The organism is Streptomyces sp. NPDC006687, from assembly GCF_040636215.1.
GTDB lineage: Bacteria > Actinomycetota > Actinomycetes > Streptomycetales > Streptomycetaceae > Streptomyces.
The window spans coordinates 54526-108948 of sequence record NZ_JBEYJJ010000014.1 but is presented as its reverse complement, the minus strand read 5'-3'; the positions used below and the strand labels follow the sequence as shown (position 1 = coordinate 108948).

61 protein-coding genes and 1 tRNA gene (2 of these 62 cut by a window edge) are annotated in these 54423 nt (G+C 72.8%); 41 read left to right on the top strand and 21 right to left on the bottom strand.

Annotated elements, in window-relative coordinates:
* From ABZ716_RS18985 to ABZ716_RS18925, 13 genes are all read left to right on the top strand, one after another.
* A protein-coding gene (locus tag ABZ716_RS18985) for a MoaD/ThiS family protein (protein ID WP_351889749.1) crosses the window boundary here: on the top strand, positions 1–55 show its 3' portion. 200 nt of this gene lie to the left of the window's left edge; the window shows 55 of its 255 coding nt (coding positions 201–255); the start codon falls outside the window, past its left edge; the stop codon is at positions 53–55.
* An 8-nt stretch (positions 56–63) separates the two neighbouring features.
* The gene (locus tag ABZ716_RS18980; protein WP_358960181.1) at positions 64–1725 is read left to right on the top strand and encodes a hypothetical protein; all 1662 of its coding nucleotides are present in this window, start codon (positions 64–66) and stop codon (positions 1723–1725) included.
* A gap of 109 nt (positions 1726–1834) precedes the next feature.
* The gene (locus ABZ716_RS18975) at positions 1835–2563 is read left to right on the top strand and encodes a DUF2993 domain-containing protein (protein ID WP_358813070.1); all 729 of its coding nucleotides are present in this window, start codon (positions 1835–1837) and stop codon (positions 2561–2563) included.
* Between the two features lie 161 nt (positions 2564–2724).
* Positions 2725–2808: a putative leader peptide gene (locus tag ABZ716_RS18970; protein ID WP_350206375.1), complete on the top strand. Its 84-nt coding sequence runs from the start codon at positions 2725–2727 to the stop codon at positions 2806–2808.
* 203 nt (positions 2809–3011) lie between these two features.
* Positions 3012–3857 (top strand): sulfurtransferase, encoded by an 846-nt coding sequence (locus ABZ716_RS18965; protein ID WP_358813071.1) that lies wholly within the window; start codon positions 3012–3014, stop codon positions 3855–3857.
* Between the two features lie 48 nt (positions 3858–3905).
* On the top strand, positions 3906–4196 hold the full coding sequence (locus tag ABZ716_RS18960; protein WP_045950396.1) for a DUF1416 domain-containing protein: 291 nt from the start codon (positions 3906–3908) through the stop codon (positions 4194–4196).
* Positions 4197–4303: 107 nt separating this feature from the next.
* Positions 4304–4570 carry a DUF3099 domain-containing protein gene (locus ABZ716_RS18955; protein ID WP_358960178.1) on the top strand — a complete coding sequence of 89 codons (267 nt, stop codon included), beginning with the start codon at positions 4304–4306 and terminating at the stop codon, positions 4568–4570.
* 113 nt (positions 4571–4683) lie between these two features.
* Complete coding sequence (locus ABZ716_RS18950; RefSeq protein WP_358960176.1) at positions 4684–5430, top strand: hypothetical protein; 747 nt, start codon at positions 4684–4686, stop codon at positions 5428–5430.
* Entirely contained in the window at positions 5427–6236 is an 810-nt protein-coding gene (locus ABZ716_RS18945; protein ID WP_358960174.1) for a hypothetical protein, read from the top strand. The genes ABZ716_RS18950 and ABZ716_RS18945 overlap by 4 nt, the downstream gene beginning before the upstream one ends.
* Complete coding sequence (locus tag ABZ716_RS18940; RefSeq protein ID WP_358960171.1) at positions 6233–7147, top strand: hypothetical protein; 915 nt, start codon at positions 6233–6235, stop codon at positions 7145–7147. Before ABZ716_RS18945 ends, ABZ716_RS18940 begins: the two co-directional genes overlap by 4 nt.
* Positions 7148–7421: 274 nt before the next feature.
* Entirely contained in the window at positions 7422–7994 is a 573-nt protein-coding gene (locus tag ABZ716_RS18935; RefSeq protein WP_358960168.1) for an FABP family protein, read from the top strand.
* A gap of 83 nt (positions 7995–8077) precedes the next feature.
* Positions 8078–8545 carry a transcriptional repressor gene (locus ABZ716_RS18930; protein ID WP_358813076.1) on the top strand — a complete coding sequence of 156 codons (468 nt, stop codon included), beginning with the start codon at positions 8078–8080 and terminating at the stop codon, positions 8543–8545.
* Between the two features lie 51 nt (positions 8546–8596).
* Positions 8597–9565, top strand: coding sequence for a folate-binding protein (locus ABZ716_RS18925; RefSeq protein ID WP_358813077.1), 969 nt, complete (start codon positions 8597–8599; stop codon positions 9563–9565).
* A 19-nt stretch (positions 9566–9584) separates the two neighbouring features.
* On the opposite strand, the gene dtd is transcribed toward ABZ716_RS18925, so the two are convergent.
* Positions 9585–10010, bottom strand: coding sequence for a D-aminoacyl-tRNA deacylase (gene dtd, locus ABZ716_RS18920; RefSeq protein ID WP_042813065.1), 426 nt, complete (start codon positions 10008–10010; stop codon positions 9585–9587).
* 131 nt (positions 10011–10141) lie between these two features.
* Here dtd and ABZ716_RS18915 point away from each other — a divergent pair, with 131 nt between their 5' ends.
* The 3 genes from ABZ716_RS18915 (at position 10142) to ABZ716_RS18905 (ending at position 12848) form a co-directional block, all read left to right on the top strand.
* Entirely contained in the window at positions 10142–10732 is a 591-nt protein-coding gene (locus ABZ716_RS18915) for an AmfC protein (protein ID WP_351889772.1), read from the top strand.
* A gap of 71 nt (positions 10733–10803) precedes the next feature.
* Positions 10804–12048 carry a GNAT family N-acetyltransferase gene (locus tag ABZ716_RS18910; RefSeq protein WP_358960166.1) on the top strand — a complete coding sequence of 415 codons (1245 nt, stop codon included), beginning with the start codon at positions 10804–10806 and terminating at the stop codon, positions 12046–12048.
* Between the two features lie 29 nt (positions 12049–12077).
* Positions 12078–12848 carry a putative protein N(5)-glutamine methyltransferase gene (locus ABZ716_RS18905; RefSeq protein ID WP_358960164.1) on the top strand — a complete coding sequence of 257 codons (771 nt, stop codon included), beginning with the start codon at positions 12078–12080 and terminating at the stop codon, positions 12846–12848.
* 15 nt (positions 12849–12863) lie between these two features.
* Here ABZ716_RS18905 and ABZ716_RS18900 read toward each other — a convergent pair whose 3' ends face one another.
* The gene (locus ABZ716_RS18900) at positions 12864–13670 is read right to left on the bottom strand and encodes an SDR family oxidoreductase (protein ID WP_358960162.1); all 807 of its coding nucleotides are present in this window, start codon (positions 13668–13670) and stop codon (positions 12864–12866) included.
* Between the two features lie 114 nt (positions 13671–13784).
* Here ABZ716_RS18900 and ABZ716_RS18895 point away from each other — a divergent pair, with 114 nt between their 5' ends.
* Complete coding sequence (locus ABZ716_RS18895; protein WP_358813081.1) at positions 13785–14666, top strand: sigma-70 family RNA polymerase sigma factor; 882 nt, start codon at positions 13785–13787, stop codon at positions 14664–14666.
* 58 nt (positions 14667–14724) lie between these two features.
* Here the strand turns inward: ABZ716_RS18895 and ABZ716_RS18890 are convergent, their stop codons facing one another.
* A complete protein-coding gene (locus ABZ716_RS18890; RefSeq protein WP_358960160.1) occupies positions 14725–15777 on the bottom strand; it encodes a serine/threonine-protein kinase in 1053 nt (350 codons plus the stop codon).
* A 131-nt stretch (positions 15778–15908) separates the two neighbouring features.
* On the opposite strand from ABZ716_RS18890, the gene ABZ716_RS18885 reads away from it, so the two are divergent.
* The 3 genes from ABZ716_RS18885 (at position 15909) to ABZ716_RS18875 (ending at position 17339) form a co-directional block, all read left to right on the top strand.
* Positions 15909–16295 carry a helix-turn-helix transcriptional regulator gene (locus ABZ716_RS18885; protein WP_358960158.1) on the top strand — a complete coding sequence of 129 codons (387 nt, stop codon included), beginning with the start codon at positions 15909–15911 and terminating at the stop codon, positions 16293–16295.
* 22 nt (positions 16296–16317) lie between these two features.
* Complete coding sequence (locus ABZ716_RS18880; protein ID WP_358813082.1) at positions 16318–16881, top strand: hypothetical protein; 564 nt, start codon at positions 16318–16320, stop codon at positions 16879–16881.
* Positions 16882–16997: 116 nt separating this feature from the next.
* Positions 16998–17339, top strand: coding sequence for a DUF2516 family protein (locus ABZ716_RS18875; RefSeq protein WP_358960156.1), 342 nt, complete (start codon positions 16998–17000; stop codon positions 17337–17339).
* Between the two features lie 5 nt (positions 17340–17344).
* On the opposite strand, the gene ABZ716_RS18870 is transcribed toward ABZ716_RS18875, so the two are convergent.
* The 3 genes from ABZ716_RS18870 to ABZ716_RS18860 all read right to left on the bottom strand — a co-directional run bounded on the left by ABZ716_RS18870 (position 17345) and on the right by ABZ716_RS18860 (position 21125).
* A complete protein-coding gene (locus ABZ716_RS18870) occupies positions 17345–18613 on the bottom strand; it encodes a fused response regulator/phosphatase (protein WP_351889792.1) in 1269 nt (422 codons plus the stop codon).
* A 395-nt stretch (positions 18614–19008) separates the two neighbouring features.
* Complete coding sequence (locus ABZ716_RS18865) at positions 19009–20094, bottom strand: C40 family peptidase (protein WP_358960153.1); 1086 nt, start codon at positions 20092–20094, stop codon at positions 19009–19011.
* Positions 20095–20312: 218 nt separating this feature from the next.
* Positions 20313–21125, bottom strand: a complete 813-nt coding sequence (locus tag ABZ716_RS18860; RefSeq protein WP_355968337.1) for a class I SAM-dependent methyltransferase — start codon at positions 21123–21125, stop codon at positions 20313–20315.
* 300 nt (positions 21126–21425) lie between these two features.
* Between ABZ716_RS18860 and mshA the strand changes: the two genes are divergently transcribed.
* Complete coding sequence (gene mshA / locus ABZ716_RS18855) at positions 21426–22775, top strand: D-inositol-3-phosphate glycosyltransferase (protein ID WP_351889883.1); 1350 nt, start codon at positions 21426–21428, stop codon at positions 22773–22775.
* Positions 22768–23253, top strand: coding sequence for a YbjN domain-containing protein (locus ABZ716_RS18850; protein ID WP_351889799.1), 486 nt, complete (start codon positions 22768–22770; stop codon positions 23251–23253). Before mshA ends, ABZ716_RS18850 begins: the two co-directional genes overlap by 8 nt.
* A 24-nt stretch (positions 23254–23277) precedes the next feature.
* Here ABZ716_RS18850 and ABZ716_RS18845 read toward each other — a convergent pair whose 3' ends face one another.
* On the bottom strand, positions 23278–24600 hold the full coding sequence (locus tag ABZ716_RS18845) for an MFS transporter (protein WP_358960150.1): 1323 nt from the start codon (positions 24598–24600) through the stop codon (positions 23278–23280).
* A 164-nt stretch (positions 24601–24764) separates the two neighbouring features.
* Here ABZ716_RS18845 and ABZ716_RS18840 point away from each other — a divergent pair, with 164 nt between their 5' ends.
* On the top strand, positions 24765–25523 hold the full coding sequence (locus ABZ716_RS18840; RefSeq protein ID WP_358813086.1) for a phosphoglyceromutase: 759 nt from the start codon (positions 24765–24767) through the stop codon (positions 25521–25523).
* A gap of 62 nt (positions 25524–25585) precedes the next feature.
* Here the strand turns inward: ABZ716_RS18840 and ABZ716_RS18835 are convergent, their stop codons facing one another.
* Complete coding sequence (locus tag ABZ716_RS18835) at positions 25586–25813, bottom strand: hypothetical protein (protein ID WP_358960147.1); 228 nt, start codon at positions 25811–25813, stop codon at positions 25586–25588.
* Positions 25814–26284: 471 nt separating this feature from the next.
* Between ABZ716_RS18835 and ABZ716_RS18830 the strand changes: the two genes are divergently transcribed.
* The 6 genes from ABZ716_RS18830 to ABZ716_RS18805 all read left to right on the top strand — a co-directional run bounded on the left by ABZ716_RS18830 (position 26285) and on the right by ABZ716_RS18805 (position 29950).
* Positions 26285–26509, top strand: a complete 225-nt coding sequence (locus ABZ716_RS18830) for a hypothetical protein (RefSeq protein ID WP_358960144.1) — start codon at positions 26285–26287, stop codon at positions 26507–26509.
* 61 nt (positions 26510–26570) lie between these two features.
* Positions 26571–27473 carry a DUF2637 domain-containing protein gene (locus ABZ716_RS18825; protein WP_358960142.1) on the top strand — a complete coding sequence of 301 codons (903 nt, stop codon included), beginning with the start codon at positions 26571–26573 and terminating at the stop codon, positions 27471–27473.
* A gap of 268 nt (positions 27474–27741) precedes the next feature.
* The gene (locus ABZ716_RS18820) at positions 27742–28002 is read left to right on the top strand and encodes a hypothetical protein (protein WP_358813090.1); all 261 of its coding nucleotides are present in this window, start codon (positions 27742–27744) and stop codon (positions 28000–28002) included.
* A gap of 40 nt (positions 28003–28042) precedes the next feature.
* Positions 28043–28363 (top strand): hypothetical protein, encoded by a 321-nt coding sequence (locus ABZ716_RS18815; protein WP_358960140.1) that lies wholly within the window; start codon positions 28043–28045, stop codon positions 28361–28363.
* Positions 28364–28550: 187 nt separating this feature from the next.
* Positions 28551–29480, top strand: a complete 930-nt coding sequence (locus ABZ716_RS18810) for a helix-turn-helix transcriptional regulator (RefSeq protein ID WP_358960137.1) — start codon at positions 28551–28553, stop codon at positions 29478–29480.
* Between the two features lie 83 nt (positions 29481–29563).
* The gene (locus tag ABZ716_RS18805) at positions 29564–29950 is read left to right on the top strand and encodes a hypothetical protein (protein WP_358960135.1); all 387 of its coding nucleotides are present in this window, start codon (positions 29564–29566) and stop codon (positions 29948–29950) included.
* Between the two features lie 79 nt (positions 29951–30029).
* Here the strand turns inward: ABZ716_RS18805 and ABZ716_RS18800 are convergent, their stop codons facing one another.
* Positions 30030–30179 (bottom strand): hypothetical protein, encoded by a 150-nt coding sequence (locus ABZ716_RS18800; protein ID WP_351889844.1) that lies wholly within the window; start codon positions 30177–30179, stop codon positions 30030–30032.
* A 171-nt stretch (positions 30180–30350) separates the two neighbouring features.
* Positions 30351–31028 (bottom strand): phosphate signaling complex protein PhoU, encoded by a 678-nt coding sequence (phoU, locus tag ABZ716_RS18795; protein ID WP_344162630.1) that lies wholly within the window; start codon positions 31026–31028, stop codon positions 30351–30353.
* A gap of 216 nt (positions 31029–31244) precedes the next feature.
* Between phoU and ABZ716_RS18790 the strand changes: the two genes are divergently transcribed.
* Positions 31245–32483: an ATP-binding protein gene (locus ABZ716_RS18790; protein WP_358813094.1), complete on the top strand. Its 1239-nt coding sequence runs from the start codon at positions 31245–31247 to the stop codon at positions 32481–32483.
* On the top strand, positions 32480–33160 hold the full coding sequence (locus tag ABZ716_RS18785; protein ID WP_042813788.1) for a response regulator transcription factor: 681 nt from the start codon (positions 32480–32482) through the stop codon (positions 33158–33160). Before ABZ716_RS18790 ends, ABZ716_RS18785 begins: the two co-directional genes overlap by 4 nt.
* Before the next feature lie 106 nt (positions 33161–33266).
* Here ABZ716_RS18785 and ABZ716_RS18780 read toward each other — a convergent pair whose 3' ends face one another.
* Positions 33267–33926 carry a DUF461 domain-containing protein gene (locus ABZ716_RS18780; RefSeq protein ID WP_358960132.1) on the bottom strand — a complete coding sequence of 220 codons (660 nt, stop codon included), beginning with the start codon at positions 33924–33926 and terminating at the stop codon, positions 33267–33269.
* A gap of 554 nt (positions 33927–34480) precedes the next feature.
* On the opposite strand from ABZ716_RS18780, the gene ABZ716_RS18775 reads away from it, so the two are divergent.
* The 6 genes from ABZ716_RS18775 (at position 34481) to ABZ716_RS18750 (ending at position 40800) form a co-directional block, all read left to right on the top strand.
* Positions 34481–34963 carry a CarD family transcriptional regulator gene (locus tag ABZ716_RS18775; protein ID WP_003953493.1) on the top strand — a complete coding sequence of 161 codons (483 nt, stop codon included), beginning with the start codon at positions 34481–34483 and terminating at the stop codon, positions 34961–34963.
* Positions 34964–35205: 242 nt separating this feature from the next.
* Positions 35206–35952 (top strand): 2-C-methyl-D-erythritol 4-phosphate cytidylyltransferase, encoded by a 747-nt coding sequence (gene ispD / locus ABZ716_RS18770; protein ID WP_358813096.1) that lies wholly within the window; start codon positions 35206–35208, stop codon positions 35950–35952.
* Positions 35942–36493 carry a 2-C-methyl-D-erythritol 2,4-cyclodiphosphate synthase gene (gene ispF, locus ABZ716_RS18765; RefSeq protein WP_358813097.1) on the top strand — a complete coding sequence of 184 codons (552 nt, stop codon included), beginning with the start codon at positions 35942–35944 and terminating at the stop codon, positions 36491–36493. Before ispD ends, ispF begins: the two co-directional genes overlap by 11 nt.
* Before the next feature lie 106 nt (positions 36494–36599).
* Positions 36600–38000 carry a cysteine--tRNA ligase gene (gene cysS, locus ABZ716_RS18760; RefSeq protein ID WP_351889856.1) on the top strand — a complete coding sequence of 467 codons (1401 nt, stop codon included), beginning with the start codon at positions 36600–36602 and terminating at the stop codon, positions 37998–38000.
* Between the two features lie 132 nt (positions 38001–38132).
* Positions 38133–39104 carry a 23S rRNA (guanosine(2251)-2'-O)-methyltransferase RlmB gene (gene rlmB, locus ABZ716_RS18755; protein ID WP_358813098.1) on the top strand — a complete coding sequence of 324 codons (972 nt, stop codon included), beginning with the start codon at positions 38133–38135 and terminating at the stop codon, positions 39102–39104.
* A 172-nt stretch (positions 39105–39276) separates the two neighbouring features.
* Complete coding sequence (locus ABZ716_RS18750) at positions 39277–40800, top strand: DoxX family protein (RefSeq protein WP_358960130.1); 1524 nt, start codon at positions 39277–39279, stop codon at positions 40798–40800.
* Positions 40801–40911: 111 nt separating this feature from the next.
* Here ABZ716_RS18750 and ABZ716_RS18745 read toward each other — a convergent pair whose 3' ends face one another.
* From ABZ716_RS18745 to ABZ716_RS18730, 4 genes are all read right to left on the bottom strand, one after another.
* Complete coding sequence (locus tag ABZ716_RS18745; RefSeq protein WP_358813100.1) at positions 40912–41682, bottom strand: nucleotidyltransferase family protein; 771 nt, start codon at positions 41680–41682, stop codon at positions 40912–40914.
* 52 nt (positions 41683–41734) lie between these two features.
* Positions 41735–42148: a hypothetical protein gene (locus ABZ716_RS18740; RefSeq protein ID WP_351889867.1), complete on the bottom strand. Its 414-nt coding sequence runs from the start codon at positions 42146–42148 to the stop codon at positions 41735–41737.
* A gap of 203 nt (positions 42149–42351) precedes the next feature.
* Positions 42352–43428 carry a sn-glycerol-3-phosphate ABC transporter ATP-binding protein UgpC gene (ugpC, locus tag ABZ716_RS18735; protein WP_358813101.1) on the bottom strand — a complete coding sequence of 359 codons (1077 nt, stop codon included), beginning with the start codon at positions 43426–43428 and terminating at the stop codon, positions 42352–42354.
* 290 nt (positions 43429–43718) lie between these two features.
* The gene (locus tag ABZ716_RS18730) at positions 43719–45101 is read right to left on the bottom strand and encodes an RNA-guided endonuclease TnpB family protein (protein WP_358960127.1); all 1383 of its coding nucleotides are present in this window, start codon (positions 45099–45101) and stop codon (positions 43719–43721) included.
* A 161-nt stretch (positions 45102–45262) separates the two neighbouring features.
* Between ABZ716_RS18730 and ABZ716_RS18725 the strand changes: the two genes are divergently transcribed.
* Positions 45263–45336: transfer RNA gene (locus ABZ716_RS18725), tRNA-Thr, on the top strand.
* A gap of 85 nt (positions 45337–45421) precedes the next feature.
* On the opposite strand, the gene ABZ716_RS18720 is transcribed toward ABZ716_RS18725, so the two are convergent.
* Complete coding sequence (locus ABZ716_RS18720; RefSeq protein ID WP_358960125.1) at positions 45422–46801, bottom strand: FAD-binding oxidoreductase; 1380 nt, start codon at positions 46799–46801, stop codon at positions 45422–45424.
* 55 nt (positions 46802–46856) lie between these two features.
* The gene (locus tag ABZ716_RS18715) at positions 46857–47852 is read right to left on the bottom strand and encodes a zinc-binding dehydrogenase (protein ID WP_358960245.1); all 996 of its coding nucleotides are present in this window, start codon (positions 47850–47852) and stop codon (positions 46857–46859) included.
* 176 nt (positions 47853–48028) lie between these two features.
* Here ABZ716_RS18715 and ABZ716_RS18710 point away from each other — a divergent pair, with 176 nt between their 5' ends.
* Positions 48029–48709 (top strand): pentapeptide repeat-containing protein, encoded by a 681-nt coding sequence (locus ABZ716_RS18710; RefSeq protein ID WP_358813104.1) that lies wholly within the window; start codon positions 48029–48031, stop codon positions 48707–48709.
* Positions 48710–48920: 211 nt separating this feature from the next.
* On the opposite strand, the gene ABZ716_RS18705 is transcribed toward ABZ716_RS18710, so the two are convergent.
* Genes ABZ716_RS18705 through ABZ716_RS18690 form a run of 4 tightly spaced genes read right to left on the bottom strand, consistent with a single transcriptional unit; the run spans position 48921 to position 51739 of the window.
* A complete protein-coding gene (locus tag ABZ716_RS18705) occupies positions 48921–49433 on the bottom strand; it encodes a GNAT family N-acetyltransferase (protein WP_358960122.1) in 513 nt (170 codons plus the stop codon).
* A 1-nt stretch (position 49434) separates the two neighbouring features.
* The gene (locus ABZ716_RS18700) at positions 49435–49941 is read right to left on the bottom strand and encodes a hypothetical protein (RefSeq protein WP_358960119.1); all 507 of its coding nucleotides are present in this window, start codon (positions 49939–49941) and stop codon (positions 49435–49437) included.
* 38 nt (positions 49942–49979) lie between these two features.
* On the bottom strand, positions 49980–50603 hold the full coding sequence (locus ABZ716_RS18695) for a response regulator transcription factor (protein ID WP_358813107.1): 624 nt from the start codon (positions 50601–50603) through the stop codon (positions 49980–49982).
* Positions 50600–51739, bottom strand: coding sequence for a sensor histidine kinase (locus ABZ716_RS18690; protein WP_358813143.1), 1140 nt, complete (start codon positions 51737–51739; stop codon positions 50600–50602). Before ABZ716_RS18690 ends, ABZ716_RS18695 begins: the two co-directional genes overlap by 4 nt.
* An 861-nt stretch (positions 51740–52600) precedes the next feature.
* Between ABZ716_RS18690 and ABZ716_RS18685 the strand changes: the two genes are divergently transcribed.
* Both ABZ716_RS18685 and ABZ716_RS18680 read left to right on the top strand, forming a co-directional pair.
* Complete coding sequence (locus ABZ716_RS18685) at positions 52601–53128, top strand: heme-binding protein (protein ID WP_358813108.1); 528 nt, start codon at positions 52601–52603, stop codon at positions 53126–53128.
* A 20-nt stretch (positions 53129–53148) separates the two neighbouring features.
* On the top strand, positions 53149–54423 hold the 5' portion of the coding sequence (locus ABZ716_RS18680) for a M1 family metallopeptidase (protein WP_358960117.1). Its footprint extends 144 nt past the window's final position; the window shows 1275 of its 1419 coding nt (coding positions 1–1275); its start codon is at positions 53149–53151; its stop codon lies beyond the right edge, outside the window.

Here is a 54423-nt window from a genome sequence, read left to right as displayed (position 1 = left end):
CCTGCTGACCGAAGGGGGCACCGTCGAGGTGCTCCCGCCGTTCGCGGGCGGGTGAGCGCGGAGATGAGCACGCCCGAGGAGCAGCACCAGCAGCAGCGGGGGCAGGAGCAGGCCGCCGCCGCCCAGCAGGACCCGTACAGCACGCAGACCTGGCAGGCCGACACCTGGGAGACCGGGTACCAGCCCGTACAGCCGCCGCTCGGCTCGGTACCGGGGCAGGGGGCGGCCGGTGACGGTACCGGTGCGGGTGCGGCGTGGCCGCAGCAGGGGCAGCCGCAGGCCGCCGCCCTGCCCGACTCCTGGTTCCGCGACGCCCAGCCGCAGCCGCAGCCGCCGCAGCAGACGGGCGGGGGCGTGCCGTGGCCGGACGCCTCCTCGGGCGGGGCCGGGTACGCGCCCGCGTACCCCGGCCCGGCGCAGCCGCAGCCGGCGGTACCGGACGCCTGGTTCCGCGACGCCCAGCCGCAGCCGGACGCCGCCGCGCAGACGGCGTACCTGCCGCCCGTACGGGACCCCGGGCCGGCGCAGCCGACCGGGGGCGGTGCCCCGTGGCCGGACCCCGCTTCGGCCGCCGCCGAGACGGCGTACCTGCCGCCGGTGCGGGAGCCCGCGGACGCGGTGGCGGAGACGGCGTACCTGCCGCCCGTACGGGAGTCCGCCGACGCCGCCGAGACCGCGTACCTGCCGCCGTACCCGGGGCCGGCGCAGCCGCAGCCCCAGCCGGCGGTACCGGACGCGTGGTTCCGCGACGCCCAGCCCGACCCCGCCGCTGAGACGGCGTACCTGCCGCCGGTGCGGGAGCCCGATGCGGCCGCCGCCGAGACGGCGTATCTCCCGCCGGTGCGGGAGGCCGAAGTGGCCGCCGCCGAGACGGCATACCTGCCGCCCGTGCGGGAGGCGGAGCCGCAGGCGGGGGCCGCCGCCGGGGCGGACTGGTCGCCGCCGACGCTGGGCGGGAACACGCTGCGCGCCGTCGACCCCGCGCAGGCGCGGGCCGAGGGCCGGTCGCCGATCATCGACCCCGGGCCTCAGTCGGCGATACTCACCGCCGCCCTCGGCCTCCTGCTGGCCGGGGCCGCCGCCCTGGGCCAGTACGCCCTGCTGCTGCCGCTGATCGCCCTCCAGGGCCTCACCGCGGCGGGCTGGTTCCGCCTCAACGGCATGTGGCCGGCCCGTCAGGGCATCGCCCTCGCCTTCGCCGGAGCCCTCGTCGCCGACGGCGCGGTGCTCGCGGTGGACGGTACGTACGGCCCCGGCGCGATCATCGGCACCCTCGGCGTGTGGGTGCTGCTCACGCTGGTGCTCCAGCTGCGCAGCCACGCCGACGCGGACGAGCGGATGTACGGGCTGATGGCCTCGGTTGCGTCCGCCGCGCTGGCCATCGCCTGCGCCGGGTTCCTCACGGCTGACATGGGCGCGGTGAGCGCGGGGGCCGCCGCCGTGGCCGTCGCGGTGTTCGCGCGGGCCCTGCCGCTGCCGACCGCGCCCTCCGTGGGCGTCGCGCTGGCCGCCGCGGCCGGTGCGGGCATCGCGGTCGGCGGGCTGGTCGGGCTGGGCGCCGGCGGTGCGCTGGTCGGTCTGGCGGCCGGGGTGTGCGCGCTGGTCGGGCTGCGCGTGGCGGCGTACGACTACCCGTCGAAGTTCGTGCACATGACGGCCGGTGTCGCGCTGCCGCTGGCGGTGGCCGCCCCGGCGGTGTACCTGATCGGCCGGGTGGTGGGCTGAGGCAGGGGGTGGGGGGGGAGACGGTGCTCACCCGGCCGGTTCACCCCGCTCCGACCACGATCATGGTCCACTGGAACGCACGTACTACCGAGGAAGAGGGGGAGGGCACGTGCGTTTCCTGCGTTTCGTGGTGATCGTCGCCGTGGTGCTGGGGGGCCTGTTCGTGGGGGCCGACCGGTGGGCGGTCAGCTACGCCGAGAACCGGCTCGCCGAGAAGGTCCAGGCCCACCAGGGCCTGGCCGGCAGCGCCGAGGTGGACATCCACGGCTTCCCCTTCCTCACCCAGGCCCTCAGCCACGAGCTGGAGCAGGTCGACCTCACGCTCAAGGGGGTCGACGCCGGCGCCGACGGCCGCAAGACGCGCCTGTCGCAGCTCGACGCCAGCTTCCACGACGTGAAGCTGAACGCGGACTACTCCGGCGGCACCGCCAAGCGCGCCGAGGGCACCGCGCTGATCTCCTACGAGGACCTCACCAAGGCGTCCCAGAACGGCGCGACGCTGACCTACGGCGGCCAGCCCGGCAAGCTGAAGGTCACCGCGACGGTGGACGTCCTGGGCCGCCCCCTCACCCGCAGCGTGATCTCCACCGTCACCCTGGTCGACGGCAAGGACGGCTCGGGCGCCGCCGCCGGCGGCAAGACCGTCCGCGTCCGCGCCGACTCCGTACCCGGCGAGGGCATACCGGGGATCGAGAGCGCCATCCGCAAGCGGACGGACTTCGAGCGCCGCATCGACGACGGCCTCCCGGCCGGTCTGAAGCTCACCGCGCTGACCTCGGACGAGGCGGGCGTCCACCTCACGCTGACCGGCACGGACGTGAGCCTGGCCGGATCGTGAGACGACGCGGTCCGATCCGCAGAAGAACGGGCCGCACGACCAGCCCCGGCAGGCCCTGAAACGGCCTGCCGGGGCTTTCTCGTACCAGTATTCGGACGATCCCGTCTCGCCATATGACACGCCGGTGACAGGGCGGCCGGTTCGTCCCTACGATCCTCGCTATGAAGCATCAGCAGGCGGACCTCACGAAGCGGCGGGCAGTAGACCTGTGTCGCGTCGCCGCCATGCTCTGTCGCTCCATGTGAGGCGTGAGCTTCCGCTCCGCCGGCCGGACCGACGGCCCTTCGTCCCGCGAGACCGCGACCGCACCGCCGTGCCTCCTCCTGCCCCCTGACGCCTCCCCGCGCAGGGCCGTGGAGCGACAGCAGGAAGCGGTCCCCGCACAGCAACGCCGCCCCACCGCAGCACCAGCACAGCCCCGCCGCACACTGCCCCGGAGGAGATCACCATGAGCCGCAGCGACGTCCTCGTCGACGCCGACTGGGTCGAGGCCCACCTGAACGACGCCAACGTCGTGATCGTCGAGGTGGACGAGGACACGTCCGCGTACGACAAGAACCACATCAAGAACGCCGTCCGGATCGACTGGAAGCAGGACCTCCAGGACCCGGTGCGCCGCGACTTCGTGGACCAGGAGGGCTTCGAGAAGCTCCTGTCCGCCAAGGGCATCTCCAACGACGACACCGTCGTCCTCTACGGCGGCAACAACAACTGGTTCGCCTCGTACGCCTACTGGTACTTCAAGCTCTACGGCCACCAGGACGTCAAGCTCCTCGACGGCGGCCGCAAGAAGTGGGAGCTCGACTCCCGCGACCTGGTCGACGGCAAGGAGGTCCCGAACCGCCCGGCCACCCAGTACAAGGCCAAGCCGCAGGACACCTCCATCCGCGCCTTCCGTGACGACGTCGTCGCCGCGATCGGCTCCCTGAACCTGGTCGACGTCCGCTCGCCCGACGAGTTCTCCGGCAAGCTCCTCGCCCCGGCCCACCTCCCGCAGGAGCAGTCGCAGCGCCCCGGCCACGTGCCGAGCGCCCGCAACATCCCGTGGTCGAAGAACGCCAACGACGACGGCACCTTCAAGTCCGACGAGGAGCTGACCGCCCTCTACGAGGCCGAGCAGGTCGATCTGGCGAAGGACACCATCGCCTACTGCCGCATCGGCGAGCGCTCCGCGCTCACGTGGTTCGTGCTGCACGAGCTCCTGGGCCAGGAGAACGTCAAGAACTACGACGGCTCCTGGACCGAGTACGGCTCGCTCGTCGGCGTGCCGATCGAGCTCGGCCCGAACAAGTAACCAGCCCCCCCGGCGCAGCAGCAACTCTCTCAGGACAGGACAGAGAACATGTGTGGAGCACAGATCGGCGGGCCCGACCTCGCGACGCTCAAGCCCGGTGAGACCGCGATCCAGGGCCAGGTGACCAAGGACGGCGAGCCCGTCAGCGGCTACGTGCGGCTGCTGGACTCGACCGGCGAGTTCACCGCCGAGGTCCCGACCTCCGCGACCGGCCAGTTCCGCTTCTACGCGGCCACCGGCTCGTGGACGCTGCGGGCCCTGGTGCCCGGCGGCCAGGCCGACCGCGCCGTGGTGGTCGCCGAGGCCGGCGGCGTGACGGACGTCGCCATCGCGGTCTGACCACCGCACCGCTGTACCGGCCGGAGGGCCGCACCCCAGGGGGTTGGACGCCACTGGATCGGGGTGCGGCCCTTCGCGCCGTCCGCCCGCGGCCCTACGCTGGAGACATGTACGCCCGGCGCCGGCGCGCCTATTTCCTGCTGATGGGCGGATGCCTGTTCCTCTTCGTCTCCGCCTGGTCCTTCGTGCGGCTGTTCTCGGTGCCGGCGGCCGTCGCACTGTGCGTGGTCGCGATGGTGATCCCGCCGGTCGCCGCGATGGTCGCGAACCGGCGCGGGCCGGAAGACCGGTGGTGGGACGACCCCTCGGGGGACCCCAAGTCCGACGAGTGGTGGGACGAACTGGACGGCAAGCGGCGTCCGCCCGAGGACTGAACGCGTTCGAGATAAAAGCGTAATAAGGATGCCTACAACGGCATCGTCTCCCCGGCGGTCTTGGTGGTGCGCGGGCGAACGCTCCCGCGCCCCAGTCCTGTGGGGGGACCCTCTTGGAACACGAACAGCCGCCGCCGGCCGCCCCGCGCCGCCGCGGCCGCCGCACGACGGCCCTGATCGCCGCCGCCCTCGTCCTCGGCGCCCTCGTCGGCACGGTCACGGGCTACGCGATCCAGTACGGCCGGACGCCGACGCCCCTGCCGCCCCTGGCCCAGCAGAAGCTGGACACCCCGAAGGCGCAGCCGCCGAACGACGCCACCACGGTCAAGTCGGTCAACGCCAACCGCTGGCACAAGACCGACGGCGACCTCGCCGCCTTCCTGATCGACGCCCCGTCGGGCGCGAAGGTCGAGGCCGACGGCTACGACACGCTCGACTCCTTCGCCATGGGCTTCGAAAAGCCGGACCACGCCATGCGCGACTTCCTGGGGGACGGGTTCCGGCGCCTCGCCACGCGGGCGTGGACGCAGGACGACGTCTCCGTCGAGGTCCGGCTCGTGCAGTTCCGCGACCTCTCCGGCGCGGACAGCTACCACCGGATGCAGGCCACCTACATGCCCGACAACGAGTTTACGGGCAGCGGCGGCGTGGCCGTCCCCGGTGTCTCCCCGGGGCTCGGACACGTCTGGGTCAGCTCGGAGGCCCACCAGAAGGCCGGGTACCTCCCGTCGCGGTGGGGCCGCGCCCTCGTCCGCAAGGGCGACATCGTCCTGGACATCAACTACTACGACATGCGCGGCCGCGCCATCGCCGAGAACGACGTCCTCGACCTGGCCAAGCGACAGCTGGAGCGACTGTGACCGAGCCGCAGACTGAGCCGCAGACCGAGCCGCAGGCCGTGACCGGACCGGCTCCCGAGACCCCCGCTCCGGCCGCGCCCGCGCCGGACCGGCGCAAGCGGATCGCCCTGCTCGCCGCGGCCGCGGCCGTGGCGCTCCTCGCGGGCGGCAGCGTCTGGGCGCTCTCCGCGACGGCCGACCGGACCGCGCCCACCGCCTACTGGGTCGAGGCGGGCGGCAAGCTGCCCGAGGCCGAGCACCCCGCGCCGGTGCCGGCCAACGACCTCACCGGCAAGCTCCTCCCGGCGCCCTCCGGGTTCAAGCCGGGCCCCGATCTGGAGGAACAGGGGAACGACTTCTACGTGTCCGGCGAGAAGGCGGTCGAGGGCTTCAAGGAGGCCCGCAAGGGGCTGTCCACCTCGGAGCGCAAGAAGCGCGACGACGCGCTGGCCGACCTCAAGCTCAAGGGGCTGGCCGGCCGCAGTTACGCCTCCACCAGCATGGTCGTCGAGGTCCGTCTGATGCAGGCCGACCCCAAGGCGCTGGGCGCCTTCTCCGAGGTCTCCCGGAAGATGTCCGAACTCATGGGCGCCGAGGGCGACGCGCCGAAGGTGGACGGCTACCCGGACGCCAGGTGCGGGCTGCTGTCCCTGGGCGGGGACAGGAAGGAGACGATCGACTCCCTCTCCTGCGTGGCCGTCCAGGGCGACGTGATGGTCAGCTTCCGGGCCTACGGTGCCCGGACGGCCGGGCTCTCGAAGATCGAGGCCACCACTTTCCTCAAGAACCAGCTGTCCCGCCTGAAGTCCCCCGGGGAGTCCGTGTGACCGAGCAGAGCACCGCCACCGGCCCGGCCCAGGCGCCCGCCGAGGCCCCGCAGGCGCCCGTCACCGGCGAGGCCCCCGGCGAGGCCCCCGCCTCCGTCGCCGCCGAGCCCGCAACCGAGTCCGCCACCCCCGAGGCCCCTGTCGCCCCCGCCGCCCCGAAGGACCGCCGCGCCCTGCGGGCCGTCCTGCGCTGGACCGCCGCCGTCCTCGTCTTCGGCGCGGCCGGTGCGGGGACCGCGTACGGGATCGGCCAGGCCGAGCGGACCGGCCTCCCCGGCCTGTCCACCCGGAGCGACGGCCGCTGGACCTACCCGGTCCTCGCCAAGCCCGCGCTGCCGCCCGGCGCTCCCGTGCCCTTCGCCGTGGACAACCCGGAGGGCATCCACTACGCCGGCCTCACCCAGCTCGCCCTCCCGGCCCCGCTCGGCTCCACCCCGGACACCGGGCTGAAGCTGGAGAAGGACTCGGAGGTCAGCGTGGACACCTTCCTCCAGGAGTACGAGGGCTCCGTGCGGGAGAAGGTGAAGGCGGGCTTCGCCGACAACGGGCTGCGCCAGATCGTGGCCCGCGGCTGGACCACCCCCGACGGCACCCGTACCCGGGTCTACCTGCTGCGCTTCCACGCCTCCGGGTTCGCCGACACCTTCCAGGGCTGCGGCTACGACCTGGCCGGCGTCAAGGGCACGGAGCCCGACCCGGCCTGGGACAAGGCCCGCGCGGGGCAGCCCGCCCCCAAGCCCGACGGCATCACCGTCCTGAGGGAATCCGTCCCCTTCGGCGACGAGCAGACCCGGGTCGGCTGCGTCCAGTCGGGCGACATCCAGGCGCTGGTCCTCCAGAGCCGCAAGGGCGGGGCCGAGGCCGTCCCGCTGCACCAGGCGGTGATCCTCCAGCGGCAGCTGCTGAGCTGACCGGGGAGGGCCGGTTCGGCCCACCTCGCAGCGTGCGCCGGTCCCCGGCCCAGTAGGCTTGGGGACCGGCCCTGTACACCCGTACCGAATCCTCCGAGGAGCACGCCGTGCTTGAGGCATTCTTCACCTCCCTGCTTGTCCTGGTCTGCGTCGGCGTCCTCGCCTTCACCGGCCTCGCCGTCAAGAAGCTGTACCAGGGTCAGCGCTAGCCGGCCGACCAGCAGACGGCCGACCGCCCCGGAACCCCTCCCACAGATCGCCTGAGCAGCCAACCATGATCCAGATCCCCTCCGACCTGAACCCGGGCCTCGTCCCCCTCGCCTTCCTCCTCGGTACCTGGGAAGGTGCCGGCGTGTTCGACTTCCCCGGCGAGGAGAAGTGCAACTTCGGCCAGGAAGTCGTCTTCAGCCACGACGGCCGGGACTTCCTGGAGTACACCTCCCGCTCCTGGGTGCTCGACGCCGAGGGCAACAAGGTGCGCCCGCTGGAGTCCGAGTCGGGCTACTGGCGCATCGACAAGGACCGCAAGGTCGAGATCGTCATGGTCCGCGACCAGGGTGTGGTCGAGGTCTGGTACGGCGAGCTCGCCGACCAGAAGCCGCAGATCGACCTCGTCACCGACGCCGTTGCCCGCACCGCCGCCTCCGGCCCGTACAGCGGCGGCAAGCGCCTCTACGGGTACGTGAAGAGCGACCTGATGTGGGTCGGCGAGAAGGCGACCCCCGAGGTCGAGCTGCGCCCGTACATGTCGGCCCAGCTGAAGAAGGTCGTCACCCCGGAGGAGATCGCCGACATGGCGCGCAACCTCCCCGAGCTCCCGGAAGACGGCATCGCCTTCTTCCACTGAGCCGGACGCGTACGCGAGAACGCATGCGTAAGAAGGGGACCGCGGCAGGGCCGCGGTCCCCTTCGCGCCCGTACACTGGCCGGGTGGTGACCACCGACTGGAAGAGCGACCTGCGGCAGCGCGGATACCGGCTGACACCGCAGCGCCAGCTCGTGCTGGAAGCGGTCGACGCCCTGGAGCACGCCACGCCCGACGAGATCCTCGTCGAGGTGCGCAGGACCGCCTCCGGCGTGAACATCTCCACCGTGTACCGCACGCTGGAGCTCCTGGAGGAGCTCGGCCTGGTCTCGCACGCCCACCTCGGGCACGGGGCCCCCACCTACCACCTCGCCGACCGGCACCACCACATCCACCTCGTCTGCCGCGACTGCACCGAGGTGATCGAGGCCGACCTCGACATCGCCGCCGACTTCACGGCGAAACTGCGCGCCACCTTCGGCTTCGAGACCGATATGAAGCACTTCGCCATCTTCGGCCTGTGCCGGCAGTGCGCCGCCCGGCGCCGCGACGAGCCCACCGCCGGCTCCGAGGCCGGCCAGGGCGACGCGTAGCGCCCCCGGTGCGCCCTGGGACCCCGCGCCCGGGGTCGTAGGCTTGGGGGCATGACCAGCAGCCCCTTGCTCCATCTTCCCGGCGCCGTAGCGGCCGAAGGCCGTGACGAGGGCGTCGCCGCCCACTACGGAGAGCTCTACGGCGAACAGCGCGCCCTCGCCGACGGCCGGGGCTTCGTCGACCTCTCGCACCGCGGGGTCGTCACCGTCACCGGCCAGGACCGGCTCAGCTGGCTGCACCTGCTGATCACCCAGCACGTCACGGAACTCCCGCCCGGGCAGGCCACCGAGGCGCTGATCCTCTCCGCCAACGGGCACATCGAGCACCAGATGTACCTCGTGGACGACGGCGAGACCACCTGGGCCCATGTCGAGCCCGGCACCCAGGAGGCGCTGATCGGCTACCTGGAGTCGATGAAGTTCTTCTACCGCGTCGAAGTCGCCGACAGCACCGCCGACTTCGCGGTCGTCCACCTGCCTGCCGGCTCCATCGCCGAGGTCCCCAAGGAGCACGTGGTCCGCGAGACCCCGTACGGCCGCGACGTGTTCCTGCCGCGCGCGGAACTGGAGGCGTTCGCCGCCGCCCACGGCCCCGCCGCCGGACTCCTGGCGTACGAGGCCCTGCGCGTCGAGGCGCACCGGCCGCGGCTGGGCCTGGAGACCGACCACCGCACCATCCCGCACGAGATCGGCCTCATCGGCACCGCCGTGCACCTCCAGAAGGGCTGCTACCGCGGCCAGGAGACCGTCGCCCGCGTCCACAACCTGGGGAAGCCCCCGCGCCGGCTGGTCTTCCTGCACCTCGACGGCTCCGAGGTGCTGCTCCCCGCGCACGGGACGCCCGTACGGCTCGCCGCCGACGGGGAGGAGGGCCGTCAGCTCGGTTTCATCACCACCGCCGTACGCCACCACGAGCTCGGGCCGATCGCGCTCGCGCTGGTCAAGCGGAACGTTCCGCTGGACGCCCCGCTGCTGGCCGGGACCACCCCGGCCGCGCAGGAGGTCGTCGTGGCCCCGTAGCCGTGCCGCTCCTTCACGGCTACACGTCGATGACGAGGGTGAACGGGCCGTGGTTCGTCAGCGAGACCCGCATGTCCGCGCCGAACCGGCCCGTCGCCACCGTCGCGCCCAGCGCCCGCAGCTGCGCCACGACCTCGTCCACCAGCGGCTCGGCCACCGGCCCGGGCGCGGCCGCGTTCCAGGTGGGGCGGCGGCCCTTGCGGGCGTCCCCGTAGAGCGTGAACTGGGAGATCACCAGCAGCGGGGCGTCCACGTCGCTGCAGGACTTCTCCGCCTCCAGGATCCGCACCGACCACAGCTTGCGCGCCAGCACGGCGGCCTTCTCCGGCGTGTCGTCATGGGTCACCCCCACCAGCACGCACAGTCCCTCGCCGACGATCTCGCCGACCGTCTCGCCGGCCACGACGACGCTCGCGCCGTCCACCCTCTGCACCACTGCTCGCATACCACCTGTGTACCAGGCGTGCACCCGTCCGGGGCCGATCGGGTGGCGTGGGACTGCGTCCGCACCACGGACAGTGGCACCATGCCTGGAGGCGGTGCCTCCCGCACCGGTCGAGGGACGGACACGAAACGATGAACACCTCTGGTACCTCCGCACCTGCACCCGCGCCCGCGTCACCCGCGTCGTCCGGCGGCGGGTCCGTGCCCCCTGTACGGCCGCCCGCGCAGCGCACCGGCGTCGAGGGGCTGACCACCCCCGCCGCGCTGGGCCTGCACGAGCTGCGTGCCCTGCGCCGCGACGCGCAGCGCGACGAGGCCGACCTCAGCTACGTCCGCAGACTCCTCCAGGGCCGGATCGACATCCTGCGCGCCGAGCTCGCCCGCCGGACGGACCCCGAGGCGCCGGTGGTGGACCGGCTGTCGGAGATCCTTGCCGACGCCCCCTCCAGCCGCAGCGCCTCCGCCCGGCACGTCACCCTGCGCACCCCGCACAACGAGGAGTTCCGGCTGCTCGCCGCGGAGATGCTGTCGGACGTGGAGCTGTCGGACCTCCAGGCGCGCACGGACGCCGAGCTGCACGAGGCGATGGCCCGGCTGACCCGCTACGAGCAGCAGGTCTCGCGGCGCCGCCAGCAGCTCCAGCGGACGGCGGACGACTCCAGCGCGGAGATCACCCGGCGCTACCGGGAGGGCGAGGCCCAGGTGGACGACCTGCTGGCGTGAGGGTGTGACGGCGTGACGGGCGCCGGAAATTCGGGCGACTCGGCCGGGCGGTGCCGTTAGCGTGACCGGATATGAGTGCTGACATCCGGCCGATCGCCGCATCCGAACGTGCCGACTGGATACAGGCCCAGAACACGGGCTTCCTCCAGGCGGCCCGCGTATGCGAGTCCGACGTGGCCATGCGGAGCAAGTTCTGGGACCTCGCCCGCACCCAGGGGGCCTTCGACCCCGTCACCGGCCGCTGCGTGGCCACCTTCCGCTCCTTCTCCCAGCGGCTGACCGTGCCGGGCGGGGCGTCCGTCCCCTCCAGCGCGGTCACCAACGTCAGCGTGACGTCCACGCACCGCCGCCAGGGGCTGCTGACCCGGATGATGACGGCCGAGCTGACGGCCGCCAAGGAGCGCGGCGACGTCGTCTCCACGCTGATCGCCGCCGAGTACCCGATCTACGGCCGGTACGGGTTCGGGCCCGCCACCACCACCGCCGAGTGGGAGATCGACGTCGCCCGCTGCGGCCTCGACCCCCGCCTCTCCGGCCCCGGCGACGGCGGCCGCATCGACCTCGTCGACGCCGCCGAGGCCCGAGAGACCGGCCCGGACCTGCACGAGCGGCTGCGGCCGGCGGTGGCGGGCGCGGTCAGCCGCGACGACCGCTGGTGGAACGTCGCCTGCGGGGTGGAGCAGACCCGGGCGCGCCCCTACAAGGACAGGTTCTTCGCCCTCTACCGGGACGCCGCGGGCGAGCCGGCCGGTCTCGCCGCGTACGTGGTCGACGACCACTGGACGGAGGAGAAGCGTCCGCTGAACACCCTCCAGGTCAAGGATCTGATCGCGGTGACCCCGGAGGCGGAGCGCGCCCTGTGGCGGTTCCTGTGCTCCATGGACTGGGTGCTGAAGGTCCGCACCGGCTACCGCGCCCCTGACGACATCGTCCCCCTGCTGCTGCCCGACCCGCGCGCGGCCCGGCTGGTGACCTCGGCCGACTTCGTGTGGCTGCGGCTGCTCGACGTGGAACGGGCCCTGTCGGCGCGGACGTACGCCGTGCCCGGGGTCCTCGTGCTGGACGTGGCGGATGCGGCAGGTCTCGCGGACGGCCGCTACCGGCTGGACGCGGCGGCCGGCACGTGTACCCGTACCGGGGAACCGGCCGACCTGCGGCTCGACGTGTCCGCGCTCGGCTCCCTCTACCTGGGCGACGAGTCGGCGGTCCGGCTGGCGGCGCTGGGGCGGCTGACCCAGGAGCGGGAGGGGGCGGCGGCACTGGCCGACGCGGTGTTCCGCACGGCCCGGCGGCCGTGGTGCCCGGACGTCTTCTGAACCGTCCGGCCGAGCAGAGGAGAGGGCACATGACATCGATCGTCGAGCAGCTGCGTGCGGCGGGCTGTGTCTTCGCGGAGGAGGAGGCCGAGCTGCTGACCGAGGCCGCCTCCGACGAGGGGCAGCTGGCGGGTCTGGTGGCCCGCCGCGCGGGAGGCGAGCCGCTGGAGCACGTCGTCGGCTGGGCCGGGTTCTGCGGGCTGCGCGTGGAGGTGGGCGCGGGTGCCTTCGTACCGCGCCGGCGCAGCGAGTTCCTCGCGGAGCAGGCGGTGGGGCTGGCCCGGCCGGGGGCGGTGGTGCTGGACCTGTGCTGCGGGGTCGGCGCCCTCGGTGCGGCGGTCGCCTCGCAGGTGCCGGGCGGGGTCGAGCTGCACGCGGCCGACATCGACCCGGCCGCGCTGGCGTACGCCCGGCGCAACGTGGCCCCGTACGGCGGCACGGTCTGGGAGGGCGACCTGTACGCGGCGCTCCCGGCGGGGCTGCGCGGGCGGGTGGACGTCCTGGTGGTCAACGCCCCGTACGTGCCGACCGGGGAGATCGGGCTGATGCCGCCCGAGGCCCGGGTGCACGAGCCGCTGGTCTCCCTCGACGGGGGCGAGGACGGCCTGGACGTGCACCGGCGGGTCGCGGCGCAGGCCGCGCTCTGGCTGGCCCCGGGCGGCCACCTGCTGATCGAGACCAGCGCCCGGCAGGCGCCGCTGACGGCGTCCGCCCTGACGGCGGGCGGTCTCGCGGTGCGGGCGGCCACCTCGGAGGAGCTGCACGCGACCGTGGTGATCGGCCGCGCCCCGGCGGCGTAGGGGGCGCGTCCACGGTCACGAGGCGAGGCGCTCGGCCATTCGTTCGGCGAGGAACGCCTCCCAGGTCCGTTCGCCGGTCATCGCCCCGTCGAGGGAGAGGTTCTCCCCGGCGCGGTAGGCGCGGCCGGCCTTTCCGGGCATCCGGACGGGCATCATCAGGCGGCGCTTGCCGCGCGCCCGCAGGTAGTCGCGGCTGAGGTCGCCGAGGGTGTGGACGGCGGGCCCCGCGAGGTCGGCGACCAGGCCGGCGGGCCGGCCGAGGGCCAGCTCGACGAGGCGGGCGGCGACCTCGCGGGAGTCCACGGGCTGCCAGCGCACCCCGCCGGGGACGGGGACCACGGGCAGCTTGGCCAGCTTCTCGGCGACGGTCAGGGCCAGTTCGTGGAACTGGGCGGCGCGCAGCGTGGTCCACGGCAGCCCGGACCCGGAGACGGCCCGCTCGGCTTCGAGCTTGGCCCTGAACCAGGCCAGGGGCACGGTGTCCGCGCCGATGACGGAGACCAGGACGAGGTGGCGCACCCGGGCGGCCCGCGCGGCGCGCACCAGGTTGCGGGCGGCGACGTCGTCCCCCTTGGGGCCGCCGGCGAGGTGCAGGACCGTTTCGACACCGTCGAGGGCGGCGTCGAGGCCCTCGTCCTTCAGCAGGTCGCCCCGTACGGGGGTGACGCCGTCGGCGGCCGGGCGGGCGGTGCGGCTGAGGACCCGTACGGGGACCCCGGCCTCGCGCAGCAGCGGTACGACGAGGCTGCCGAGGGTTCCGGTGCCGCCGGTGACGAGGAGGGGGCTGGGGGCTCCGGTGGGCGATCCGGTGGTGTCCGTCATCTGGCTCATCTCCGATCGGGGGGACGGAAGGTGACGTCCCTGGCTTGAACCCGCCCGCCCGTGCGGCGGCGTGCGGTCTACTGCCCTGACCCGCGGTGAGGAAGGAATGTGACAGTGGAGGATCTGACGCGGTGCTTCGAGGAGCACCGGGGCCATCTGAGGGCGGTCTCCTACCGGATGCTGGGCTCGCTGAGCGAGGCGGACGACGCCGTCCAGGAGGCGTGGCTGCGGCTGGAGCGCACCGATGTGAGCGGGGTGGAGAACCTCGGCGGATGGCTGACGACCGTCGTCTCCCGGATCTGCCTCAACATGCTGCGCTCGCGCGAGCAGCGGCGCGAGGACCCGGTGGAGCGGCTGGAGACGCGGATCCCGGACCCCCTGATCAGCTCCGAGCGACGGATCGACCCGGAGCAGGAGATCCTGCTGGCCGACTCGGTGGGGCTGGCGCTGATGGTGGTGCTGGAGTCGCTGGCGCCGGCGGAGCGGCTGGCGTTCGTGCTGCACGACATGTTCGCGGTGCCGTTCGAGGAGATCGCCCCGCTGGTGGAGAAGAGCCCGGCGGCGACCCGGCAGCTGGCCAGCCGGGCCCGGCGCAAGGTCCAGGGCCAGGCCCCGGCCCCCGACAAGGACCTCGCGCGCCAGCGGGAGGCGGTGGACGCGTTCTTCGCGGCCGCGCGGGACGGGCAGTTCGAGGCACTGCTGTCGGTGCTCCACCCGGACGTGGTGCTGCGCTCGGACGGCGGAGCCGGCAGCCCGCTCAGCGTGATCCTCACGGGCGCCCGCACGGTGGCGGGCCAGGCGGCCATGTACAGCTCGCTGAACCCGTACGTCCGCCCGGCCCTCGTCCACGGCGCCGCGGGCGTGGTGGTCGTCCGCAAGGACCGCGCGGTGTCGGTCATGGCCTTCACGGTCGTCGAAGACCGCATCGTCGCGATCGACGTCCTCTCGGACCCCTCCCGCCTGCGCACCCTGGACCTCACCCCCCTGACGGCCTGACCTCCGCGGTCGGCAAGGAGCGCTCGCTCAGACCGGCGAGGAGCCCGAGCGAGCACCGTCATCCGGATCCGCCGCCGGCGAGAACCCGCTGGAGCGCCTCCAGCGGGTACGGGGTCTGCCTGTCCTCGTCCTGGATCCTGCCGTAGAAGTCCGTCATCACCGCGGCGAGCGGTGCGTGGCGGGTGAGGACCGCCCTGGCCCCCTGCGGCCCCTCCGGCGGGGCCGCGCCGTCCGCGCACGCGCGGATCAGGGCCTCGCGTTCCTTCCGCTCGTATCCGTACAGCTTCCTGATCAGGCTGTGCACCAGCCAGCTGCGCGTGTAGCAGCGGTCGTAGGTCCTGTGCAGTTCGAAGAAGCTGGTCTCGGACGGTGAGAGATCGAAGCGGGAGGAGAGGGCGAGGCCGAAGTCGGCGAAGTAAAGGCGTCGGCCGTCGGTCAGGATGTTCTGGAAATGGGCGTCGAAGTGCAGGAGCCCGCGCGCGTTCATGAAGGACGTGCCGGCCTCCAACTCGCCCTCCGCGAGGGCGCAGGCCCGGTTGGCGGACTCCTCGCCGGCCTGTAGCCGCTCGGTGAGCCACTCGTCGAGCGTCTGGGGGATGTACTCCAGGAACAGCGCGAGGCTCGCGGAGGACCGCCGAAGGGCCTCGATGCGCCGGCGCACCTCCGGGCCGCCGCCCCAGTAGGCCACGGCCCGTTCCACGTCCGCGAGCTCGCCGGGAAGTGCGGCCGTGCCGGGCAGTACGCGCCAGTGGTACATCATCGGGAACCCCGGATACTGCCCTCCGAGCACCCAGTTCGTCGTCATGGTGTGAACGGCGAGCTCCCGCCAGGCCCCGAAACCAGGCCCGCCCACGCCGTACTGGCAGAAGGCGGGAAGCCCGAACAGGTTGGCCGTGGAGCGGGCGTGCTCCGGCAGTCGCTCCATATCCGTGAGCGGCACCCGCTTCACGAAGACCGGCCTCCCGTCGACCTCCAGCAGCGCGGACCTTCCGCCGATACCGGAGCCGAGGGGAAGGGCGGCGTCGACGAGCTCGCCCAGCCGGCGGTCGCTGTGCAGGGCGAGGGACGTGGAGACGGTGCTGTAGGTGGCTGAGCGTCTGTTTTCCGGCATGTCGTGACCTACCTTTTTTCCGTCCCCGTGCTCGCGTGGCAACCGGCGTCGGCTGCGCGACCATACGGCCGAGTGGGTACTTCTGCAAGCAAGCGCTTGCAATAGTTAGCAGGGTGGGGCAGGATCGGGGCATGGCATCGCTCAACGTCGGGAATCTCGGCGAGTACCTCCGTGAGCAGCGGCGGCAGGCGCAGTTGTCGCTGCGGCAGCTGGCCGATGCGGCGGGGGTGTCGAACCCGTACCTGAGCCAGATCGAGCGCGGGCTGCGCAAGCCGAGCGCGGAGATCCTCCAGCAGCTGGCCAAGGCGCTGCGGATCTCCGCCGAGACCCTGTACGTGCAGGCCGGGATCCTTGACGAGCGGGACCGGGACGAGGTGGAGACGCGCGCCGTCATCCTCTCCGACCCGTCGATCGACGAGCGGCAGAAGCAGGTGCTGCTCCAGATCTACGAAGCGTTCCGCAAGGAGAACGCGGCCGGAGAACCGGCCGCCGACAGCGCGGTGCCCCCGACGAACTGACCGGATCCGGGAGGACCCGCACATGGCCATCGCCGATGACCTGAAGAAGACCCTCACCGACCCCACCCCCCTCTACTTCGCCGCCGGCACCGCCGACCTGGCTCTCCAGCAGGCCAAGAAGGTTCCCGGCCTGATCGAGCAGCTGCGCATCGAGGCCCCGGCGCGTATCGAGGCCGTGCTCGACACCGACCCCAAGGCCGTCCAGGAGAAGGCCAAGGTGGCCCAGGAGGCCGTCACGGCCCGGGTCGTCGAGGTCTTCGGGGCGATCGACCCGAAGAAGCTGGGCGAGACGGCCCAGGACCTGGCGCTGCGCGGGGTCGGGGTGGCCGCCGAGTACGCCGTCCGGGCCAAGGAGACCTACGACAAGGTCGCCGAGCACGGTGAGCAGGCCGTACGGTCCTGGCGCGGCGAGGTCGCCGACGAGATCGTCGACATCGCCGGTGCCGTGGAGCCGGAGCCGGCCGCGGCCCCGGAGCCCGCGCAGGACGTGCCGGCCCAGGCCGGCGCCGGGGCGGAGGAGAGGCCCGCGGCGAAGAAGCCCGCCGTGCGCCGCAACGGGACCAAGAAGACCGCCGACGAGAGCTGAGTGGTCCACGGGCGAACCGGGCACCCGAGGGGTGTCCGGTTCGTTCTCGTTCCGGAAGGCGGCTCGGGCGGTAGCGTGGAGTCGGAAGTGCTGGATGCGAGAAGGCGGTCGAGACGATGCTGATGCAGGGGTTCGATAACGGGGTCCTCCCGTTGCTCGGCTACGCCATGCTGGCGCTCGCCGTCGTGGCCTTCGTCATGGCGCTGGTCGCGCGTGAGGACGCGTACCGGGCCGCCGACAAGCAGACCAAGACCTTCTGGCTGGCCATCCTGGGCGTCACCGTCCTGGTGGACTTCTTCCTCGGGCTGCTGTTCCTGCAGATCGCGGGCCTGGTGGCGACCATCGTGTTCCTCGTCGACGTCCGGCCCGCCCTCCGGCAGGTCTCGGGCGGCGGCAGCCCCCGTCGCGGCGGCAGCAGCAGCGACGGCCCGTACGGCCCGTACAACGGCGGCCGATAGCGCCGTCAGCCCGCGTTGCGGGAGAGCAGGACCAGGGCGACGTCGTCGGTGAGCTCGCCGCCGTTGAGGCGGCGGGCCTCGGTGACGGCGGCCTCCAGGAGGGGTTCCCCGGTCAGGCCATCGTCCAGGTGCCGGTTGATCATGTCGATCATGCCGTCCTGGCCGAGCCGCTCGCGGCCCTCGCCGATCCGGCCCTCGATGAGGCCGTCCGTGTAGAGCATCAGGCTCCAGGTGCCGCCGAGGTCCACCTGGCGGCGGGGCCAGCGGGCGCGGGGGAGCAGTCCGAGCGCCGGGCCGCTGTTCTCGTACGGCAGGAGCCGGGCGGGGCGGCCGGGGCGCGTGACCAGCGGGGCCGGATGGCCGGCCAGGCACAGGCCGGCGCGGCGGCCGTCGGGGGAGATGTCCACCGTGCACAGGGTGGCGAAGACCTCCTCGCAGGGCCGCTCCACCTCCAGGACCTCCTGGAGGGTGGCGAGCAGCTCGTCCCCGCACAGCCCGGCCAGGGTCAGGGCGCGCCAGGCGATCCGCAGCTCGACGCCGAGGGCGGCCTCGTCGGGGCCGTGGCCGCAGACGTCGCCGATCATCGCGTGGACGGTGCCGTCGGGGGTGCGGACGGTGTCGTAGAAGTCGCCGCCGAGGAGGGCCCGGCTGCGGCCCGGGCGGTAGCGGGCGGCGAAGCGGAGGTCGGAGCCGTCGAGGAGGGGGGTGGGGAGCAGTCCGCGTTCCAGGCGGGCGTTCTCCTGGGCGCGCAGTTTCGATTCTGCGAGCTTGTACTGGGCGATGTCCGCCCGCTTTCTCTCCACGGCGTAGCGGATCGCGCGGCTGAGGAGCCGGCCGTCGAGCTCGTCGCGGAAGAGGAAGTCCTGGGCGCCGACGCGGACGGCCTCGGCGGCGCGTTCGGCGTCGGCCTCGGCGGTGAGTACGAGTACGGCGTGGCGCGGCGCGATGCGCAGGACCTCGCGCAGGGCGCCGAAGCCGTCCTCGTCGGGGCCGGGCAGGGCCAGGTCCAGCAGGACGCAGTGCACGTCGGGGGTGAGCAGCCGGGTGGCCTCGGTGAGGTTGCGGGCGGTGCGGAGCCGGATGCGCTGGCCGTCGCCGTCGAGGATCTCGGGGACGGTGAGACCGCCGGCGGGGTCGTCTTCGACGACCAGCAGGGTCAGCGGGGCCGCCTGGGGGGCGGGGCCGCCGTTCTCCGTGGCGGAGGTCTCCCTCTGCCGCGGTACAGATACGGGCATCGTCTCCGGTTCCTTGCCTCCCCCCGGAAGTGCGCTCATGCCGGGACCCTAGCGGGCGGGTGCGGGGTGCGGAATGCCGGAGCGGAGGGGGCCCGGCGTCAAATCCCCCTATCCCGGCGGAAACCCGCCCACCCCGAATGACCAACGTCACGGCCTGATGGAGACCCAGGTCACAGGCCGACGGCCTGACCGACCCCTGCCGCGGCGGCTGCGGGCGCGGGTTGGAGCCGCACCGGGCCGCGGGGGGCCGCGGTCCGGCTGGTCCCGCGCACGAGCCGTTCCCGATACAGACGCGGCGGCTGCGGCCGCGCGGGGACCCGTGCCCGGAGCGGCGTGGCGGGTGCGGCCGTGTGGGGGACCCGTGCCCGGGCGCGGGGGCTGCGGTCCCGCCCCGGGAGCCGGGCCCCGCCCCGAGAGCCGGGCCCCGCCCGGGGCTACGCGTCCGGGCGGACGACCGCCTTGATCGGCATCGAGCCCGCGCCCGTCAGCGTGACGGTGCGGCCCGGGCGCGGGGCGTGGACGATGGCGCCGTCGCCGACGTACATCCCGACGTGGCTCGCGTCGTCGAAGTAGATGATCAGGTCGCCCGGCCGCATGTCCTTGAGCGGGACCTTGGGCAGCAGCCGCAGCTGCTCCTGCGAGGTGCGCGGGATCGGGCGGCCCGCCGCCAGCCACGCCTGCGAGGTCAGGCCGGAGCAGTCGTAGGCGCCGGGGCCCTCCGCCCCCCACACGTACGGCTTGCCCATCTGGGCGGTGGCGAACTGCACCGCCTTCTTCCCGGCCTCCGAGGCCAGCCCCTTGACGTCCCGCATCGCGCCCGACGACAGCCACGCCGTCTGCGCCTGGTACTGGGCGTCCTGCTCCAGCTGGATCAGCCGGGCCTTCTCCTCGGCCGCCAGCCGGTTCTCCAGGGCCTCCGCCGCCTTGATCTTGTCCTCGATCTCCTTCTTGGCGGCTTCCTTCTTGACCCGGTTGTCCTCTATCTTCTGCCAGACGGCGCCCGCGTCCCTCGCGTACTTCTCCAAGTCCGCCTGGGTGCGGTTCAGTTCGCCCAGCAGGTCCGTGGTGGCCTTCTCGCCCTGCCGCAACCGGCCCGCCCCGTCGAGGAAGTCGGAGGGGCTGTTGCTCAACGCGAGGCGGGCGCCCGGCGGCAGGCCGCCCGAGCGGTACTGGGCGCGGGCCGCCGCGCCCGCGCGGTCCTTGAGGGTGGAGATCCGGTCCTGGCCGGCCACCACCAGCTTGGCGATCTCGACGATCCGCTCGGACTGCGCCTTGGTCTCGCTCTGCGCGAGGTTGTAGGCGTCCGTCGCGCTGCCGGCCTGGCGGTAGAGGTCGTCTATCTCCTTGCGGACCTGCTCCAGCGACTTGCCACCGCCCGGCTCCGGCGCGGCCGGTGCGGCCGGTGCCGCGTACGCCGTGCCCGTCACCAGGCCGGGGGCCGCCACCATCGCCATCGCGCACAGCAGTGTCAGGGCGGACGCCGCCCCCCGGCGCGACGACGCTCGCTTCACGCTCCCCATGGCTCCCCCAGGCGCCCCGCGTCAGACCCGGTATCGGGCGTCACCCGACATCACATCTGACTATTCATCAGTAACTTGGCACTGTCTCCGGGATGGTGCCACGAACGGGCGGATTCCAACACCCTCCGGATTCCGCTCCGATCATGACCCGCCACGCACCGTCCACCCCAGACGGCTCAACGGGCCGTCCCCACCCCCGGTTCCCCGTCGCGCGAGGTTCACCCCGCCGGGCGCAACGCCTCCCAGCGCACCGTCAGTTCCCCCTGCCTCCACCGCACCGGCCCGTCCGCCAGCGGCCACTCCCCGGCCAGCGCCCGCGCCGTCCGGATCCAGCGCTGCCGCGCCCCGTACGAGGCGTACGGCGCGGCCGCCGCCCACGCCCGGTCGAAGTCCCGCAGGAACGCGTGCACCGGCTCCCCCGGCACGTTCCGGTGGATCAGCGCCTTCGGCAGCCGCTCCGCCAGGTCCGAGGGCCGCTCCAGCGAACCCAGCCGCGTCGCGAAGGTCACCGTCCGCGGCCCCTCCGGCCCCAGCGCCACCCACACGTGCCGCCGGCCGATCTCGTCGCAGGTCCCCTCCACCAGCAGCCCCTCCGGGGCCAGCCGCCCGCACAGCCGCCCCCAGACCTCCTCGACCTGCTCCTCGTCGTACTGCCGCAGCACGTTCGCCGCCCGGATCAGCGCCGGCCGCTCCCCGCCGTCCAGCGGCACCTCGAACCCTCCGTGCCGGAAGCTCAGCCCCTCCCGCTCGTACGGCTTCGCCCCCGCCACCCGGGCCGGCTCGATCTCGATCCCGACCACCCGTACCCCGGGCGCCGCCTCCCGCAGCCGGGCCAGCAGCTCCACCGCCGTCCACGGCGCCGCCCCGTACCCCAGGTCCACCGCCACCGGCGCCTGCGCCCGGCGCAGCGCCGCCCCGTGCACGGCGGCGATCCAGCGGTCCATGCGCCGCAGCCGGTTCGGGTTCGTCGTCCCGCGCGTCACGGTGCCCACGGGGCGCTTCGGGGCGGGCGGAGTGCTGCGGGAGACCATGCGCCGAGCGTAAGCGGAGCGCCCGCCCGGCAGGAAAAGGCGGCCCGCGGACCAGGAAGTGGCGGCCGCCGCACCAGGAAGTGGCGGCCGGCGCACCAGGAAGTTCCGAGGAAGTTGCCGCCCCCCGGAATGCGCGGGACGCCCATCCGGGTTGCACTCCTTGCAGGGCGCCGCGTGCGCTCCCGCAGCCATGCCGTCCGGCGTGCCGCCCCACCGGCACCCCCGAGCCCGCCGCCCCGCGCGATCCGAGCGAGAGGAACTGCTCCCTTGAGCCAGTACGTGTCCCGCCTCGGCGGCAGCATCAGCGGCCGCATCGCCGCCGCCCGCGGCGCCCGCCAGGACGCGCCCCGCCTGCGCCTCCCGGCCGTCGGCCACCACCGCAAGCCCCGCCGCGTGGCCATGCTCAGCGTGCACACCTCACCGCTGCACCAGCCCGGCACCGGCGACGCCGGCGGGATGAACGTCTACATCGTGGAGCTGGCCCGGCGCCTCGCCGCCATCAACATCGAGGTGGAGATCTTCACCCGCGCCACCACCGGCGGCCTGCCCCCGGTCGTCGAGCTCGCCCCCGGCGTCCTCGTCCGCCATGTGGACGCCGGCCCCTACGAGGGCCTCGCCAAGGAGGAGCTGCCCGCCCAGCTGTGCGCCTTCACCCACGGCGTCATGCAGGCATGGGCCGGCCACCGCCCCGGCTACTACGACCTCGTGCACTCCCACTACTGGCTCTCCGGCCACGTCGGCTGGCTCGCCGCCGAACGCTGGGGCGTCCCCCTCGTCCACGCCATGCACACCATGGCCAAGGTCAAGAACGCCGCGCTCGCCGAGGGCGACACCCCCGAGCCGGCCGCCCGCGTCATCGGCGAGACCCAGATCGTCGCCGCCGCCGACCGGCTGATCGCCAACACCGCCGAAGAGGCCGACGAACTCGTACGCCACTACGAGGCCGACCCCGGCAAGGTGGCCGTCGTCCACCCCGGCGTGAACCTCGACCGCTTCACCGTCGGCGACGGCCGCGCCGCCGCCCGCGCCCGGCTCGGCCTGCCGCAGGACGCCGTCATCCCGCTCTTCGCCGGCCGGATCCAGCCCCTCAAGGCCCCCGACATCCTGCTGCGCGCCGTCGCCGAGCTCGTCGACCGCGACCCCGCCCTGCGCGGCCGCCTCTTCGTCCCCGTCGTCGGCGGGCCCAGCGGCAGCGGCCTCGCCAAGCCCGAGGGGCTGCAGAAACTCGCCGCGAAGCTCGGCATCACCGACCTCGTCCACTTCCACCCGCCGGTGGCCCAGGACCAGCTCGCCGACTGGTTCCGGGCGGCGTCGGTGCTGGTCATGCCCTCGTACAACGAGTCCTTCGGGCTGGTCGCCATCGAGGCCCAGGCCGCGGGCAGCCCCGTCCTGGCGGCCGCCGTCGGGGGGCTGCCCGTCGCCGTGAACGACGGGGTCACCGGGATCCTCGTCCCCGGCCACGACCCCGTCGACTACGCCCGCGCCCTGCGCCGCTTCGTCGACGAACCGGACCTGACGAGCCGCATGGGCGCCGCCGCCGCACGGCACGCGCAGCACTTCGGCTGGGACACCGCCGCCAGCGGCACCGCCGACGTGTACACCGCGGCCATGCATGATCACCGCCGTCGCGTACGCTCCCACCATGGCTGACACCGCGGCGATCATCGAGTCCACGCTGGCCGGCGCCGGGCTGGGCTGGGAGAGCCCCCAGCCCGGTACGTACGTCGTCCAGCTCCCCGGTACCCGCAAGCTGAGCACCACCTGCTCCCTGCGGATCGGCCGGCACTCGCTGTCGGTCAACGCCTTCGTGATCCGCCACCCGGACGAGAACGAGGCGGGCGTCCACCGCTGGCTGCTGGAACGCAACCTCAAGCTGTACGGCATGGCGTACGCGGTCGACCCGCTCGGCGACGTCTACCTCACGGCGCGGCTCCCCCTGTCCGTCGTCACCCCGGACGACCTGGACCGCCTCCTCGGCACGGTCCTGGAGGCGGCGGACGGCGCGTTCAACACCCTGCTGGAACTCGGCTTCGCGAGCGCGATCCGCCGCGAGTACGAATGGCGCACGTCCCGCGGCGAATCCACCCACAACCTCGACGCCTTCAGACACCTGACGCAGCCCAGCTGACGGGCCGACGCGGCCGGCCGCCCCCTACGCCTCGGCGGGCAGAGCCGTCACCGGCGCCGGCGCGGCCTCGGGTACGGCTACGGAAGCCGTGGCCGAAGCCGCCGCCGGAGCAGCGGCAGGAGCCGGACCGGCGGCCGTGTCCCCCTCCCGCAGCCCCCGCATCAGCAGCCAGTACCCGGCCGCCGCCACCGTGCCCAGCACCCCGGTGGACCCCCACAGCCAGCCCGCGCCGAAGTGGTCGATCACGAACCCCGCCATCAGCGGAGCCACCAGCGAGGCCACCGCCCAGGACAGCGTGTACATGCCCTGGTACCGCCCCCGGCCGTGCACCGGCGACAGCCGCACCACCAGCCCCATCTGGGTCGGCGAGTTCACGATCTCCGCCAGCGTCCACACGCACACCGTCAGCGCGTACGCCCACAGCGGCCCCGCGAACGCCGTCATCGCGAACCCGTACCCCGCCAGCAGCGCCGAGACGACCAGCAGCCGGCGCGGGTCGCGGTGCTCGATGAACCGCGTCACCGGCAGCTGGAGCACCACGACCAGCACCCCGTTCGCCGCGATGACCAGCCCGTAGTCCCCGGGCGAGAACCCGGCCGCGCCCATCGTCACCGGCAGCCCGACCGAACCCTGCGTGAAGATCAGCGAGATCAGGAACGACAGCCCGACCACCCCCATGAACCGGCCGTCGCGCAGCACGGTCCCCAGCCCGACCTCCGGCCCGCCCCGCGCCACCGCGGCCGCGTCCTTCTCCGGCCGCGACTCCGGCAGCTTCAGGAACACCAGCACCGCGCACAGCAGCGTCAGCGCCGCCTCACCCAGGAACCCGGCGAGGTAGCTGTACTCCGCGACCAGCCCCGCCGCCATCGAGCTGATGGCGAAGCCCAGGTTGATGGCCCAGTAGTTCAGCGCGAAGGCCCGCACCCGGTCCTCGGGCCGGACGATGTCCGCCATCATCGCCTGGACCGCCGGACGAGAGGCGTTCGAGGTCATCCCGACCAGCATCGCCACCGCAGCGATCGCCGCCGGGTGCTCCATGAACCCCAGCAGCGCCACCGCCCCGGCCGTCGACACCTGCGCCACCAGCATCGTCGGGCGCCGCCCCAGCCGGTCGGTCATCACCCCCGCGACGAGCGAGGAGACCACCCCGCCGAGCCCGTGCAGCGCGGCCACCAGCCCCGCGAACGAGGCGGAGTACCCGCGGTCGAGCGTCAGGTACAAGGCCATGAAGGTGGCGACGAACGCCCCCAGCCGGTTGACCAGCGTGCTCGCCCACAACCACCAGAACGCGCGCGGCAACCCCGCCACGCTCTCCCGGGCGGACCTCCTCAGACGGCCAACGGACATACGGATTCCCCCGGGTGATGTAAGTGTCGCTGATCCGTCCGGGATGTTACGAGAGAGCTGCCGCCGACCGCCACCCAATTGACGCCGGCCGTCAATCGGACGGCCCACGGGACCGCCCGCGGACCGCGCGCGAGCGCCCTGGCGCGTCCACTACGCTCGTACGCATGGCCGACGCACCGTACAAGCTGATCCTCCTCCGCCACGGCGAGAGCGAATGGAACGCGAAGAACCTGTTCACCGGCTGGGTGGACGTCAACCTCAACGAGAAGGGCGAGAAGGAGGCGGTCCGCGGCGGTGAGCTGCTCAAGGACGCCGGCCTGCTGCCCGACGTCGTGCACACCTCCCTCCAGAAGCGCGCCATCCGCACCGCGCAGCTGGCCCTGGAGGCCGCCGACCGCCACTGGATCCCCGTCCACCGCTCCTGGCGCCTGAACGAGCGCCACTACGGCGCCCTCCAGGGCAAGGACAAGGCCCAGACCCTCGCCGAGTTCGGCGAGGAGCAGTTCATGCTGTGGCGCCGCTCGTACGACACCCCGCCGCCGGCCCTCGAGGACGGCACCGAGTTCTCCCAGTCCGCGGACCCGCGCTACGCCTCCATCCCGCCGGAGCTGCGCCCGCGCACGGAGTGCCTCAAGGACGTCGTCGTCCGCATGCTCCCGTACTGGTACGACTCGATCGTCCCGGACCTCCTCGACGGCCATACCGTCCTGGTCGCCGCGCACGGCAACTCCCTGCGCGCCCTGGTCAAGCACCTGGACGGCATCTCCGACGCCGACATCGCGGGCCTGAACATCCCCACCGGCATCCCGCTCTCCTACGAGCTCGACGCCGATTTCAAGCCCCTCACCCCGGGCGGCACCTACCTCGACCCCCAGGCAGCCGCGGCCGCCATCGAGGCGGTCAAGAACCAGGGCAAGAAGTAACCCGTAAACGGCAGAACAAGCCCCCCACCCGCTGGTTTTCCGGCGTGTGGGGGGCTCTTCGGTTATCGGGGGGTGGCGTCCGAGAGCTGTGGCGGGGGTGGGGCGGCGGGTGGGGCGGGGGGTCTCGTCTCCTCCACGTGGCGGGACAGTACGTCGCCGAAGTGCTGGCGGCGGCGTAGTTCGCGGACGTCCAGGGGGTGCATGCGGCCGACGCCCGACGTGGTCAGGGCGGTGACGCCCGTGCCCAGTACGGAGCAGATCAGCGCGAACCACACGAGGGTGCCTGTCACTGCGGGTCCTCTCCGGTGCAGATGATCGGGGGACGGGGGCTCCCGTGCCCCCGGCGACATCGGCATAACGGGTCGGCATATGCCGGGTTGCGTGTTGTCAGCCGTTTGCCGCCGCGCGCCCTTCTTCCGGCCCGCGCGCCCCCCTCCCGGCTCTTCCGCATCAGGGGCGTGCGGCCCCGGTGTGCGCGCCGCCGTCCGGCTCCCTGTGCGCCCCGGTCACGGCGGGCGTTGGCGCTCGTCCCCGGCCCGTGCGCCGGCCGGGCCCTCACCGCCGCGGGCCGCCCGTGGGCGCAGAAATGATAAAAGGCAGTAGTCAACCTCGCCCGACCGCCGGCCACCATCACCTGGACGGCGCACACCCTCACCGGTATCCGGAGCGTTGGGTGGACTATGACAACAGCAAAACACGCGGCAATGTTTCCTCTGAGCGCGGACAGCGACGTGCGCGACGGTCAGATCCGGGCCGCGAGGGTGGGGAAATGGACATACACGGTCTCGGAGGATCCGGCCCTGGAGAAGGGCGCGACCCTTCGGCATGAGGGGCTGGAGGTCGGACTCCACTACTCGTCCTCGATCTTCGAGGACTTCCTGGACGCGGTGTTCCGGATCCAGACCGAGTTCAACCGAAGGTCCCAGGAGGCCGCACCGCTCAAGGCGCCGGCCGGCGAGCGCTCCGGGCAGACGTCCCGTGTATGAGCGGTACGGCCACTACGCCCCTCAGCCGGAGCCCACGATGTACCTACCGGGGCCGGGGCCGATGCCGGATCAGGAGCAGTACACCCCCTACGGGCAGCCGCTCTTCGGGCAGGCCGGGATGAGTGCGTCCTGGGACCCCTCGGAGGAGCTGGCCCGCCTCTGCCGGGACACCATGGCGCCCGGCCCGGCGGAGCCGCTGGGCCAGGCCGTCTTCGGCCACACCGTCGGTGAGACGGTCAGCGGCGTCGGCCTCGCAGCCGACCTCGCACCGGGCTACGTCCCCGACCTCGCTCCGGGCTACGTCCCCGACCTCGCACCGGGCTTCGTCCCCGGCCTGGCCGACGGCGGGATCCGAGCGGAAGGCGGACACCGCGGACACCGGCGGGGCGGCGCCGCGAAGACGTCGGTGCTGACCCTCCTGCACACCGGCAGTCTGTGCACCGCGGTCCTCGTCGCCGTCATCGCCGCCGTGGTGAGCATCTTCAGCGGTCTGGCCATCTGCGAAGCCCTGCGCCACAGCGCCGGGCCGAGCACCGCGCACGGTGTGTCCAGCTGGTGGCCGCTGCTGATCTACGGGCCCTGGATGGTCGCCTCCCTGTCCATCCTCCGGGCCGCCCTGCACCAACGCCGGGCCCTGCACTCCTGGTCGATCGTCCTGCTGTTCTCCACCCTGGCCACACTGCTCTGCGTGGCGCAGGCGCCGCGCACGTTCGCCGCGGAGGCCGCGGCCACGCTGCCCCCCATCGCCGCGCTGGCCTGCTTCCAGCAACTCGTCCGGCAGATCACGCTGACGCGCCCGCCCCGGCAACCCGCCCCACGGCACCGCAGCCGCCGCCGGCCCGCCCCGCTCCGGCCGCCGGCGCCGGCGGGCAGCCCGGGCGCCGTGCTCCCCGACTACCCCGGGAGGGACCGGAGGGGCTCCGTCGGCGCCCCCGCCGGGTACCGGCTCCGCTACGGCTCATGAAGGGCGCGGGCCCCGGCCGGGCGGGGGCCGGGCGCCCACGGTGTGCCGGGAAGGCCACGGCGGCATCGCGGAGCAGACCGTCGTCGGCGCTCGACGCGATGCGGTCGGGCGTCGCTAACTTCTCGGGCACCTGGGGCCTTTCGGACTTCAACGAACGCGTGCACCACAGGAACGAAGATCCAAACAGATAAGTCACGGGCTGCGCACGGTCTCAGCCCTACGAGTACCACGCCCCTTCATCACTCCCCCTGACAGAGAGGACGACAGCATGACCTACGAGCTCACCCACGCCGAGCGCCTCCGGTACAAGCGGAGCCAGGACGCCGCGTACCAGGCCGGTGAGGAAGCCGTCACCAACCTCCAGGCCGCCCTCGCGCTCGCCGGGCTGACCCTGCCCTCGCTGTACAACGACGGACCGGTCGGCTGCCGGGGCTTCGTCCGGCTCGGGGGATGCAGTGTCGCCCTCGCCAACCGGCTCGCCGAGGTCATCGCCGCGGGGGCCCACGCCCTGGCGGGCGAGCAGCTGTGAGCCCCGTGGCCGGGCCGGTGACCGGTCTGGAGGTCCCCGCGTGAACGAGTGGCCGACCGACCCCTACCGGTTCCCCGGCTTACGGGGCGACGCACCGTACGAGGAGGAAGCCCAAGCCGGGGCTCCCGCGGACGCCTGGCCCGGACTCCTCCCGGAACCCGGCCCCCTCCCCGCCTCCGCCCGCCGGCCGGGAGCCGGCGGGCCGGACCCGGCCGACCGCCGCCGGCTCGACCTGCACGTGTGGCTGACCAGTGCCGGCGTCCGCCCGCACGCCGACGACCCGCACGCCATCGCCGTGCTCTCGACGGTCGACGACACCACCCACGCGGCCCTGCGGCGCTGGATCACCGGCGGTCTGTGACCGGGCACCGGAGCGCTTCCGCTCCCGTGGTCCGCCGCCCGTCCGCGGAAAGCGGGGTACGAATGCCCGCATCAAGGGTCTGACCGGCCATTACGTGGCGGAAGCGGGCGTCCTGGCACCGGCGCGTTGGGCCGAACAGGTGGTGCTCGTCCTCCGGGTGCACGGCCTGTTCGGCCGCGTATGCACAATGCGGTTTGTGAACGCACATCCCACGGTCAGAAGGCGCCGTCTGGGCGCGGAGCTCCGGCAGTTGCGCAAGGCCGCGGGTATGACGTCCACGCAGGCGGCGGGCCACCTGCTGGTGTCGCAGTCCAAGATCAGCCTCATCGAGACCGGCCGCCGTCCCATCAACCCGCGGGACGTGCGCGACCTGTGCCGGCTCTACGGGGTCACCGACCAGGACGTCGTCGACTCGATGATGCGGATGGCGAAGGAATCGGGCCGGCAGGGCTGGTGGGTCTCCTGCGGTGACGTCCCCTACGGGGTCTACATCGGGCTGGAGACGGGGGCCGCCTCCATCCACACGTACGAGCCGCTGGTGATCCCCGGCCTGCTGCAGACCCCCGCGTACGCCGCCGCGCTCATCACCCAGACCGCCCCCCACATCACGCCGGAACAGGCCGCCGTCAGCCTGGAGGTGCGGCTGCGGCGCCAGCACCGGGCACACCACCCGGCCCGCCCCTTCCGGTTATGGGCGGTCCTGGACGAATCCGCGCTGCGCCGCGAGGTCGGCGGCCGTGAGGTCATGCGCGAGCAACTGGAGCACCTGAACACCCTCGGCGCCCAGCCGCACATCACCGTGCAGGTCCTGCCCCACGCCGCCGGAGCCCACGCGGGGCTCCTGGGGCAGTTCTCGATCCTGGGGTTTCCCGACGCCGACGCGGGAGTGGTCTACCTCGAACGCTTCACCAGCGATCTCTATCTGGAGAAGTACACCGACCGCTACCCGTACTACATCCTGTACGACCACCTCCAGGCGCAGGCCCTCAACCCGGAGGAGACACGGCACTTCATCAACGACCTGGTCAAGGCGTTCCCGGGGGAGACGGGACTGCCCGCCCGGGGACGTACCGCGCGGGCGGCCGCGGGTGTCAAGCCCCGAGATGCGGGGGCGTGACGGGCTCACCGCCCCCGGGGCCTACTGGAGACACGGGATCAGCCAGAACCGTGATCCGCTTCCCGACTCCCCGGAGGTCTCCCATGTCCCGCACCCCCCGCTCCCTGCGCCTCGTGCTGCTCACCGCCTCGGCTTCGCTCGCGGCCGGAGGCGTACTGCTCCCGACCGGCGCCTTCGCCGCCGCCCCGGCCACGCCGCACCTGGCTGCCTCCCCGGCGCACGGGCACGGGCACCGTCATCACGGGTCCGAGGAGGGCGACAACAGTGGCAGCGGCGGGCAGGACGCTCCGCCGCCCGCCGACCCCGGCGGGGTGGTTCCCCCCGACCGCTGCGACGACCCGACGACGGCCCCCGGGCTGTGTGTCGACGGCAAGCCGCTGCCCAAGGGCGACGGCCACGTCGTCGTCCCGCAGGGGCCGCCCGTCATCCAGAGCCCCACGGGCAGCGGCACCACCGAACTCGCCGTCTGACCGCGCCACGCAGGCGAAAGGGCCCCGTCCGGTCTTCCCGGACGGGGCCCTCCCCGGCTGCGCGGGCGGCGGGCCGGCCTCAGCCCCCGCACTGGCAGGGAGCGCCGGACTGGCAGCCGCAGCCGCAGCCGGACCCGCAGCCGCAGGCCGCGAGCAGGGGCAGGCGCAGGGGCTCCGGACGGGGCGGCTGCTCCTGCTCCGGGGTGATGGGGACGGGGGATTCGGGCATGGATCCTCCTCGCAGGCGGCGTACGGGACGTCGTAGTGCCTTCGCCTCATTCATGCCCAGCCACACCGGCGCGTCAACGGCGCATTGGGGCGCGGGAAGGACCGGAGCAATCCAGCAGGACGCCCCCGCCCGGACGCCCTCGCTCAGACGCGGCCGCCCAGGCGCGCCCGCTCAGACGCCCTCGACCTGCGTCGGCTGCTGGAGCTCGTCCGCGTGCTCGCCCGTCACCAGGTACACCACGCGCTTGGCCACCGACACCGCGTGGTCGGCGAACCGCTCGTAGTAGCGGCCCAGCAGGGTCACGTCCACGGCGGTCTCGATGCCGTGCTTCCAGCGGTCGTCCATCAGGTGCTGGAAGAGGGTGCGGTGCAGCTGGTCCATCTCGTCGTCGTCCTGCTCCAGCTGGAGCGCCAGGTCCACGTCCTTCGTGATGATGACCTCGGCCGCCTTCGCCATCAGGCGCTGCGCCAGCTGGCCCATCTCCAGGATGGTCGCGTGCAGGTCCCGCGGCACCGCGCGGTCGGGGAAGCGCAGCCGGGCCAGCTTCGCCACGTGCTGCGCGAGGTCGCCGGAGCGCTCCAGGTCGGCGCTCATGCGCAGCGAGGTGACGACGATGCGCAGGTCGGTGGCGACCGGCTGCTGGCGGGCCAGCAGGGCGATGGCGCGGGCCTCCAGGTCGTGCTGGAGGTCGTCGACCTTCTGGTCGGCGGCGATGACGCTCTCGGCGAGCTTCAGGTCGGCGTCCAGCATGGAGGTCGTGGCCCGCCCGATCGCGGAACCGACGAGCCGGGCCATCTCGACCAGGCTCTCTCCGATCGAGTCCAGTTCCTCGTGGTACGCGTCGCGCATGTGTCCTTCTCCTGCCTGCTTGCCTACTACTCGCTCTTACTACTGCTACCGCGTGGTCGGTCCTGCCCCACGGTGACACGTTCGGGTGCCAACGCGTCCGTCTCCGGCATCCCAAATGAATCAGCACCGTCGCCAGGGTGAACTCTGGGCGACGAGTGTTCGAGCTGCCACCCGAACGGCTGGGGAAGTGTCGTAGCACCTGCTTAACCTGGACACATGGACGTGAACGCGGCGGTCGCCGCAGCTGCGGCGATCGCCGGTCTCTGCACCGGTGTCATCGCCATGCTGGCGTTCCGCTGGAGCGAGCGCGACCAAGCCCGCCCCACGAGGAGCTCCATGCGCCCCGACATCAACGCGGTGCTCCCGCCCGGCGTGGACACGGTGCTCTCCGTACTCCGCTCCTCCGCAGTCGTCCTCGACGAGGGGGACGCGGTGGTCAAGGCCAGCTCGGCGGCTTACGCCCTGGGCCTGGTCCGCGGCGGGAAGCTCGCCGTGGAGCCCATGCTCCACATGGCCCGTGACACCCGCCGCGACGGAGAGATACGCCAGATCGAGCTCGACCTGCCCCGGCGCGGCACCGGCCGCGGCGAGGCCCTCGCCGTCTCCGCCCGCGTGGCGCCGCTGGGCTCCCGCCTGGTGCTGCTGCTGGTCGAGGACCTCACCGAGGCGCGCCGTATCGAAGCGGTGCGCCGTGACTTCGTCGCGAACGTCTCGCACGAGCTGAAGACCCCGGTCGGCGCGATCTCCCTGCTGTCCGAGGCGGTGATGGACGCCGCGGACGACCCCGAGGCGGTCAGCCGCTTCGCGGGCCGCATGCAGATCGAGGCCACCCGCCTGATCAACCTCGTCCAGGAGCTCATCGACCTCTCCCGGGTGCAGAACGACGACCCGCTGGAGGACGCCGAGCCCGTACGGGTGGACACGCTGGTGGCGGAGGCCATCGACCGCTGCCGCCACACGGCCACCTCCAAGCAGATCACCATGGCCGCCGGAGGCACCGCCGACCTGCGCGTCTGGGGCAACCGCGGCCAGCTGGCCGCCGCCCTCGGCAACCTGGTGGAGAACGCCGTCAACTACAGCCCGGCCCGCACCCGGGTCGGGATCGCCGCCCGCCGGGTGACCGCGCCGGGCGGGGACCTGATCGAGATAGCCGTGACCGACCAGGGCATCGGCATCCCCGAGAAGGACCGCGAACGCATCTTCGAGCGCTTCTACCGGGTGGACCCGGCCCGCTCCCGCGCGACCGGCGGAACCGGCCTGGGCCTCGCCATCGTCAAGCACGTGGCGGCCTCGCACGGCGGGGAGGTGTCGGTGTGGAGCTCCGAGGGCCAGGGCTCCACGTTCACCCTGCGGCTCCCCGAGGCGGCCGCCCCGGCTCCGTCGCCCGCGCCCGGCACCACGACACCCCTGCCCGATCCAGAACCAGCCGTCCCCTCCCCGGAGGTCCTTCCGTGACCCGAGTGCTCGTCGTCGAGGATGAGGAATCCTTCAGCGACGCCCTGTCCTACATGCTCCGCAAGGAAGGCTTCGAGGTCGCGATCGCCGCGACGGGGCCCGACGGGCTCGACGAGTTCGAGCGCAACGGCGCCGACCTCGTCCTCCTGGACCTGATGCTGCCCGGCCTGCCGGGCACGGAGGTCTGCCGGCAGCTGCGCGGCCGCTCCAACGTCCCCGTGATCATGGTGACCGCCAAGGACAGCGAGATCGACAAGGTCGTCGGGCTGGAGATAGGAGCCGACGACTACGTCACCAAGCCCTTCTCCTCCCGCGAGCTCGTCGCCCGCATCCGCGCGGTCCTGCGCCGCCGCGGCGAGCCGGAGGAGGTCACCCCGGCGGCGCTGGAGGCCGGTCCGGTACGGATGGACGTGGACCGGCACGTGGTCACCGTCGGCGGGGCCAAGGTGGACCTGCCGCTCAAGGAGTTCGACCTGCTGGAGATGCTGCTGCGCAACGCGGGCCGCGTGCTGACCCGTATGCAGCTGATCGACCGGGTGTGGGGCGCGGACTACGTCGGCGACACCAAGACCCTCGACGTCCACGTCAAGCGCCTGCGCGCCAAGATCGAGCCGGACCCGGGCGCTCCGCGCTACCTGGTCACGGTCCGCGGCCTGGGCTACAAGTTCGAGCCGTAGCCCTGCCGGGCGTGAAAAGGGGAAGGGGACCCGGCCGCGATGCGGCTGGGGCCCCTTCTTCTCGTCCGGCGGCGCGGTGCTCCCGCGTCGCCGGGCGTGCGCCGTGTCAGTGGCCGGCCGCGTGCGACGCCGAGGCCGAGGGGGAGCCCGACGGGGCGCCCGAGGGCGCGGTGGACGGGGAGCCGGAGGGGCTGCCCGACGGGGCGGGGGAGGAGGAGCCCGACGGGGCCGGGGTGGCGCCGGCGGCGGGGGCCTCGGTGGGGCCGAAGCCGGCGTACATACCGGCGGCGGGGACCACGTAGGCGTCCAGCTTCACGTCACCGGCGGTGCTGAGCTGGAAGGTCATCTCCTGCACGTTGCCGTCCTGGATGGCCTCGCGGCCACCCTCGACGACGGCGGAGGCGTTGCCCTTGCCGCCGATGACCACGGAGCCGCCGGCGGGCACGGTGATCTTGCCGGCTCCCTCGGCGCCCTTCAGGGTCACCTTGGACTTGCCACCCGCCAGGGTGATCGCGTCCAGGGTCTGGTCCTTGTCGCCGGAGTTGAAGACGGTCGCCGAGACGGCGGCCGGGCCCTTCTTCTCCTTGCCGCCCTTGGTGATCACCAGGGCGTTCTGGACCTTGATGGCGCCCTTGGTGACGGCGGCGTTGTCCGGCTTGATCTGGAGAGTCTGCGCGTCGTTGCCCGCGCCGCACGCGGCAAGCGAGGCGAGCGAGAACACTACGGCGGAAGCGGCGAGGGCGCCGCGTCGAAGGCTGCGGCTCACGGCGGCGGCAACTCCTTGGACGTACGGACGGGAGGATGGGGCCTCGGAGCGGCCGAGGTAAAGCCGCCCTAAGGGTGTGTCAGCGGGCTTAGGTTACCGAGCCGCCACCCCGCCCCCGCACCCGACCCTCCGCAGTGCGGGCACCGCGCCGCACGGGTGCGCGATCTTGCATTCCGCTATGCCGCCGGACGGCCCCGCGATGATCGAATTCAGGCATTCCCCCGAACGCCGGTCCGTGATCAATTCGGGATTGGGCCGGAACCGCTCCGTACGCGTGGCCGCCAGTCGAACGGAGTACGTCGTTTTCCTGTCCTGGAACCCGGCAAAACGGGACGTACGTCACACTGATGGGCCTGCGCTCCCGGTGTAACGTGGCCGTTTCGCCCGGTCCGCACAGCGCCTCCGACCTGCGAATACCCCCCTCCGGAACCCTTCCGCAGCACGTTCGTGTCGCTGTTGTCAAGCCCCGAGAGGTGCCCTGACCTGCGAAAACGCCATTCATAACAGTCAGTTCTCGTGTTACCCTGGATAGCCACGGAAGGGGTACCTGTCACATGACGTTCAAGGTTGGCGACACCGTGGTCTATCCCCATCACGGGGCCGCGCTGATCGAGGCCATCGAAACTCGCCAGATCAAAGGCGTGGACAAGACCTACTTGGTGCTCAAGGTCGCCCAGGGCGACCTGACGGTTCGTGTGCCTGCGGACAATGCGGAGTTCGTCGGTGTTCGCGACGTAGTCGGCCAGGACGGGCTGGACCGGGTCTTCGAGGTGCTCCGCGCACCTTACGCAGAAGAGCCCACGAACTGGTCCCGTCGCTACAAGGCGAATCTGGAGAAGCTCGCTTCGGGCGATGTCATCAAGGTCGCCGAAGTGGTGCGTGACCTGTGGCGTCGCGAGCGTGAGCGTGGGCTTTCCGCCGGTGAGAAGCGGATGCTCGCGAAGGCGCGGCAGATTCTGGTGAGCGAGCTGGCGCTCGCCGAAAACACGAACGAGGACAAGGCCGAGGCCCTCCTCGACGAGGTTCTCGCGTCCTGACGCTCGAACCGAAACCGATCACAGTGTGCCGCGGTGCCCGATGACACGCCCTCTCCTCCACGGGAGGGCTGTTGCCGGGCGCTGCGGCATGTCTGCGTCCGCACACTCCGCACGTTCCTTGCGCGCCGGGTCCGGGCAGCCGGCTCGACCGGTCGTCACGGAAGGGGCGAGGGCGTCGCACCCGGCACCCCTCAGGCCATACCCATGTCGGCCGAAGTCACAAACCTGGCTCGGAGCTACTGATGTCTGACGAATCCCGCCCCCACCGCACCGCCGCGGTGATCCCGGCCGCCGGCCGGGGGGTACGCCTCGGCCCCGGCGCCCCCAAGGCCCTGCGGGCCCTCGGCGGGACACCGATGCTGGTCCACGCCGTCCGCGCCATGGCCCGCTCCCGCGCGGTGTCCGTCGTCGTGGTCGTCGCCCCGCCCGCCGAGGCCACCGAGGTGCGCCACCTGCTGGACGAGCACCCGCTGTCCGACCGCACCGAGATCCTCGTCGTCCCCGGCGGTGACACCCGCCAGGAATCCGTGCGGGCCGGCCTGGACGCCCTCCCGGCCGACGTCACCTCCGTCCTCATCCACGACGCGGCCCGCCCGCTGGTCCCCGTCGACACCGTGGACGCCGTCGTCGAGGCCGTCCGCGACGGCGCGCCCGCCGTCGTCCCCGCCCTGCCGCTGGCCGACACCGTCAAGGAGGTCGAGCCCGGCAGGCCCGGCGAGCCCGAGCCCGTCCTCGGCACCCCCGAGCGGTCCCGGCTGCGCGCCGTGCAGACCCCGCAGGGCTTCGACCTCAAGACGCTGCGGCACGCGCACGAGACCATCGCCGTCGCCGGCGAGGGTGCCACCGACGACGCCGGCCTGGTGGAACGCACGGGGGTCACCGTCGTGGTCGTCCCCGGCCACGAGGAGGCGTTCAAGGTCACCCGCCCGCTCGACCTGGTCCTCGCCGAGGCCGTACTCGCCCGCAGGAGGGCCACCGATGCCTACTAGTCCCGGCCCCGCCGCCCCCCTGATCCCGCTCGTCGGGATCGGCACCGACGTCCACGCCTTCGAGACCGGGCGCGAGCTGTGGTGCGCCGGCCTGCTGTGGGAGGGCGAGGACGGTCTCGCCGGGCACTCCGACGGCGACGTCGCCGCGCACGCCGCCTGCGACGCCCTCTTCTCGGCCGCCGGCGTCGGCGACCTCGGAGCGCACTTCGGCACCTCCCGCCCCGAGTGGTCCGGCGCCGCCGGCGTCACCCTGCTGGCGGAGGCGGCCCGTATCGTCCGCGCCGAGGGCTTCGAGATCGGCAACATCGCGATCCAGGTGATCGGCGTACGCCCGAAGATCGGCAAACGGCGCGAAGAAGCACAGAAGGCGCTCGCGGCCGCCGCGGGCGCCCCCGTCTCCGTCTCCGGCACCACCACCGACGGACTCGGCCTCACCGGCCGCGCCGAGGGCCTCGCCGCCATCGCCACCGCCCTCGTCTACCGGGCGGAGCGGACGGAACGGACGGAGCCGGCGCGGCCCACGGAGCCGGCGCGGCCGTGACGGATGTCAGGCCGCCGATGACGGATGTCACCTCTTCGGCAACAAAGCGTCCCCGCGACCTCAAACGGTCGCGGGGCACTGCCGCACGCGCACTACCCTGGATGCCGTGACTATTCGCCTGTACGACACCAGCGCCCGGCAGATCCGCGACTTCACCCCGCTCACGCCGGGCTGCGTCTCGATCTACCTCTGCGGTGCCACCGTCCAGGCGGCGCCGCACATCGGGCACATCCGCTCCGGCCTCAACTTCGACATCCTGCGCCGCTGGTTCAGCTACCGCGGCTACGACGTCACCTTCATCCGCAACGTCACCGACATCGACGACAAGATCATCGCCAAGTCGGCGGAGCAGGGCCGTCCCTGGTGGTCCATCGGCTACGAGAACGAGCGCGCCTTCAACGACGGCTACACCGCACTCGGCTGCCTGCCGCCCACCTACGAGCCCCGCGCCACCGGCCACATCACCGAGATGGTCGAGATGATGCGCGGCCTCATCGAGCGCGGCCACGCGTACGAGGCCGACGGCAACGTCTACTTCGACGTGCGCTCCTTCCCCGGCTACCTGGAGCTGTCCAACCAGGAGCTCGACAACCTCCTCCAGCCCTCCGGCGAGGGCGAGACGGGCAAGCGCGACCCCCGCGACTTCGCCATGTGGAAGGCCGTCAAGCCCGGCGAGCCCTCCTGGGAGACCCCCTGGGGCCGCGGCCGTCCCGGCTGGCACCTCGAATGCTCCGCCATGGCGCACAAGTACCTCGGCCGGGCCTTCGACATCCACGGCGGCGGCCTGGACCTGATCTTCCCGCACCACGAGAACGAGATCGCCCAGGCCAAGGGGTTCGGCGACGAGTTCGCCGCCTTCTGGATGCACAACGCCTGGGTCACCATGTCCGGCGAGAAGATGTCCAAGTCGCTGGGCAACTCGGTGCTCGTCTCCGAGATGGTCAGGCAGTGGCGCCCGATCGTCCTGCGCTACTACCTCGGCACCCCGCACTACCGCTCGATGATCGAGTACAGCGAGGAGGCGCTGCGCGAGGCCGAGTCCGCGTTCGCGCGGATCGAGGGCTTCTGCCAGCGCGTGGTGGAGAAGGCGGGCGGGCCCGTCGAGCCGGCCGCCGAGGTGCCCCCGGCCTTCGCCGAGGCGATGGACGACGACCTGGGCGTCCCCCAGGCCCTCGCGATCGTCCACACCACCGTCCGCCAGGGCAACAGCGCGCTCGCCGCCGACGACAAGGACGGGGCCATCGCCCGCCTCGCCGAGGTGCGGGCCATGCTGGGCGTCCTCGGCCTGGACCCGCTCGACCCCCAGTGGGCCGGCGAGACCGACCGGGGCGAGGAACTGCACGGAGCCGTCGACACCCTCGTACGCCTCGTCCTGGACCAGCGCGAGTCCGCCCGGGCCCGCAAGGACTGGGCGACCGCCGACGCCATCCGCGACCAGCTCCAGCAGTCCGGCCTGGTCATCGAGGACAGCCCCACCGGCCCGCGCTGGACGCTCGGCCCGCGCTGATCCGGACCCGCCCGGGCCCGTTCCGCAACCGGACCGGACCCGCTCGGACCAGCGCCGTTGTGCCGCCCGGCCATCCGGGCGGCACACTCTTCATACGTACATATCGCAGCACGAACGAAACAGGTAGAGGTCATGGCCGGTAACAGCCAGCGCAGGAACCGCCGCACGTCCAACAAGAAGGGCGCTACGGTCGGCAGCGGTGGCCAGCGGCGCCGGGGCCTGGAAGGCAAGGGCCCCACCCCCAAGGCGGAGGACCGCAAGGGCCACAAGGCGTTCCGCGTCTCCAACGCCATGGCCCGCCAGGCCGCCAAGCGCCGCCCCGCCCCCCGCCGCGGCGGCCCCAAGGGCGCCAGCGAGATGGTCGTCGGCCGCAACCCGGTCTTCGAGGCCCTGCGCGACGGCGTCCCCGCCACCACCCTCTACGTGCAGCAGTTCATCGACAACGACGAGCGCGTCCGCGACGCCCTCAAGCTCGCCGGCGAGCGCGGCAACATCAACCTGATGGAAGCCCCGCGCCCCGAGCTCGACCGGATGACCAACGGCCTCAACCACCAGGGCCTCGTCCTCCAGGTCCCGCCGTACGAGTACGCGCACCCCGAGGACCTCACCGACGCCGCCTACGACAACGGCGAGGACCCCCTCATCGTCGCCCTCGACGGCGTCACCGACCCGCGCAACCTCGGCGCGATCGTCCGCTCCGTCTCCGCCTTCGGCGGCCACGGCGTGGTCATCCCCGAGCGCCGCGCGGCCGGCATGACCGCCGGCGCGTGGAAGACCTCCGCCGGCACCGCCGCCCGGACCCCGGTCTCGCGCGTCACCAACCTGACCCGCGCCCTCCAGGAGTACAAGAAGGCCGGCATCGCCATCGTCGGCCTCGCCGCCGAAGGCACCCACGAGGTCCAGGACCTGGAGGCCCTCGCCGGCCCCGTCGTCATCGTCGTCGGCTCCGAGGGCAAGGGCCTCGGCCGCCTCGTCGGCGAGAACTGCGACTTCCTCGTCCGCATCCCCATGCCGGGCGGCGCCGAGTCCCTCAACGCCGGTGTCGCCGCGGGCGTCGTCCTCTACGAGGCCGCCCGCCGCCGCGCCGCCCGAGGCCGCGTCTGACCTGCCGCCGTACGGGCCGCACCGGGGCGGCCCGCTTGATCCAACCGGCCCACGGAACGTGACCCGTGAGCGTGTCGCCCCGCCCCTCCCGGGCGGGGCGACTTGATCTTGACGGGTCTCGGACAGATCCCTGCTGTCAAGGCAGTGTCCTAAACACTGATCACTCGGTTAGATGAGTGTGGACACCAGAACGTCAGGGTTCGACGACCAGCCCGCGCTGAGCATGGTCAAGGTGCCGTGCGACCCCGCACAGGTCATCGTCAACCACGCCAGCTTCCGCGTGCGGCTCGCACCGAGCCCGAGCGCGCGTTCCAAGCCCTCGAACGCCCCCGGCCGCGCCCCGGTCCTGGCCGCCGGAGCCGTCGCGGCCGCCGGAGTCACCCGCCGCCGCGCGCCCGTCGTCTGGAGCGGCAAGACCGCCCCCGGCGACGACGCGGCGGCCACGGGCGGACTCCTCCAGGCCGTACGGGAAGCCGGCCGCGGCCACGACGACTACGACGGCGGCGCCACCCAGACCATCCCCCGGGTGGACCTCGCGCGCGACCTCGGCGAGGACACCCTCGCCACCCCCACCGTCATCGGCCAGCGCAGCTACGCCGACGACACCCGCCCCCTCGCCGCCGTCCCCGACCAGCCACGCCAGGCCCACGGCCTGCCCTACGAGGACCAGTACGCCGGCTCCGGCACCGACACCCGGCGCCCCTCCGCCGACAGCCGCGCCCTGGCCTCGTACTACCCCGGCCGCCGCATGAACCTGGGCGTGGTCCTCCTCCCGCTGCGCGTCTTCCTCGGCTTCATCTCCGTCTACGCCGGCATGGGCAAGCTGTGCGACCCCGTCTACTTCGACGGCGGCGAACGCGGCTCCATGGTCACCTGGCTGCGCACCCTGCACCCCTGGGCCCTGGCCGAACCCCTGCGGGACTTCGCCCTCGCCCACCCGGTCGGCGCCGGCCTCACCGTCGCCTTCCTCCAGGTGCTCGTCGGCGTCCTGACCATCCTCGGCCTCTGGCAGCGCTTCGCCGCCTGCATCGGCGCGCTGCTCTCCGCCGCCCTGCTGATGACCGTCAGCTGGAAGACCGTCCCCGCCTACGACGCCCCCGACATCATCTACCTGGCCGCCTGGAGCCCGCTCATCATCGCCGGCGCTCCGGTCTACTCCCTCGACGGACGCCTCGCCGGCGAAGCCTGGCGCACGCTCGGACCCCGTTCCGAGATGTGGATGCTGCGCCGCCGGGTCCTGCGCCGCGGCGCCATCATGGCCACCGTCGTCTGCGGGCTGACCCTCCTCATCGGCTCCCTCCTCGGCGGCGCCGTCCGCTCCAGCACCGTCGTCACCGTCCCCGGCCCCGGCCAGGCCCCCAGCAACTACCTCCCCGGCAGCCCCCTGCCGCAGCCCCCCAGCCCCCAGCAGTCCGGCGGACCCAAGCAGCAGCCCTCCAAGTCGGCCTCACCCTCCCCCTCGGCCTCCGCCTCCACGCCCGCCGCCAAGTCCGGCCGCACCGGCAGCGGAGCCCCGACCCGCGACAGCTCCGGCACCCCGGGCACCACCAAGGGCAGCACCGGCGGCCAGAGCCCGCGCAGCAGCACCCCCCGGCAGTCCAGCCCCCAGCAGCCCCCCACCACCTCCGGCAGCCGCACCAGCGGCACGGACACCACCGCCAAGAAGCCCGGCCTCGTCGGCGGCCTCCTCGGCTGACCATCACCCCGCACACACCACGGAAGGGCCCGGCGTACGCGCCGGGCCCTTCCGCCGTCCTTGACACGCCCCGATGCCCCGATGCCCCGGCGCCCCGACGCTCCACACGCCTCAGACGCCGCTGTGGGCCGCCAACTCCCGTGCGGCCTCCGCCAGGTCCTTCGCCGTGTCGATCGCCCGCCAGTAGGCCCCCTGCGGCAGCGGAAACCCCGCCAGCCGCCGCTCCCTCGCCAGACGCGGGAACGTCGTCCGCTCGTGGTCCCCCAAGTCCGGGAGCAGCGCGGCGAATCCGGGCGCGAACACGTACACCCCGGCGTTGATCAGATAAGGCGACAGCGGTGCCTCCACGAAGTCCAGCACCTGCCCGAACTCGTTGGTCTCCACCGCCCCCCACGGAATCCGCGGCCGCGCCAGCGCCAGCGTCGCCGTCGCCCCCCGCTCCGCGTGGAACGCCGCCATCTCCCGCAGCGGGAACCGCGTCCACACGTCCCCGTTGGTCGCGTACCAGGGCCGGTCCGGCCACGGCAGGTGCCGGGCCGCGTACTTCAGCCCGCCCCCGCGCCCCAACGGCTCCTCCTCCACCACCGTCGTCACCCGCAACGGCAGCACCGCCCGCGCCAGCCACTCCTGGAGCACCTCCGCCAGGTGCCCGCACGAGACGACGGCATCGGTGACCCCCTCCGCCGCCAGCCACGCCAACTGGTGCCCGATGATCGGCAGTCCCGTCCCCGGGATCTCGACCATCGGCTTCGGCCGGTCGTCCGTATACGGCCGCAGCCGCGAACCCTGGCCCCCCGCCAGGACGACGGCCTGGACGGGCGGGGCCGGGAACGCGGCCGCGCGGTCGGAGGTGGGTGCAGCGGGCGGAGGGGTGTCGGTCATGGCCGTCAGCGTAGGGACGGCCACCGCCCCGGCCGGGGCGGCACGGCGGGCGTCAGCCCATCGAGGCGACGCCGGACGCGTACGAGGTGTCGCACACCGGACGGGCGAAGGACTGCGCCTTCGTCGGCCCGTACGCCTCGACGGCGGCCCGGCCCAGCGCCCGGGCGATGCCCATGCAGTGCTCGGCGAGCGACGGCCGCCCGTTCACCTGCTCCTGGAGGTGCCCGAGGACGACACCCGGGTTCTCACCCTGCTGGAGTTCACTGAGCAGCTTGTCGCGCAGCACGTCCTGCGGGGCGCGCGGCTTCGCGGGGACGGAGACGTCCTCGGCGGAGGCGGTCAGGATCTGGGACGGGGAGTTGTCCGCCCAAGGGACCATGGTGACCGCGAGGGTCCCGGACAGGACCAGGACGACGGGCAGGACCAGGGCGAGGGAACGGCCGATTCGGCGGGCAGTGTGGGTCACGAGGCGAGAGTAGCGCTCGGTAAGGGTTTGGCGACATTTGGTCACCCGGTCGAGGGATGGTTCGACGTGGCTTTTCGATTTACGGGTTGACGCGCGCGGCCGAATGCCCGTATCTGCCGGGGTTCCTGGCCCCCGCCTCCCGCAACTGCCGCGGGAGGGGCGCTCCTTGACGGAACACCCCTCCCGCGCGCTACCCCGGCCGGTCAGCCGGAGAGGCGTTCCCCGGTCGAGGTCGAGAACACGTGCATCTCGTCGGCCCGCGGCACCACATGCAGCGAGGAGCCCTTCTCGGGCACCTGACGGCCGCCCACGCGGACCACGATGTCCTGCCCGTCTCGGCTGCCGTAGACGTAGCCGTCGGCGCCCAGCTCCTCGACGACATTCACGGTGATCGTCAGACCGCCGCCCTCGCCGACGTCGAAGTGCTCGGGGCGCACGCCCACGGTGACGGTCTTGTCGCCCGAGTCGGCGGCGGCGGACAGCGCCTCACGCGACACCGGCACCACACTGTCCCCGAACTTCACACCGCCGTCGGTGATCGGCACCTCGACCAGGTTCATGGCCGGCGAGCCGATGAACCCGGCGACGAACAGGTTCGCCGGCCGGTCGTACATGTTCCGCGGGGTGTCCACCTGCTGGAGCAGCCCGTCCTTCAGCACCGCGACCCGGTCACCCATGGTCATGGCCTCGACCTGGTCGTGGGTGACGTAGACGGTGGTGATGCCGAGGTCGCGCTGGAGCGCGGCGATCTGCGTACGGGTGGACACGCGGAGCTTGGCGTCGAGGTTCGACAGCGGCTCGTCCATGAGGAACACCTGCGGCTTGCGCACGATGGCCCGCCCCATGGCGACGCGCTGACGCTGGCCGCCGGAGAGCGCCTTGGGCTTGCGGTCGAGGTACTGGGTCAGGTCCAGCATCTTCGCCGCCTCCTCCACCTTGCGGCGGATGGTGGCCTTGTCCTCGCCGGCGATCTTGAGCGCGAAGCCCATGTTGTCGGCGACGGTCATGTGGGGGTACAGCGCGTAGTTCTGGAACACCATCGCGATGTCCCGGTCCTTGGGCGGCAGGTGCGTGACGTCGCGGTCCCCGATGCGGATGGCGCCGCCGTTGACGTCCTCCAGCCCCGCGAGCATGCGCAGCGAGGTGGACTTGCCGCAGCCGGAGGGCCCGACGAGCACGAGGAACTCCCCGTCCTCGATCTCCAGCTCCAGCTGGTCGACGGCGGGCTTGTCGCCGCCGGGGTAGAGGCGGGTCGCCTTGTCGAAGGTGACAGAAGCCATGGTGATGCATCCCTTCTACCGGCAGGAACGTGCCGGACGATCCGAGTGGAAGGTCTAGTCCAATATCAAGGACTCCGCCCGACGCTACCTGCCCGGAGCCCGTCTGTCAGCAACCTGACGCCCCGGATGGTCTCCAGCAGGGTGGGGTAGAGCACCGGATTTTTGACCATGGTTCCTGCTTCGACGCCCGCTGCCGGCCTGGCGAGACCCTAGGGGGTCACACCGGATCGGTCCTACGCAGGCTCCACAGGCGTTGCGGCCGACGGCCCGTCGGTCCGTACTGTGCTCGGCTACACCGCCGGGACGATGTCCGGCAGCTCTGAAGCCTTGATCACACTCGGCGGCACCCGTCCCGGAGGCAAGGCCATGGCCACCGCCCAGTACAGCCGCATCCCTTCTTCCCGGAGGTTCACCGCCGCGTTCTCGTCCCGGTCGTGAGCGGCCCCGCACTCCGCGCAGGTCCACTCGCGGATGGACACGTGGAGCTTCGGGCCCTTCGCGTGGCACGCGGAGCAGCGGCGGGTCGACGGGAAGAACCGGTCCACAATCACCAGGGTCCGTCCGTACCAATCGCACTTGTAGCGGAGCTGGCGCAGCAGCTCACCCCAGGCGGCGTCGGTGATCGACCGGTTAATAGCTGCCTTGCGGCGCCTGCTTCCTCCCGTGCCCGCACTTAGGAGATTGGCGATCGGCAGGTCTTCCACCACGAGCACTTGGTTCTCGCGCACGAGGCGGGTGGTGTACTGGTCCAGCTGATCACGGCGGACGTCACCGATCGAGGCGTACAGACGGGCGATCCGTTCCCTGGCCTTCCCCCGGTTCTTCGAACCCTTCTGCTTCCGGTGCAGTTCGCGCTGGAGGGATACGAGCCGCTTCTCGTACTTCGCCAGGAGACGGGGATGCGGCAGATTCTCCCCGTCGTCCAGCGTCACCAGCGTCGCGAGCCCGAGGTCGAGGCCCATGGCCTTGGGCTCCCGGCCACCCGGGAGGAACACCTCGGGGAGCGGGACTATCACTTCTTCCACCAGGACGGAGAGGAAGAAGCGGCCGGCCCGGTCGCGGGTGACATTCAGCTTCACCGGTAACTGCCCTGCGGGGAGCGCGCGCGACCAGCGGATGTCGAGTGGCTTCGTCTGCTTGGCGAGGGTGACCGTGGCCGTACCCGGACGCTCCGGGTCCTCGACCCATCGGAAGCCGGTCCGGACGTAGGTGGCCGAGTCCTTGGAGTGGTGTCTGGACTTCCTCTTCGGATAGTTCGCTGAACCCTTGAAGAACCGGGAGAAGGCCGAGTCCAGGTGTCGCAGGGACTGCTGGAGGACCGCAGACGAGGTCTCCTTCAGCCACGCCGTCTGTCGTACGCGTTTCCACCCGGTCAGAGCCCGGCAGGTCTCCGCGAAGCCCAGCGAGACCCGGTGCTCTTCCCACGCCTTCACCCGGAGGGCTAAACCCTCGTTGTAGACCCAGCGGCAGGCACCGAAGGTCTGGGTGAGCTGGGCCGCCTGGTCGGCCGCCGGGTAGAAGCGGAAGCGGTAGACACGCTGCTGCGTGCCCGGCTTCCTGACCAGCCCCTTCAGGGGCGCGACCACTCTCCGCCGATGCTTGGTCCGGTCGCCCACCCCGAGGAGCTCGCGCTTGATGCGCCGGGCTTCTTCCCCTGTTATTCGGTCTGCCATCTACCCTCCCGCGATCTGATCTCCAGAACGGCACACCAGTACGGTCAACGAACGCTTGCGTGAGGGGTTACGGGTGCGAGGTCAATGTGATGGCTTGGGGAATCGGGCCCTGTGTAGAGTAAGAGCGGCTTCGCGCACGGTGGGTCTGTGCGCTTGGGCGTGCCGCCTTAGCTCAGTTGGCTAGAGCGCTTGACTTGTAATCTTGAGGTCGTCGGTTCGATTCCGACAGGCGGCTCCGTCCCAGGTCAGAGGCATCTGATCAAGGGAATTCGTAAATAAGCGGAAGGCCCCGGGTGAGCCCCCGGGGCCTTTTGCGTGCCTCAGGAGCGGCCCGAGACGCGGTTCGCCAGGCGGGCCAGGGGCGTGGTGGCCGGGGTGTGGGTGGTTGATTCGCGGTGGTCGGCCGCGCGGTAGGCGGCGTACAGGGCGTGGACGCCGAGCCAGCGGAGGGGTTCCGGTTCCCAGGGGCGGACGCGGTGGTGGACCCAGGGGAGGGTGGTCAGCGGGGTGGGCTCGTCCAGGACCAGGTCGCGCAGGGTGCGGGCGGCGAGGTTGGCGGTGGCCACGCCGGAGCCGACGTAGCCGCCGGCCCAGCCGAGGCCCGTGGCGGGGTCCAGGGTGACCGTGGCGCACCAGTCGCGGGGGACGCCGAGCACGCCCGACCAGGCGTGGGTGATCTCCGTTCCGGTGAGGACCGGGAAGAAGGCGGTGAGTAGGGCGGTGAGGGAGGCGATGGTGGCCGGCTGGGTGCGGCCGTCGTTGTCCGTGCGGGAGCCGAAGCGGTACGGGACCCCGCGGCCGCCGATCGCGATGCGGTCGTCGGCGGTGCGCTGGGCGTACATGTAGGCGTGGGCCATGTCGCCGAGGAGGGGTGCGTCCGTCCAGTTCAGCTGCTGCCAGACCGAGGGCGGCAGGGGGGCGGTGACGATCATCGAGGAGTTCATCGGGAGCCAGGTGCGCTTGTGGCCCTTGAGGGAGGCGGTGAAGCCCTCGGTGCAGCGCAGGACGTACGGGGCGCTGACGGTGCCGTAGGGGGTGACGGCGCGGCGGGGGGCTATCTCGGTGACGGGGGTGGACTCGTGGATGACGACCCCGAGGCGTTCGCAGGCGGCGGCGAGGCCGCGCAGGAGTTTCAGGGGGTGGATGCGGGCGCCGTGGGGGGTCCAGCTGGAGCCGACGGCGTCGGATACGGCGATGCGGTCGCGGGTCGCGGTGGCGTCGTAGAGCTCGCGGTCGGTCTCGCCGAAGGAGAGTTCGGCGGTGTGGAAGGCCCGGAGGCGGCTGAGCTGGGCGGGGGTGCGGGCGACTTCGAGGACGCCGCCGCGGTGGATGTCGGCGTCGATGCCCTCCTTGGCGGCGACGTCGACGACCTCGGTGACGGTGTCGTTCATGGCCTGCTGGAGGCGCTGGGCGGCCGCGTGGCCGTGGAGGGCGGCGTAGCGGTCGCGGCCGGCGATGCCGTTGTAGAGCCAGCCGCCGTTGCGGCCGGAGGCGCCGTAGCCGCAGAACTTCTGCTCCAGGACGGTGACGTGCAGGTGGGGTGCGGCGCGCTTGAGGTAGTAGGCGGTCCACAGGCCGGTGTAGCCGCCGCCGACGATGGCCACGTCGGCGGTGGTGCCGGTGGTGAGGGGGGCGCGGGGTGGCTGGGGGGTGGTGGTGTCGGTCGCGTACCAGAAGGAGATACCGCCGTTGATCGTCATGGGGGAGTTGGTACAGGCGGTGGGGGAGGGGTGTCCATGGGCAGGGTGTCGGGTCTCAGGGTTCGAGGACGACCTTGCCGGTGGTGGCGCGGGATTCGAGGTCGTGGTGGGCGCGGGCGGCCTGGGCGAGGGGGTAGCGCTGGACGGCGGGGCGCAGCCGGCGGGCGGCGGCTTCGGCGAGGGCGCGGGTCTCCAGGGTGCGGAGGGGGTCGGGGGTGCCGACGGCTTGGAGCATGGCGGGGCCGAGGACGTGGTGGGTGGTGATGCGGCGGGTGTCGAGTGCGGCGCGTTCGGTGTCGGTGGGGGTGTACGGGGCGCCGCTGGACCAGCCGTGGACGAGGTGGCGGGCGCCGGGGGCGAGGAGGGTGAGGGCGGTGCGGGTGGTGTCGCCGCCGACGGAGTCGAAGAGGACGGTGGCTCCGGCGGGGTGGTGGGCGTGGAGGGCGTCGGCCCAGTCGGGGGTGGTGTAGTCGAGGGCGAGGTCGGCGCCGTTGGCGGTGGCGAGGGCGGTCTTGGCGGGGCCTCCGGCGAGGGCGATGACGGTGGCGCCGGCGTTCTTGGCGTACTGGACGAGGAGGGTGCCGATGCCTCCGGCGGCGGCGGTGACGAGGGTGACGGAGTGGGGGCCGAGGTCGGCGAACTGGAGGATGCCGAGGGTGGTGCGGCCGGTGCCGATCATGGCGACGGCTTCGGCGGGGTCGAGGCCGTCGGGTACGGGGTGGAGCCGGTCTGCGTCGGCGACGGCGTACTCGGCGTAGCCGCCGGGGCGGAAGCCGAGGTGGGTGACGACGGTGCGGCCGAGCCAGGCGGGGTCGGTTCCGGGGCCGAGGGCGTCCACGGTGCCGGCGACTTCGCGTCCGGGGATGGTGGGGAGCTCGGGGAGGGGCGCGGGCGGGCCCTGGATGCCCTGGCGGAGGGTGGTGTCGAGGAGGTGGACGCCGGCCGCGGCGACGCGGACGCGGACCTGGCCGGGGGCGGGGGTGGGGAGGGGGGCGGTTTCGTGGGTGAGGTTCTCGGCGGGGCCGAAGGCGTGGAGGCGGATGGCCTTCATGGTGGCGGGCGGGGTCGCGGTGGGCTGTGGGGTGGGCCGCGTGGCGGGGCCGGTCGTGGTCATGGGGAGAGCGTCCGACCTCAAGCGGGGTTGAGGTCAAGGGTGGGTTGTGGGGTGGGTCGTCAGGGAGTGGGTCGTCAGGGGGGCTTGTCAGTGGGGTGGGTCACGATGGGGGCATGGCGCGGAACGGGCGGGGTGGCGGGCAGTCGGTGAAGGCGGCGCGGCGGGCGGAGGTGGTGCTGCCGGAGCTGGTGGTGTGGGAAGGGGGCGTGCTGGAGCCGGAGGGGGATTACGACGGGCTGGAGTTCGCCGACCTGGACCTGGCGGGGCAGGAGGCGGTCGGGGCGCGGTTCATGGACTGCGCGCTGCGGCGGTGCGGGCTGGACGGGGCCGGGCTGGCGAAGGCGCGGGTCATGGATTCGGTGCTGGAGGGGGTCCGGGGGGTGGGGGCGGACCTGTCGGGTGCTTCGTTGCGGGATGTGGAGGTGCGGGAGGCGCGGCTGGGCGGGGTGCAGTTGCACGGGGCGGTGCTGGAGCGGGTCCTGGTGCGCGGCGGCAAGATCGACTACCTGAATCTGCGGCAGGCGCGGCTGCGGGACGTGGTGTTCGAGGGGTGCGTGCTGGTGGAGCCGGACTTCGCGGGCGCGGTGCTGGAGCGCGTGGAGTTCCGGGACTGCGTGCTGCGGGGGATGGATGTGACGGGGGCGCGGCTGGCGGATGTGGATCTGCGGGGCGCGGCGGAGCTGGAGGTGGCGCGGGGGGTGGAGTCGTTGGCGGGGGCGGTGATCAGCCCGTCGCAGTTGTTCGACCTGGCGCCGGCGCTGGCGGCGCAGTTGGGGGTGCGGGTGGTGGGGTAGGTCGTCTCTTTCGGATCTTGTCGGTCAGGCCCGCGTCTCCCCCAGCTACCGCTGGGAGGTGCCCCCAGGTGCCGTGCACCGGTGCCTTGGCCGGGCGCCGCCGTACTGGACGTACTTGGTGCCCGGCCAAGGCGGCGAGGTGCGGTGCCGGGCGGCGCGGGCTCAGACAGGATCCGGAAGAGACGGCCTGGGGGCGCGGTGGGCGGGTGTGTCAGGCCAGGTCCGTCGCGGGGTCGATGGACCAGTGGTTGACGGTGAACATCCGGCCGGCGAACGGTACCTCGGTCTCCGCGACGAAGCGGAAGCCGACGGAGCGGCAGATGCCGTTCGAGGCGGCGTTGCTCGTGGAGGGATAGGCGTGCACGACGCCCCAGCGGCCGGCGTCGCGGGCCTGCTCCAGGAGGGTGCGCACGGCGCGCTTGCCGAGGCCGCGGCCCTGGTGTTCGGGGAGGATCATCCAGCCGATCTCGGAGACGGGCCCGTCGTCGGTCTCGTGGGACCAGAGGTTCACGGTGCCCGCGACCACCTCGGGGGCGGTGGCGGGGTCGGGGACGATCATCTTGATCCAGGCCAGGTCGGCGGCCGCCTTTCCGGCGTCGCGCAGGACCAGGGCCGGCATGTCCTCGGGCGGCTGGGGGCCGCCGAGGTGGGCCATCATGCCGGGGTCGCACCGCATCCGGACGTAGGCGTCGAGGTCGTCCGGTGAGACGTCGCGCAGCCGCATGTCAGGCCGCCGGGACGCGGGGGAAGCGGGACTGGAGGGTCCAGATGACGGGGTTGTCGGCGAGGTCCTCGTGCATGTCGACGAGGTCGGCGATCAGGTCGTGGAGGAAGTCGCGGGCCTCGCGGCGCAGCAGCCGGTGGCTGAAGGTCAGCGGCTCCTCCTCGGGCGGCATCCAGTCGGCTTCGATGTCGACCCAGCCGAAGCGGCGTTCGAAGAGCATCCGGTCGCTGGACTCGGTGAAGTCCACTTCGGCGTACTGGCTGTGGGCGGAGCGGCTGCCGCGGGGGTCCTGGTCGAGTTGCTCGACGATGTCGCACAGGGCCCAGGCGAAGTCGAGTACGGGCACCCATCCCCAGGCTGTGGACACCTCGGTGTCCTTGTCGGTGTCGGCGAGGTAGACGTCGCCGCAGAAGAGGTCGTGGCGCAGGGTGTGGACGTCCGCCGAGCGGTAGTCGGTCTGCGGGGGGTCCGGGAAGCGCCGGGAGAGGGAGTAGCCGATGTCGAGCACGTAGCCGATGGTGTCACGGGTGGGTGGGGGGCGGGTGGTCAGGAGGGGAGAAGGCGTTGTTCCTTGGCCACCGCCACGGCGCCGGCGCGGGTGTCGACGCCGAGTTTGTCGTAGATGCGGCCCAGGTGGGTCTTGACGGTGGCCTCGCTGATGAAGAGGGCGCGGGCGATGTCGCGGTTGCCGAGGCCGCGGGCCAGCTGGCCGAGGATGTCCAGTTCGCGGTCGGTGAGGGTGGGGCGGGTGCCGCGCATGTGGGCCATGACGCGGCTGGCGACGGGTGCGGAGAGGGTGGTGCGGCCGGCCGCCGCCGAGTGGATGGCGGCGAAGAGCTCCTCGGGGCGTTCGGCCTTCAGGAGGTATCCGGTGGCGCCGGCGCCGATGGCGCGGGTGATGTCGGCGTCCGTGTCGTAGGTCGTCAGGACGAGGACGTGCGGGGGGCGGGGGAGGGCGGTGATGCGGCGGGTGGCCTCCACGCCGTCGATGCCCTCGCCGAGCTGGAGGTCCATGAGGACGACGTCGGGGTGGAGCCTGGCGGCCAGTGCGACGGCCTCTTCGCCGCTGCCGGCTTCGCCGAGGACCTCGATGTCGGGTTCGCTGCCGAGGAGGGCGAGCAGTCCGGCGCGGACGACGACGTGGTCGTCGCAGAGGAGGATCGTCGTCATCCTGTGGGCTCCAGGGGGATCGAGGCCGAGAGGACGGTGCCCTCGCCGGGGGTGGATTCGATGGTCAGGGTTCCGCCGAGCTGGCGCACGCGGGCGCGCATGGCGGGCAGGCCGTGGCCGCGGTCGGCCGGGGCGTGGGTGGTGGGGGCGGTGGCGGTGAAGCCGGTGCCGTCGTCGGCGATGTCCAGGACCACCTGGTCGCCGAGGAAGCTGAGGGTGAGGGCGGCGGTGCGGGCGCCGGAGTGCTCGCGGATGTTGGCGAGGGCCCCCTGGGCGATGCGCAGCAGGGCGGATTCGGCGCGGTCGGGGAGGGGGGCGGGGGTGCCTTCGAGGTGGAAGCGGACCTCGATGTGGGGGCCCGCGTCCAGGGCGCGGAGGGCGTCGGCGAGGCCCGCGCCGTTGTCCAGCTCGGGCGGGGCCAGGTCGTGCACCAGGCGGCGGGCCTCGGCGAGGCCGCGGGCGGCGATGCCGGTCGCGGTGCGGACGTGGGCGCGGGCGGTGGCCGGGTCGGTGTCCCAGGTGCGGTCGGCTGCCTGGAGCAGCATCTGCTGGCTGGAGAGGTGCTGGGCGAGGGTGTCGTGGATCTCCATCGACAGGCGCTGGCGTTCGGCGAGGGTGCCTTCGCGTCGTTCGGTGGCGGCGAGTTCCCTGCGGGTGCGGATGAGGTCGTCGATGAGGGTGCGCTGGGCTTGCGCCTGGCGTTCCATGTGGACGAAGACGGCGGTGGCGAGGGCGGCGATGGCGGGCGGGGCGAGGAGGAGGTTGGGGTCGAAGGCGGTGGAGAGCTTGAGCTGGGCCGCGACGACGAAGACGGTGAGGACGGTGACGAGGGCTACCGCCGCGCGTGGGGGGAGGGTGCGGAGGGCGGTGAAGAAGAGGGGGACGGCGCACCAGGCGAAGCTGGGTGCGAGGACGACGAGGACGACCCAGGTGGCTACGACGAGGCCGAGCCACAGCCTCCGGCGGGGGGTGCCGGTGACGCCGGGGGTGGTGCCGCCCACGGCGGGGCCGAGGACGTAGAGCAGGGCCAGGGTGACGCTGAGGGCGATGACCCAGGGGGTGCGGGGTTCGCCGGGGTGGCGCAGGAGGAACCGGGCCACGGAGGCGCCGAGGAGCAGGAAGAACGCCGCGTGCATGACGGTGGCCAGGGCGCGGGTGTCGGGCTTCCGCGGGGGGTGGCTCACGGGGGCTCTCCTGGGGGTGGGGTGTCCATTGTCCCGCCGTTGCCCTGGCCGGGCGGTTCTGCGGGCCGGGGGCCGGGGGGGGCGTGCCCCCGCGGGGCGTTGCTGGGGCGGTTGCCCTTGCGGGCGGGGTCGGGGATGGCGTTGCCCTTGCGGGGCGGGGCGGGGCGGGGCGGGGTTCTGGGGTGCGGGGTCGGGGGCTGGGCCGTTGGCCCTGTGGGGCGGGGCCGGCTAGGTGCGGGCTCGGGGGTGGGTGGTGGGCCTTGCGGGGCGGGGTGCGGGTTGCGGTGTCGGGGGTGGGTGGTGGGCCCTGCGGGGCGGGGCCGGCTAGGTGCGGAGTCGGGGGTGGCCGGGGTCGGTGCCGGGGTGGGGTGCCGCCCGGGGCGGGCTTCGATGTTCGGCGCTCTGATCCGGGTCAGTGTTGTGGGTCGGGGCATGGCGCCGAAGTCATCTCGTTTTAGCCCCGGACGACACCCCACCCCGTCCCCGCCCCCGGCCGCGCGAGCGAGCGGAGGCACGTTCGCAGCCGGGTTCGGCAAATCTGAGCCTCGCCGGCGTTTGAGGCGCGGGGGTCTGGGGGCTGGCCCCCAGGACACGGCCCGCAGGCGGGCGACCGGCTCGGGTAACCCCGGCCCCGCCGGCGTTGAAGGCGGGTTCGGTATCAGGGAAGCGGGCGGCCGGCCCCACCGCATCGGCCGATCGGATGACCTCCCAGTCAACCGGTGTGGTCGGTGGGGGCAGCCGGTACGGGGATGGGGCGGGGCGGGGGTGGGGGTGAAGGTGGGAGGGAGCCAGTCGAGACCACCAGGAGCAGAGATGAACACCCGTACCCGCGTCCTCACCGGTACCGCCCTCGCCGTCGTTCTCGGTGCCGGTACCTTCGGGGCCGTCAGCGCGAGCGCCACCCCTGCCAAGAAGGACGAGGCCAAGAGCGGCAACTTCACCACCTCGACCCACCTGACCGTCGACGCCGCCACCCGCGCCGCCCAGGCCGCGCTCCAGGCGGCCGAGAAGGAGAACCAGAAGGTGACGGTCGCCGTGGTGGACCGCAACGGCAACACCCTCGTCACCCTGCGCGGTGACGGCGCCGGTCCGCAGTCGTACGAGTCCGCGCAGCGCAAGGCTTACACCGCCGTGTCCTGGAACGCCCCGACCTCGGTGCTGGCCGGCCGCCTGGCGCAGACGCCCAACCTGAAGGACATCCCCGGCACCCTGTTCCTCGCCGGTGCCGCGCCGGTCCAGGCCGGCGGTGCGCCCGTCGCCGGTATCGGTGTGGCCGGTGCGCCGAGCGGTGACCTGGACGAGAAGTTCGCCAAGGCCGGTGTCGAGGCCCTCGACAAGTAGCCCGACTTAGGATCGGGCGTGTGGAACTCCGCGCGCTCCTCCGCTCCGCCGCCCCCGTCCTCGCCGTCCTGGCCGCCCTCGCCACGGGGTGTACGGGGGCGACGGTGCAGGGGCGGCCGGGTGCGTCCGGGCTGCGGGATCCGTACTTCCCGCGGGCGGGCAACGGCGGGTACGAGGTCGAGCACTACGCGCTGGACCTGGCGTACGACCCCGCCGACGGCGTGCTGCACGGGACGGCGGTGATCACGGCGCGGGCCGGGCAGGGCCTCAGTTCGTTCAACCTCGATTTCAGCGGGCTGGAGGTCGAGGGCGTGGAGGTGCAGGGCGCCCGGGCCCGGTACAACCGGACGGGCAGTGAGCTGACGGTGCGTCCGGTGCGGGACCTGCGCAAGGGCGAGGTGTTCCGTACGCGGGTGGACTACAGCGGGCGGCCGAAGCCGCTGGTCGATCCGGACGGCTCCAAGGAGGGCTGGATCACCGCGGAGGGCGGTGACGTGGTCGCCGTCGGCGAGCCGGTGGGGTCGATGGGCTGGTTCCCGGGCAACCACCACCCCAGTGACAAGGCCACGTACGACATCACGGTGACCGTTCCGGCGGGGTACGAGGCCGTGTCCAACGGGGAGTTGCTCTCCCGCCGAGAGGCCGGCGGCGGACGGACGGAGTTCGCGTGGCGGAGCGCGGAGCCGATGGCGAGCTACCTGGCGACCCTCGCCGTGGGGAAGTTCCGGGTCAGTACCGGGCGTACCGCTTCGGGGGTGTCGCTCTACCAGGCCGTGGCTCCGGGGGAGGAGGAGGCGGCGCGGGCGGTGCTGGCGCGGGTGCCGGAGGTGGTGGAGTGGGGGAGCGCGACCTTCGGGCCCTACCCGTTCGGGACGGCCGGGTCGATCGTGATGCCGGCGGGGACCCTGGGGTACGCGCTGGAGACGCAGACCAAGCCGGTCTACCCGGGTGCGCCCGGCGAGGAGCTGGTGGTGCACGAGCTGGCGCACCAGTGGTTCGGGAACTCGGTGTCGCCGGAGTCCTGGAAGGACATGTGGCTGAACGAGGGGTTCGCCACGTACGCGGAGTGGCTGTGGGCGGAGTCGCACGGCGGGGTGTCCGCGCAGCGGCGGTTCGAGGCGTTCCTCGCCGGTGACACGTCGGTCGACGAGAACGCCGGTGGGGACTGGGCCGCGTTCCCGCCCGCCGCGCCGCCCGGCGCCGCGCGCATCTCCGACGACCCGGTCTACTACCGGGGCGCGATGGTGCTGCACCGGATCCGGCAGGAGGTGGGGGACGCGAAGTTCTTCGACCTG

Coding starts and splice junctions, on each gene's coding strand:
- ABZ716_RS18900 (WP_358960162.1), bottom strand. CDS start 13,670: ATGACGGACACCACCGGATCGCCCACCGGAGCCCCCAGCCCCCTCCTC.
- ABZ716_RS18840 (WP_358813086.1), top strand. CDS start 24,765: ATGGCCGACGCACCGTACAAGCTGATCCTCCTCCGCCACGGCGAGAGC.
- ABZ716_RS18890 (WP_358960160.1), bottom strand. CDS start 15,777: ATGCCGGAAAACAGACGCTCAGCCACCTACAGCACCGTCTCCACGTCC.
- ABZ716_RS18965 (WP_358813071.1), top strand. CDS start 3,012: ATGAGCCGCAGCGACGTCCTCGTCGACGCCGACTGGGTCGAGGCCCAC.
- ugpC (WP_358813101.1), bottom strand. CDS start 43,428: ATGGCTTCTGTCACCTTCGACAAGGCGACCCGCCTCTACCCCGGCGGC.
- ABZ716_RS18715 (WP_358960245.1), bottom strand. CDS start 47,852: ATGAAGGCCATCCGCCTCCACGCCTTCGGCCCCGCCGAGAACCTCACC.
- ABZ716_RS18960 (WP_045950396.1), top strand. CDS start 3,906: ATGTGTGGAGCACAGATCGGCGGGCCCGACCTCGCGACGCTCAAGCCC.
- ABZ716_RS18935 (WP_358960168.1), top strand. CDS start 7,422: ATGATCCAGATCCCCTCCGACCTGAACCCGGGCCTCGTCCCCCTCGCC.
- ABZ716_RS18915 (WP_351889772.1), top strand. CDS start 10,142: ATGAACACCTCTGGTACCTCCGCACCTGCACCCGCGCCCGCGTCACCC.
- ABZ716_RS18820 (WP_358813090.1), top strand. CDS start 27,742: ATGACCTACGAGCTCACCCACGCCGAGCGCCTCCGGTACAAGCGGAGC.
- ABZ716_RS18790 (WP_358813094.1), top strand. CDS start 31,245: ATGGACGTGAACGCGGCGGTCGCCGCAGCTGCGGCGATCGCCGGTCTC.
- ABZ716_RS18690 (WP_358813143.1), bottom strand. CDS start 51,739: ATGCACGCGGCGTTCTTCCTGCTCCTCGGCGCCTCCGTGGCCCGGTTC.
- ispD (WP_358813096.1), top strand. CDS start 35,206: ATGTCTGACGAATCCCGCCCCCACCGCACCGCCGCGGTGATCCCGGCC.
- ABZ716_RS18980 (WP_358960181.1), top strand. CDS start 64: ATGAGCACGCCCGAGGAGCAGCACCAGCAGCAGCGGGGGCAGGAGCAG.
- ABZ716_RS18775 (WP_003953493.1), top strand. CDS start 34,481: ATGACGTTCAAGGTTGGCGACACCGTGGTCTATCCCCATCACGGGGCC.
- ABZ716_RS18910 (WP_358960166.1), top strand. CDS start 10,804: ATGAGTGCTGACATCCGGCCGATCGCCGCATCCGAACGTGCCGACTGG.
- ABZ716_RS18885 (WP_358960158.1), top strand. CDS start 15,909: ATGGCATCGCTCAACGTCGGGAATCTCGGCGAGTACCTCCGTGAGCAG.
- ispF (WP_358813097.1), top strand. CDS start 35,942: ATGCCTACTAGTCCCGGCCCCGCCGCCCCCCTGATCCCGCTCGTCGGG.
- ABZ716_RS18845 (WP_358960150.1), bottom strand. CDS start 24,600: ATGTCCGTTGGCCGTCTGAGGAGGTCCGCCCGGGAGAGCGTGGCGGGG.
- ABZ716_RS18880 (WP_358813082.1), top strand. CDS start 16,318: ATGGCCATCGCCGATGACCTGAAGAAGACCCTCACCGACCCCACCCCC.
- ABZ716_RS18685 (WP_358813108.1), top strand. CDS start 52,601: ATGAACACCCGTACCCGCGTCCTCACCGGTACCGCCCTCGCCGTCGTT.
- ABZ716_RS18925 (WP_358813077.1), top strand. CDS start 8,597: ATGACCAGCAGCCCCTTGCTCCATCTTCCCGGCGCCGTAGCGGCCGAA.
- dtd (WP_042813065.1), bottom strand. CDS start 10,010: ATGCGAGCAGTGGTGCAGAGGGTGGACGGCGCGAGCGTCGTCGTGGCC.
- ABZ716_RS18800 (WP_351889844.1), bottom strand. CDS start 30,179: ATGCCCGAATCCCCCGTCCCCATCACCCCGGAGCAGGAGCAGCCGCCC.
- ABZ716_RS18710 (WP_358813104.1), top strand. CDS start 48,029: ATGGCGCGGAACGGGCGGGGTGGCGGGCAGTCGGTGAAGGCGGCGCGG.
- ABZ716_RS18905 (WP_358960164.1), top strand. CDS start 12,078: ATGACATCGATCGTCGAGCAGCTGCGTGCGGCGGGCTGTGTCTTCGCG.
- ABZ716_RS18750 (WP_358960130.1), top strand. CDS start 39,277: ATGAGTGTGGACACCAGAACGTCAGGGTTCGACGACCAGCCCGCGCTG.
- rlmB (WP_358813098.1), top strand. CDS start 38,133: ATGGCCGGTAACAGCCAGCGCAGGAACCGCCGCACGTCCAACAAGAAG.
- ABZ716_RS18865 (WP_358960153.1), bottom strand. CDS start 20,094: ATGGGGAGCGTGAAGCGAGCGTCGTCGCGCCGGGGGGCGGCGTCCGCC.
- ABZ716_RS18745 (WP_358813100.1), bottom strand. CDS start 41,682: ATGACCGACACCCCTCCGCCCGCTGCACCCACCTCCGACCGCGCGGCC.
- ABZ716_RS18850 (WP_351889799.1), top strand. CDS start 22,768: ATGGCTGACACCGCGGCGATCATCGAGTCCACGCTGGCCGGCGCCGGG.
- ABZ716_RS18720 (WP_358960125.1), bottom strand. CDS start 46,801: ATGACGATCAACGGCGGTATCTCCTTCTGGTACGCGACCGACACCACC.
- ABZ716_RS18730 (WP_358960127.1), bottom strand. CDS start 45,101: ATGGCAGACCGAATAACAGGGGAAGAAGCCCGGCGCATCAAGCGCGAG.
- ABZ716_RS18825 (WP_358960142.1), top strand. CDS start 26,571: ATGCCGGATCAGGAGCAGTACACCCCCTACGGGCAGCCGCTCTTCGGG.
- ABZ716_RS18810 (WP_358960137.1), top strand. CDS start 28,551: ATGCGGTTTGTGAACGCACATCCCACGGTCAGAAGGCGCCGTCTGGGC.
- ABZ716_RS18970 (WP_350206375.1), top strand. CDS start 2,725: ATGAAGCATCAGCAGGCGGACCTCACGAAGCGGCGGGCAGTAGACCTG.
- ABZ716_RS18955 (WP_358960178.1), top strand. CDS start 4,304: ATGTACGCCCGGCGCCGGCGCGCCTATTTCCTGCTGATGGGCGGATGC.
- ABZ716_RS18805 (WP_358960135.1), top strand. CDS start 29,564: ATGTCCCGCACCCCCCGCTCCCTGCGCCTCGTGCTGCTCACCGCCTCG.
- ABZ716_RS18695 (WP_358813107.1), bottom strand. CDS start 50,603: ATGACGACGATCCTCCTCTGCGACGACCACGTCGTCGTCCGCGCCGGA.
- ABZ716_RS18860 (WP_355968337.1), bottom strand. CDS start 21,125: ATGGTCTCCCGCAGCACTCCGCCCGCCCCGAAGCGCCCCGTGGGCACC.
- ABZ716_RS18870 (WP_351889792.1), bottom strand. CDS start 18,613: ATGAGCGCACTTCCGGGGGGAGGCAAGGAACCGGAGACGATGCCCGTA.
- phoU (WP_344162630.1), bottom strand. CDS start 31,028: ATGCGCGACGCGTACCACGAGGAACTGGACTCGATCGGAGAGAGCCTG.
- ABZ716_RS18705 (WP_358960122.1), bottom strand. CDS start 49,433: ATGCGGCTGCGCGACGTCTCACCGGACGACCTCGACGCCTACGTCCGG.
- ABZ716_RS18875 (WP_358960156.1), top strand. CDS start 16,998: ATGCTGATGCAGGGGTTCGATAACGGGGTCCTCCCGTTGCTCGGCTAC.